The sequence below is a fragment of the Methylobacterium fujisawaense genome (assembly GCF_014138435.1).
GTDB classification, from domain to species: Bacteria; Pseudomonadota; Alphaproteobacteria; order Rhizobiales; family Beijerinckiaceae; genus Methylobacterium; species Methylobacterium fujisawaense.
Window position 1 is genome coordinate 1 of record NZ_JACJIM010000008.1, and the last position, 55,373, is coordinate 55,373.

Genomic DNA, 55,373 nt, shown 5'->3' on the forward strand with positions numbered 1-55,373 from the left:
CCGCACCGGTCCGCCGCCCGGGGCGATGGCGGCTGAAAGCCACCGACGCGGGCGCCGCCCCGCCCCCGGACCCGCCCGGTCAGCCACCGGGCGGGTCCCCGAAGGACGCCCCGGGATCGCTCCCGGGCCGCCGCGGACAGGTGCGGTCAGGAAGCACAAAATAGGAACATTGTCAAGGCGCGGGCGGCGCGTCCGGGCGGTGATGCCCTGCGCCCATCGATCCGCGCGGTGACCCCGGGGCGCCGCAGACGAACCCGGACCCGGAGGGGGACGCCGGAGCCGGGCGACCCGGGAACACCGTCCGTGCGAGGCCGTGCCGCCTCGGCGTGTCTGGATCCCAGGCCCCGTCGGGCGGCCCCGGGACGACGGGATGCGGCGGCCTCACGCAGCGGCCTCTCACGGCGCCCATCGCCCGCGGCACCGCCGCGTCCGGCCCTACGCCACCTCGGCGAGGTCGCCGAACAGGGACAGCATCACCGGGCGCCGGTCGAGGTTGTAGATCGCCGCCTCCCGGGCGGCGCGGCCGAACCGGTCGGCGACCTCCACCAGGGCGGCGAGGCGGGCGGGGGGCTCGTCCCGGCGCCGGTCGATCTCAGCCGAGACGAAGCGCAGCACCGCGTCCTGGGCGGCCTCGAACCGCGCCTCCGCGTCGCGGCCCGCCAGGGTCTCGGCCAGCTTGAGCACCCGGCCCCAATCGGGCGTGCGCGCCCGCGCCAGCAGGGTCTCGATCTCGGCCACGAGGCCGGCGGTGACCGGATCGAGCATCGCCAGCGCCCGGGCGACCGAGCCCTCGCACTGGGCCAGCGCCCGGGCCAGGGCGGTCTCGTCAGGTTGCGGGAAGGGCTCGGGCAGGCCGCGCACCACTTGGGCGACCGCCTCGGGGGACAGCGGGCGCAGCATCAGGACCCGGCAACGGGAGCGGATGGTCGGGAGCAGCCGGCCGGGCTGGTGGGACAGGATCAGGAACAGCGCCCGGGGCGGGGGCTCCTCCAGGACCTTGAGCAGGGCGTTGGCGGCGTTGGCGTTGAGATCCTCGGCGCTGTCGAGGATGCAGACCCGCCAGCCGGAATCCGTGGCCGTCGAGGCGAAGAGGTCGAGGGCCCGGCGCACCATGTCGACCGAGATCTTGGTCGGCAGCGTCTTGGTGCCGGCGGTCCGGTGGCGGCGCAGGACCACCAGATTCGGGTGCGACAGGCCCGCCACCTTGCCGATGACGGCATCGTCCGCCGGCACGTCGAGGCCCGCCGGCCCGCCGCCCGCGGGATGGGCGAGCAGGCGGCGCGCGACCCGGTAGGCCAGCGTCGCCTTGCCGATGCCGGGGGCGCCGCCGATCAGCCAGGCATGGTGCAGGCGGCCCGCCGCGATCGCGGCCGCGAAGGCGTCGGCCGCCGCCCCGTGGCCGACGAGCCCGAGGGTCTCGCGCGGGCGCGGGATGCCCGACAGGTCTCCGGGCTCGACGTCGTCGGCGGCGCGGTCCACGGGTTTCATGCGAGCCTTCGCTCCTCTGGCGGTTCCGGCACCGCTGCGCTTCCGGAAGCCCACGGGCGGTGCCCAGCGCCCCCGAGAGCGCCCCCGAGAGCGCCCCTGGGAACGCCCCTGGGCCGGTCGCACCGGCCTCGCCCGGGCCTCACCGACCCACCCCGCGCCGGTCGCGCGCGGCCTGGCGTGCCGAGCCTGCGTGCCGAGAATGGGCCTCTCCGCCATTCTCGCGCGCGGAACAGGGCGAGCGGAGGTTCCACCGCCGACGCGCCCTGCGCCCCGTGATCGTGCGCCGGCTCGACCTTGACGGGGCAGCGCCAGGGAGCGGCGGTTTCCATCCGGACGATAGCCCGAACGGGGCACGCCGCAAACCGGCCGCGGAGCGCCGCCGCTCACACCGCATCGCCGCTTCTGCCCGTCCCCTTCGGCCGGTCGGGCAGAAGCTCGGGCAGCCGGGACGCGACGACGGCCCGGATCGCCGCCTCGACCGTGTCCGGATCGCGGGACGCGTCGATCACCGCGCAGCGCTCCGGCTCGGCCCGGGCGATCGCCAGGAAGGCCTCCCGCAGCCGGATGTGGAAGTCGAGGGCCTCGGCCTCGAACCGGTCGGCCCCCTGCCCCGTCCCGGCGCCGCGCCCGGCCGCGCGGGCGAGGCCCGCCTCGGGGGCAAGGTCGAGGATCAGGGTGAGGTCGGGCCGGGTCGGGCCGACGACGACCCGCTCCAGGGCGTCCACGATCCCGGGATCGAGGCCGCCTGCGGCGCCCTGATAGGCCCGGGTCGAGTCGATGAAGCGGTCGCACAGCACGATCTCGCCCCGGCGCAGGGCCGGACGGATCAGGCGGTCGAGGTGGTCGATCCGGGCGGCGCTGAACAGCAGGGCTTCCGCGAAGGGGCCGTAGGGCTTGGCGACGCCGTCGAGCAGGGCCGTGCGGATCTCCTCCGCCCGCGGCGAGCCGCCGGGCTCGCGCGTCACGCAGACGGCCCGGCCCGATTGCGCGCGCAGGGTCGCGGCGAGGCGGGCGATCTGGGTCGACTTGCCGGCCCCCTCCCCCCCCTCGAAGGTGAGGAAGGCGCCGCCCGCCTCCGCGGGATCCCGGAGCCGCAGCACGGTCACGCGCGCGCCGTCACGAGGGGTTGGCCGCCCCGGCAGCACCCTTGTCCGTCCCCTTGTCGCCACCCTTGTCGCCGCCCTTGCCGGCCCGGTCGAGGGCCTTGCGGACGAGGCCGGTGCCGAATTCCAGCGCCGCATCCATCGCCCGCTGCGACAGCGTGCCGGGCTCCACCGAGGCGCCGGCGTAGAGGGGCTGGTCGAGGGCGACCGTATCGCCGCGCTGGATGCGCAGGACGCCGACCCGCCGGCCCTCCTCCACGGGGGCGACGAGGGGCCCGGTATAGATCACCTTGGCGCTGACCCGGTCGCTGGAGCCGCGCGGCAGCAGGACCCGCACGGGCTTCTTCGCCACCAGCGGCACCGAGCCCGACTGGCCGCCATACACGGAGGCCTCGGCCACGGTCTCGCCCGGCGTGAAGACCTGCCGGGGCTCGAAGGCGCGGAAGCCCCATTCCATCAGCTTGCGCGACTCGGAGGCGCGGTCCCGGGCGCTCTTCAGCCCCGAGACCACCAGAACGAGCCGCTGGCCGTTCTGCACCGCCGAGCCCGTGAGCGCGTAGCCCGATTCCTCCAGGTAGCCGGTCTTGAGCCCGTCCGCGCCGATGTCGAGGGCGAGCAGCGGGTTGCGGTTCTGCTGGCGGATCTTGTTCCAGGTGAACTCCTTCTCGGAGAAGATCTTGTAGTAATCCGGGTAGGTGTCGATGATGTGCAGCGCGAGCTTGGCCATGTCCCGGGCCGTGACCTTCTGGTCGGGCGCCGCGTAGCCGGTGGCGTTGCGGAAGGTCGAGTTCGTCAGCCCGATCTCCTTGGCGCGCTGGTTCATCAGCCCCGCGAAGGCCTCCTCGGACCCGGCCATGTTCTCCGCGATGGTGATCGCCGCGTCGTTGCCCGACTGCACGATCAGGCCGCGCAGCAGGTCCGCCATCTTGATGCGGCTGTTGACCTGCGCGAACATCGACGAGCCGCCCCCGCCGGCGCCGCCGCGCTTCCACGCGTCCTCGGTGACGGTGAACTCCGTGTCCATGGAGAGGCGGCCGGATTTCAGCGCCTCGAACACGATGTCGGTGGTCATCAGCTTGGCCATGCTGGCCGGCGAGAACCGCTCGTCGGCGGCCTTCTCGAACAGGACCGAGCCGGAATCGGCGTCGATCAGGATCGCGTGCGGGGCCGCGGTCTGGAAGCTCTGTGCGGCGGCGGCGGCGAGGCCGGCGCCCAGGGCGCAGGCGGCCGCGAGGAGGGTGAGAAGGGGTCTGCGCATCACCGTTCCGTCCCACGCCTGCCGCCGGCCCGGAAGCATCCCGGCCGTATCCCAATAACAAGCGTGACCATATTACGGTTTCGGCGCCGGATCGAACGCGAAATGCCGCATCGGCGGCCGGGATCCGGCCGAGGCCCCGATGGCCGCCGCCGCGGGCGGCGTCAGTAGATCCCGGCCAGGCGGGCGTGATGGGCGCCGGCAGGGGCGGCGATCCTGCTCGGTGACGCCTTGCCGGGCGCCGCGGACTTGGCAGGCGCTGCGGACTTGCCGGGCGCCGCCTTGGACGGCGCGGCCGCCGCGGGCTTGGCCGGCACGGCGGCGAGGCGTGCCATGGCGAGCTTGGCCGAGGCCGGCAGCGGCGCGGAGGGCGGCGCGGAGGGGCCCTTGGCGAGCTTCGTCGGGCCGGGCGCCGGAGCCCCCCGGCCGTGGACCTCGGCGAGCGCCGGACGGGCGGCCGAGCCGGGTTTCGAGGCGATTTTCCCGGCAGCGGCATGCCCAGGCGCCTGGGGCGCTCCCTGGGCGAGGGCCGGGTTGAGACCCGCGACCTTCAGGTTGCCGGCCCCGACGCCGCCACCCTTGGCGGCGGCGGTCTGGACGGGGGCGGGCCGGAACTCCCGCACCCGCGGGGCGGTGGGCTGCACGGCCGCCGGGACCGTCACGGCGGCGGAGGCCAGCATGATTGGCGCGCGCACCGGCGCCGTCCTCTCGGGCCGCGCGGCCGGGGTCTCGGCGGGCTCCGACGCGGAATCCTGGGCGGGACGGAAGGCCAGCGGCGCCGGGGCGGAGCGCGTGTAGCGCTCCGTGTCCTCGGTCGGGCCGAGATCGGCCATCATCACGGTCGAGCGGCCGGCCGGCCGGCCGTCGGTGCGCAGGCTGGCGAGCAGCTTGCGGTCGTCGCTGCCGGCCACCGAGGCCTTGCCGACATATTCGACGCGCACATGCGCGGTGCCCTTGCGGTGGAAGCCCAGGGCGTCGGCCGCCTCCTCCGACACGTCCATGACGCGCCCGGCATGGTAGGGGCCGCGGTCGTTGACGCGCACCACCATCGAGTAGCCGTTGTCGAGGTTCGTCACCCGGGCGTAGCTCGGCAGCGGCAGGGTGGGGTGGGCGGCGGCGATCGAGTGGCGGTCGAACACCTCGCCGTTGGCGGTCATGCGGCCGTGGAAGGCCGAGCCGTACCAGGAGGCGAGCCCCTCGCGCACGTAGCCGTTCGGATTCTCCTTCGGCACGTAGGTCTGGCCGGCGACCACGTAGGGCTTGCCGGTGTAGCGGCGGCCGCCGCCCTTCGGGATCACGTCGCCCTCGTTGTAGAGGCGCGGGCTCGCCTTGACCCCGTATTTCGGGTCGATACCGTTCCCGGCGGCGAGCTTCTGCTGGGGCGAGGTGGCGCAGTTGGCGGTGGCCAGGGCCACGCCCGAGACGGCCATGAGCCGCAGGGCGAGGCGCGCCGGCCGGGGAAGCGTCGTGCGCACCATCGTGGGGGTCACCAAACTCTACGCGTGGCCGGGGCCCGAACCGGACCGGACCCGGACGCGCCAAGAGGCCCGCGGCCGGGTCCACCCAGAATTGTAGGGATCGCGTAAAGGAAGCCTGAACGTTGCCGGAGGTCGGGGTTCAGGCGCTGCGCCCGACGGTGCCGGGCGGTTCGTGCGTGATCTCAGGATCGACGCATAAATGGCTGTTCGAGAAGGGGAAAGGCGCTCCCGGAGGGCATCTCCCTCCCCGCCGCGGGGGAGGGAGGCGGAGCCGCCTGCCCTCAGCGGGACTGCGCGTCGGTCAGCTGCGCGATCGACTGGGCGCCGCGCTGCTTGAACAGCAGGTCGAGGCCCTCCAGAATCAGGGCGTGCATCTTGGTCCTCTCGGCGTAGGCGAGGTCGCGCAGCTGGTCGTAGACCGGCGGCTCCAGATAGACCGACATCTGGCGGGCCCGCTGCTTGAGCGTGGCCGCGGGCTTCGGCACCGGAGGCGCGAGGGTCAACGACACGATCTCGGCGCCCTGCGGCCGGACCGCCGGCGCGGATCGGGCGAGGGGCTTCACCTGCGGGCTCGCCGAGGCCACGATCGCCGCGAGGCTGAGCTTAGGCGGCTTGGACATGCTGACCCGTCCTCAGGGGCTGCGTGCGGCGCTCGATCCAAGACCAGAGGCGGCGGACCTCCCCGGCGGCCTGGCCCTTCGGGTTGAATTCGGTGACGCCCTGCCCGAGGCCGATCGCGTCCTGGTGGTCGGTGCGGGCGACGATGTTCACGTCGGGCAGGATGCCGAGCACCGCCAGCCCGTCCGCGGCGTCGCGGACCCGGTAGGAGCGCGGCGGGGTCTGGTTCAGCACGAAGGCGAACTTCTTCTCCAGCCGGTAGACGGCGGCCAAGGTCGGCTTGAACGCCCGCAGGTCCGCGGGGGTCGGCCGGCACGGGATGATGCACAGGTCCGCCGCGCGGATCGCCGACAGCGTGCCGGTGGAATCGACCCCCGGCGTGTCGATGAACACGTAATCGTAGGCGGATTCGCGCAGGCGCTCCATCACGGCGTCGATCTGGGTGGCGTCGATCTGCGCCACCTCGGGGCCGTCGGCGGTGCGGTGGTCGAGCCAGTCGGAGATCGTGGCCTGCCGGTCCATCTCCAGGATGCAGACCGTGTGGCCGGCTTCCCGGGCGGCCACCGCCAGGGAGATGCACAGCGTGCTCTTGCCGCTGCCGCCCTTCTGCGTGACGAAGGTGATCGCTTTCATCCTGGGCGTCCTCCAGAAGGCCCCGTGCATCCGTTCGGGCGCCCGCGACCGCCGGTCGCTGCGCCGTCTGGATCAACCTCAGGTATGGAATTTGCGGCGTGCCGCGATCCTGTGACCCAAGGATGTCCCAAGGCAGGTTGCGGCCGACATGGTTAACGACCCGTTAAGACGGCGCGTCGTTCCGAAGATCCAGGCCCAATGCGGCCACAGGCTATCCATCTAAACTTCAGGTTAAGATTCTTAGCATATAGAGAGTTAACAGCCTTTCCAGCGGCGCTCGGATACCGTAGCGTGAGCGCGGGTGAGACGAGGAGTCCGATGGGGGTGAAAACCTCAAGTTTAAAAGCGGGTGTCGCCCCGGCGCGGACTGGCGCGGCCGAAGCCCCGATCCCGCAAGCCGTTCTGGAAGCCTCCGGCGTCGTGGGCACCTGGGCCCACGATTACTGGGCGGGGCAGCTGGCGCTCTCGGCCACCTTCGCGGATCTGCTCGGCCTCGACCCCGAGGCCGCCGCCGGCGGGGTGTCCCTCGAGGTGTTCCTCGATCACACCCATCCCGAGGACCGCATCCGGATCGAGAGCTACCTGCACGCGATGGCCGAGACCGGCGGTCCGGTCGAGGCGGAGTTCCGCACCCGCGACACGCGCACCGGGATCCGCACGCTGCTGATGCGCGGCCGGATCGAGCGGGACCCCGCCGGCGGGGCGACCCGGGGGCGCGGCATCGCCATCGACCGCACCGAGGAGCAGGCCGCCAATCTCGTGCAGAGCGAGCGGGTGGTGAACCGGATGGCCGAGCACATCATCGCCCTGCGCGACCTCGCCCGCGCCCTGCACCGGCCGACCCTCACCGACCGGATCGAGCACCTGATGATCGAGATCGGCTTCGAACTCGCCCGCTTCCTGCCCGAGCCCGAGGACGAGCCCCGCCACTGAGGATGCCCGCGCCCGCCCGATTGATCGCGCCCGTCCCGGCAAGCTACGGTCCCGGCAACATTTTGCCGGGAGGACGGGGATGGCCCGCGACACGATTTACGACCGCGACCTCGACCGCGTCCCGGCCAACCACCAGCCGCTGACCCCCCTGCTCTACCTGGACCGGGCCGCGCGGGTGTTTCCCGAGCACGTGGCGGTGGTCCACGGCCCCCTGCGGCGCTCCTACCGGGACCTCTACGCCCGGGCGCGCCGCCTCGCCTCGGCGCTGGCGGCGCGCGGGATCGGCCGGGGCGACACCGTGGCGGCGCTGCTGGCCAACACCCCCGAGATGATCGAGTGCCACTACGGCGTGCCGATGACCGGGGCGGTGCTCAACACCCTCAATACCCGCCTCGACGCCGGCGCGATCCGCTTCTGCCTGGAACACGGCGAGGCCGCGGTGCTGATCACCGACCGCGAATTTTCCCGCACGGCCGCCGCGGCGCTGGAGGGGCTGGAGACCAAGCCGTTCGTGATCGACGTGGACGATCCCGAATACGACGGCCCCGGCGCCCGCCTCGGCGAGACCGACTACGAATCGTTTCTGGCCGGCGGCAACCCGGAGCACGACTGGCGTCTCCCGGACGACGAGTGGGACGCGATCGCCCTGAACTACACGTCGGGCACCACGGGCGACCCGAAGGGCGTGGTCTACCACCACCGGGGGGCGGCGCTGCTGGCGCTCGGCAACGTCATCACGGGCGGGCTCGGCCAGCACCCGGTCTATCTCTGGACCCTGCCGATGTTCCACTGCAACGGCTGGTGCTTCCCCTGGACCCTGTCGGTGGTGGCCGGCACCCATGTCTGCCTGCGCCAGGTCCGGGCGGAGGCCATGTACCGGCTGATGGACGAGCACGGGGTCACGCATCTCTGCGGGGCGCCGATCGTGATGCAGATGCTGATCAACGCCTCCGATGCCGAGCGCCGCGACCTGCACAAGCGCGTCGCGTTCTTCACCGCCGCCGCGCCGCCGCCGGAGGCGGTGCTCGCCGGCATGTCGGAGGCCGGGTTCGACGTGACCCACCTGTACGGCCTGACCGAGAGCTACGGGCCGGCGGTTGTGAATGCCTGGCACGGCGACTGGGACGCCCTCGCGGCCGACCAGCGGGCGGCCAAGAAGGCGCGCCAGGGCGTCCGCTATCCGGTGCTCGAGGCCCTCGACGTCCGCGACCCTGAGACGATGGAGCCGGTGCCCGCCGACGGGGCCACGATCGGCGAGGTGATGATGCGCGGCAACGTGGTGATGCGCGGCTACCTCAAGAATCCCGCCGCCACGCAGGCCGCCTTCAAGGGCGGCTGGTTCCGCACCGGCGACCTCGGGGTGAAGCACCCGGACGGCTACGTGCAGCTCAAGGACCGCTCGAAGGACATCATCATCTCGGGGGGCGAGAACATCTCGTCGATCGAGGTGGAGGACGCCCTGTTCAAGCACCCGGCGGTGGCCGCCGCGGCGGTGGTGGCCAAGCCCGATGCGAAATGGGGCGAGACCCCCTGCGCCTTCGTGGAGCTGAAGCCCGGCGCATCCCCCAGTGCCGACGAGCTGATCCAGTGGTGCCGGGGGCGGCTGGCCTCCTACAAGCTCCCCCGCCACGTGGTGTTCGGCGAGTTGCCCAAGACCTCCACCGGCAAGGTGCAGAAGTTCATCCTGCGCGAGCGGGCCCGGCAGGAGGGGACCTGACCGGCATCCGTCGGAAGATCCCGGCGGACGGGGCTGACGCCGCCCGCTCGGACCGATCAGGCCTGCGGCGGAATCCGGCGGTCGACGCGGACCGGGACCGGCACCGCCCTGGGGGCGGACCCGGCGTCGCGGAGGTCCGCGAGGATCTGAGCGACGAAGGCCTGGAGCGACACCAAGCTGAACAGGCTGATGGCGGCGACCAGGGCGGCGGAAACCAGGGTCTTGGCGGTTGCGGGATCCACGGCTGGAGTCCTTGGCTTTGCCCCGCCGCGGGTGATCCGGGCGAGGGGCGCGCGTAGCGGCGCCGATGCGATCCCAAGGTGGGCGTGCCGCCCGCGCCGCGCCAGCACCGCCGCGGGCGCGCCTGGCATGCGCCGGGGGCCGGGCTCGGCCGCGATCCGGTTGCCGTGACGCTTCGCCCGACCCCGCCGCGGACATCGCGGGCGGGATGGTGCAGCTTTCCCGGCTGGCCGAACGTTGCGTTTCCCGCAATAAGCGCCCGCGCGGAGTGGCGCGCATCCGGGAGAGACGGCATGGCCGGCAACGGCATCGCGAACGGCGCCCGCGCGGCGCTGCTCGCCGTTCAGGGGCTGAGCCTGTCTGCCGGGCTGGCCGCCGGGTTGGCGGCGGGACTGGCGGCGGGGCCGGCCCGGGCCCAGGGCCCTGTCCCGGCCCAGCCGCCGGCGCAGGCCGCTGCCCCCCAGAGCGTGGCGCCCGCCTCCGCCCCGGCGGGACCGTCCGAGCCGGTGACGCGCGCCGGCTATTTCTACATCGGCGGCCGCTACCAGAAGCTCGGCGACAAGACCGTGATGGTCGGCCAGATGTTCGTGCAGTCGCGCAGCCCGGCCCGGATCACGCAAGCCTACCCGGTGGTGATGGTCCACGGCCTCGCCCAGACCGGCGTGAACTACCTCGCCACCGCGGATGGCCGCCCGGGCTGGGTGCAGCGCTTCGTCGAGAAGGGCTACCCGGTCTACGTGGTCGACCAGGTCGGGCGCGGGCGCTCGGGCACCAACCCGGAGGTCTACGGCCCCTACGACCGGCTCGGCACCCGGAGCCTGGAGCGCACCCACACGGCCCCGGAGGTCTACGACCTGTACCCGCAGGCCAAGCTCCACACCCGCTGGCCGGGCGGGGCGGGCGTGCCGGGCAACGCCGCCTTCGATCAGTTCTTCGCCAGCCAAGTCCCCTTCCTCGCCAACAGCCAGCAGACCGAGGAGCTGGTCGATCCCGCCCTGCTGGCCCTGCTGGAGAAGATCGGTCCGGCGATCCTGATCACCCACGGCCAGGCGGCCCTGTTCGGCTGGGCCGCCTCGGATGCGCGGCCGGACCTCGTCAAGGCGCATGTCGCCGTCGAGCCGAACGGCCCGCCCTTCTTCGACGTGCAGTTCCGCGGCGGCAAGGAGTTCTGGGAGAAGACCGGGGACGGGCGCGCCCGGGCCTACGGCCTGACCCGCATGCCGCTGACCTTCGATCCCCCGGTCAAGGCCCCCGAGGACCTGATCGTGGCGCAGCAGGCCAAAGGGTCCGACGCCAAGGGGGGCGATCCGAAGGGGGGCGACGGGCGGATCCGCTGCTGGCTGCAGGGCGAGCCCGTCCGGGCCCTGCCGAACCTCGCGAAGGTGCCGACCGTGGTGGTGACCGCGGAGGCCTCGTTCCACGCCACCTACGACGAGTGCACCATCGCCTTCCTGACCCAGGCCGGCGCCAAGCCCGACGTGGTCCGGCTGGCCGATCAGGGCCTCCACGGCAACGGCCACATGATGATGCTGGAGACGAACAGCGACGCCGTGGCGGACGTCCTGGCCGGCTGGATCGCGGGCCGCGTGAAGTAGCCCCGGGCCGCCGGGCCGCGGGCCCGGTCGCTGCACCACCGATACGTGTTGAAATGGCAACAGCCCTCGTCTTCCGCGCGAAGGCTGCTTGCGGCCGCGCCCGGCTGCCCGTAGTCCGGGGCTGGAAAGATCAAGTATTACAGTAGTTTATCACGATTCTAAACAGCGCGGCCGACACGTCGGGGGCGAATCCGGCGAACGCGGCCGGCTGCCCGCAGCGTCGCATCCGGCAAGAGATCATGAGAGCCGCCCACCCCCTCCCCGGCGCCACGGGCATCGTCCGGCGCGTCACCCTGCGCACCCTCCTCGCCGGCGCCTCCCTGGCCGTCCTGGCGCAGGCCGCGACGGGCCCGGCCCGCGCGCAGGACGCCGCGCCGCGCCGCGGTGCCGCCGCGGCGCCGGCCGGCAGCAGCGTGCAGCTCGAGGAACTCAGCGTGGAGAGCCAGGGCGGCGGCGGGCCGGCCTCCGCGGTCCGCGCCGGGGCGCCCGCGCGCGCCGTGGAGAGCCCGACCGGCCCGATCGACGGCTACGTGGCCCGGCGCTCGGCCACCGCCACCAAGACCAACACCCCGCTGATCGAGACCCCGCAATCGATCACCGTCGTGGGCCGCCAGCAGATCGACACGCAGAACGCCCAGACCCTGCAGCAGGCGACCCAGTACGTGGCCGGCACCTATGCGGGCACCTTCGGCGCGGATTCGCGCCTCGACTATTTCCAGCTGCGCGGCTTCGTGGCGAGCGATTACGGCCTCTACCGCGACGGCCTGCAGCTCCTGAACTACGGATTCGCGTATTACCGGGTCAACACCTACGGGCTGGAGCGCGTCGAGGTGCTGCGCGGCCCCGCCGCGGTGCTGTTCGGCGCCGGCAATCCCGGCGGCCTGATCAACCAGGTCACCAAGCGCCCGACCGAGACGCCGTTCGGCTCCATCGAGGTCGGCGGCGGCTCCTTCGACCAGCGCTACGCCGCCTTCGACGTCGGCGGCCCGGCGGATCGGGAGGGCCACTGGTTCACCCGCCTGACCGGCTACGCCCGCAACGGCGGCACCCAGGTCCAGGGGGCGCCGGACGACAGCTACTACATCGCCCCGGCCTTCACCTATAAGCCGGACGGCGCGACCCGGCTCACGATCCTGTCGAGCTTCCAGCGCGACAACTCCGCCGTGACCTCGAACTTCCTGCCCTATTACGGGACGGTGAAGCCGACCGCGCTGGGCCTGCGCATCCCGCGCGCGCTCAACGTCGGCGATGCCGGCTTCAACACCTTCCGGCGCGACCAGGCCTTCATCGGCTACGAGTTCGAGCACGCCTTCGACGAGACCTGGACGGTTCGCCAGAACGCCCGCTACGCCTTCGCGGAGAGCTACCAGAACTCCTATATCGGCCAGCTCGGCTACGCCGATCCGCAGCAGACGCAGCTCGCCCGCTACCTGTTCCGGGACCACGCCAAGGTCGCCCAGCTCGACGTCGACACCCAGGCCGAGGCGCAGTTCTCCGACGGCTTCTTCCGGCACGACTTCCTGATGGGCGTGGAGTACCGGAACTTCCAGATCCACGACAACCAGGCCTCGGGCTTCCCGGCCCCGAACCTGAACATCCTCGCGCCGGTCTACGGTCCGCAGACGGTCTCCGCCTCGCCGTACCTGATCAACGCCGACTCGTTCCAGCAGGTCGGGCTCTACTTCCAGGACCAGATCAAGCTCACGCCGGAGCTGAGCCTGATCCTCGGCGGCCGGCAGGACTTCGTCGACAACCGGGTCTACGACCGCCTGACCCCCGCCAACAGCAACGGCCGCAACGACAGCGCCTTCACCTACCGGGCGGCGGCGATCTACAACTTCGACTTCGGCCTCGCGCCGTACGTGATGTACTCGACCTCGTTCCAGCCGCTGATCGGCACGGACATCAACAGCCAGACCTTCAAGCCGGAGACGGGCGACCAGATCGAGGGCGGCGTCAAGTTCGAGCCGCCGGGCCAGGGCTACTTCCTGACCTTCGCGGGCTTCGACATCCACCGCAACAACGTGCTGACGCCGAACCCGGCGAACACGCTGTTCCAGAGCCAGCTCGGCGCGGTGCGCTCCACCGGCTTCGAGGCGCAGCTGGTGGCCAACCTGTTCGACGGCCTCAACGTCGTCGGCTCCTTCACGGTCTTCGGGATCAACACCGTGCGGGGCACCGTCGACCAACTCGGGCGCGTGCCGGTCAACACCCCCGAAAACCTCGCCAACCTGTTCTTCGACTACACGATTCCGACCGGCGACTGGCGCGGCTTCGGCTTCGGCGGCGGCGTGCGCTACATCGGCCGCTCCTTCGCCGACGTCGGCAACACCCTGCGCCTGCCGGACTACGTGCTGTTCGACGCGCAGGTGCACTACGATTACGAGAACTGGCGCTTCCAGGTGAACGCCACGAACCTCGCCGACCGGCGCTTCGTCTCCTCCTGCCAGGCGCAGAATTCCTGCTTCTACGGCGATGCCCGGCGGGTGCTGGCGAAGATCAGCTACAAGTGGTGAGGCGGGGCGCCCGGGTTTCACGGTCCCGGTCCGGCGCAGGCTCCGGGCGACCCGGGTTCGGTTCGCGCCGCGGATCGCCGGCCGGCGCCCCGTCCGGGCCGGCGTCACCGATCCCGCTCAGGTCGGCTCCGCCCCGGTGATCGGCTGCGGCCCGGAGAGCCGGGTCGGCAGGGCGTCGATCCGCAGGGACCGGCGCAGGGCCCGGGAGAGGGCGTCGACCGCCACCGTCACCAGGGCGGTGGCGGCGATCAGCACCACGGCCACGTCGAGGCGCAGCTCTGAGATCGCCGCGTCGACGTAGAAGCCCAGCGTCGTGACCCCCAGGATGCCGAAGATCGCGCTCTCCCGCAGGATCAGCTCCCAGCGGTAGAGCAGGTAGGCCAGGAACTGGCCGTAGAGGCGCGGCACGGTCTCGTAGGCGTAGAGATCGAGGCCCCGGGGCGCGTCGGCCCGGTAGGGGATCGCGTCGGCGTGGCGGCCCATCAGGTAGGCGACGATCCCGGCATTGTGCAGCGAAAGCGCCAGGATCGCCGGCAGCATCGAGGGGCCCAGGAGCTGCAGGCCGAGATAGGCGAGCACGTATTCCGGCGTGGAGCGCACCACCACCAGCAGCACCCGCCCGAGGGGCCGCCCGACCGGGCCGGCGAAGCGCCGCGCGGTCAGCGGGAACAGGACCAGCGCCCCGAGGGCGGTGGCCACCAGCGCGATCTGCGCCAGGATCAGGGTCTGCGCGGTGCCGGGCAGGACCTGCCCGGCGAGGATCGGGCGCAGCCAGGACCAGAGCCGGACCCAGGTCTCGGGCTCGGCGAGGGCGGCGTCCCGGAGCGGCGCCGGCACGATGTCGTGGCCGAGGAAGCGCGCGAGGCTCGGGCCGATCGCCGCGCTGCCGACGGTGGGCGGCAGCGCCAGCACGGATCCGACGAGGAGGAGAGGCAGCGTCCGGGCCCGCACCCAGAGCCGCCGCGTGCCGATCAGCGCGTAGAAGATCAGGAGCAGCGCCCCGGCTTCCGCATAGCGGCCCTGGCGGAAGGCGGATTCGAAGGCAAAGCCCATGGTCGGCAGGCCGATGAAGCCGAGCACGAGGCTTGAGCGCAGGCCGCATTCCAGGCGATAGAGGGTGTAGTCGCGCATCCGCCCGGCCACCTCGGGCAGGCGGGCGTACAGGAAGGCCGAGACCGCGCCGGTGCCCGCGGGCAGGACCCGGACGGCCGCGAGGTCGGCCTCCTCGATCAGCTCGGCATAGACCTTGGCGCAGATCCCCGCATAGGGCAGCGCGATGGCGAGCACGCCGGTGGTCGCCGAGAGCCCGAAGACCTGCATCAGCAGCAGGGCCCAGAACAGCTCGTGGACGGCGCGGACGCCCGCGCAGGCGAGCCGGACCGTGCGCGAGCGGGCGAAGGGGATCGCCAGCAGCAGCCCCGTCCCGGCGCCGAGCCCGACGCCGAGCATCGCGAAGGCGACGGTGTAGACGACGCTCCAGCCCTCCACCGCGGGGAAATCGGGCCGGATCAGGCCGCCGAGAAGGCGGGCGAGGTCGGCCAAGGGGTGGAGCGTCGTGACCTGCAGGTCCGCCACCAGCAGGCCGGTGAGCGCCGCGGCCAGGAACCAGCGGCTCACCGCCGCGTAGCCGGGCCGCGGCAGGAAGGCGGGGCTGCGCATCAGGCGGCCGCGTAGAACGGGCTGAGCCGCGCCGGATCGAGGCCCGCCGACGGGGCGTCGAGGACGATCCGGCCGGCCTCCAGCACCACGATCCGGTCGGTCTGGGCGAGGGCCAGGGCCACGTCGTGGAGCGCCAGGATCAGGGTCTCGTGGCTGCGGGCCAGCTCGGTGAGGATCCGCGCGCCCTGCTGGCGGTCGAGCGCCGAGACCGGCTCGTCCCCGACCAGGATCGGCCGGCCGTTGTAGAGGGCGCGGGCCACGGAGACGCGCTGCTGCTGGCCGCCGGAGAGTTCGCCGGCCCGGGCCCAGAGCCGGTCCGCGAGCCCGACCCGGTCGAGGACCGCTTCCACCGCGGCGACGTCCGCCCGGGCCGGCCGGACCAGGGTGCGCAGGTTGTGCAGGGTCGAGCGCCGGTCGAGGCGGCCCATATAGACATTGTGGAACACCGAGAGCGGCCGCACGAGGGCGGCGGCCTGGGGCACCAGCGCCACCTGCTCGGGCGCCTGGGCGTGGATCAGGCCGATCAGGGTCGACTTGCCCGCCCCGGAGCGGCCCATCAGCGCGACGCGCTCCCCCGCCCGCACGGTCAGGTCGAGGCCCGAAAGCACCGGACGCCCGCCATAGGATGCGGAGGCGTTCCGGAGGACGATGGCCGCCCGGGCTTGCGCGCCGCCCGCCACGGACGTCAGTCCAGCAGGCCGGTGGAGCGTCCGACCGCGACGAGGGGCTCGTACGCGGCGTTGGTCACGGGGATGAACTTCGAGCGCCCGAACGGCTCCAGGATCGCCGGGTCGGTGATGCCGACGAGCGCCCCCCGCAGCCTTTCGGTGAAGCCGGCGCCGTAGGTCTGCTCCACGTCGCCCCGCACGGTCCACTGGTAATCGGGGAAGGCCGGGCTCTCCCAGATCACCGAGACCGCCTGTCGGTCGACCTTGCCGGCCTTCGCGTCGAGGTCCCAGACCGAGTAGTCGACGGCGCCCACCGCGAAGGCGCCGGACTGGACCAGCTGGATGGTGCGGCTGTGATCCCCCGAGAAGCCGACCCGGGCAAAGACCTGCTCGGGGCTCTGCCCCGGGAAGGCCTGCCGGATGAAATACTCGGGCATCAGCCGCCCGGAGGTCGAGGCGCGGGCGCCGAACGTGAAGGTCTTGCCCGCGATGTCCTTCGGGAAGGCCTTGTCGGGCTTCAGCCCCGTGGCGGCGTTGGCGATGAGGTAGGTCTTGAACGCCGCGTCCTCGGCGCCCTGCGCGATCGCCTGGGCGCCCGGCACGGCCTTGCGCGCCTGGACGCCCGTGAAGCCGCCGAACCACGCGAGCTGCACCTGCCCGTTGGTGAAGGCGGTGACCGCCGCCGGGTAGCTCTTCACCGGGATGTAGCGCACCGGCACGCCGAGCTTGGCCTCCAGATAGGCGGCGACCTTGCCGAAGCGCTCGACCAGGCGGCTCTCGTCCTGATCGGGGATGCCGGTGAACACGAGGGGCGGGAGCGCCTTCGGGGCTGCCGTCTCCTGCGCCCGCACCGGCCCGGCGCCGGCCAGGGCCGCCAGGGCTCCCAGGGCGAGCCGCCCCAACCATCCCGATTCCCGCTTCGATCCCCGCTTCGATCCCAGCATCGTTTCCTCGTGGCACCGTGCCCACGCACGGTGGGCTGACAATCCGGCGGACGTAGCAGAAGACGCCCGGCCCGCCAGCCTCAATCCGCGCGATTCCGGCGCCCTGCGGCGTCGGAAGCGGCCGGGCGAGACCGAATGCGATCGGCGTGCCGCAGTCCCGGTCCTGCCCGGGCCGCCTCAGGCGCCCGGCGCCACCGTGATCGCCGCCAGGGTGAGGGGCTCCGGCAGGGCGGCGTCCGGCACCGGCACGGCCCGGATCCCGGCCGGGAGCACGCCGCCGAGCAGATCCAGAAAATCCCCCGAGGCGGCGAGCTCGATCTCGGCCGCCTTGGCCCGGGTCTCGATCCGCGCCAGGGCGTTCATCGCCGGACCCAGCACCGTGTACTCGGCCCGCACCCCGTCGTCGAAGACCCCGACCAGGAGGTCGCCCGCGTGCAGGGCGACCACGACCCGCAGGGGGAACAGCCCCTCCCGGGCGCGGGACGCGTTGAGGGCGGCGATCCGGTCGCGGATCGACAGGGCGCAGGCAAGCGCCGCCCGGGCCTGGGCGTCGGGGTGGCCGACGACGAACTGCACCAGCACCGCGTCGCCGATATACTTGTCGACGAGGCCGCCCTGCTCCGCCACCGCCGCCTGGGCGGCCGCCCGGACCGCCAGCAGGGCCGTGACCATGGCCTCCGGCGGATGCTCGCGGGAGAGCCGCGAGAAGCCGCGGATGTCGAGGATCATCAGGCAGGCGTGGCGCCGGTGGATGCCGAGGCCGGAATCCCCGTCCTCGGCGGCGAGATCGAGGGCGACCGTGTCGGGCACGAAGCGGGCGAGCTGGGCCCGCTCGTGCTCCATGCGCAGGGCCCGCGCCACCGCCGCGCGCAGGCGGATCATGCCGTCGACCACCAGGAGGCCCGCCGCCATGAAGGTGGCGAGCCCGGTGAGCTGCGCGGTCGGAAACGTCTCGGCGTTCGGGAACAGGTCCGGATGCAGCAGCCCGACCAGGAAGGCCGCGCTCCAGCAGAGGGTGACCACGCCGCAGAACAGCAGGGTCTGCGCCACCCGCATGCTCAGGCCGGTCTGGAGCAGGAGCAGGAAGGCGGGCAGGCGGCTCACCGCGTCGGCGCCGAGACCGGCCCCGCCGCCGGCCAGCATGTGCTCGATGATCACGTAGACGGCGAGACCGGCGTTGAGCCCGGTGCCGGCCCAGCTGTAGACGTTGGCCGCGGGGCCGCCGCCCCGCTCCCGGAGACCGAACCAGACCGTGCCGAGGCCGTAGAAGCCGAGGATGAGCCAGTGGCTCAGGGCATGCAGCGAGCCGTCATAGGCCTGGGCCGCCATCAGCAGCACCAGCACGATCACGATCCGCAGGCCGAGCAGGCGCAGGCCGCCGCCGGCCTGCATGGCCCGCAGCACCGCCTCGTCGTCCGATCCCGGATCCGCCCGGCCCGCCGCCGGCGCCCGCATGGTCTGCAGGCCGGGAAGCGGTGGATTGCCGAAGCTGCCGGAGGCCATCAACCGCCCCGGCCGAGGCGCCGGGCCGCCGCGAAGCGGTTGAGGAAGCGCGGCTCCTTCTCGGGGGCGATCCGGACCGCGAGATGCAGGGTGCCGTCGGCCTCCGACCGGCGGTCGAGGATCTCGGCGTTCTCGTACAGCCAGTTGAGCGCCGCCCCGTCCTCCGGCGGCAGCGCCACCGCGAAGCTCGCGCGGTTGCGCCCGATCCGCGCCTCGATCCGGGCCGTCAGGGCGGCGAGCCCCTCCCCGGTGACCGCCGAGACCAGGACCGGCGCGGCGCTGTCGCGGTCGTTGCGGGCCTTGGCCTGGCCGCTGAGGTTCAGGAGCCGCGTGCGCTCGTCGTCGTCGAGGAGATCGGCCTTGTTCCAGACCTCGATGATCCGGTCCGCCGTGGTCTCGATGCCGAGCTCCCGCAGCACCTCGCCGACATCCTCGGCCTGGGCCTCGGAATCGACGTGGCTGACGTCGCGCACGTGCAGCAGCACGTCGGCCTCGATGGCGTCCTCCAGCGTCGCCCGGAAGGCGGCGATCAGGGGCGTCGGCAGGTCGGAGATGAAGCCCACCGTGTCGGACAGGATCACGGTCTCGCCGTGGGGCAGCTTGGTCGCCCGGGCGGTGGGATCGAGGGTGGCGAACAGCATGTCCTTGGCGGTGACCTCGGCTCGGGTCAAGGCGTTGAACAGGCTGGATTTTCCGGCGTTGGTATAGCCCACGAGCGCCACGATCGGATACGGAACCCGCGCCCGGCTCTGTCGATGCAGGCCGCGGGTGCGGACCACCGCGTCGAGGTCGCGCTCGATCCGGGTCATGCGCTCCTGGATCATGCGCCGGTCGGCCTCGATCTGGGTCTCGCCGGGGCCGCCCAGGAAGCCGAAGCCGCCGCGCTGGCGCTCCAGGTGGGTCCAGGACCGGACAAGGCGCGACTTCTGGTAGGCGAGGTGGGCGTGCTCGACCTGAAGGGTTCCCTCGCGCGTCGAGGCGCGGCGCCCGAAGATCTCCAGGATCAGCCCGGTGCGGTCGATGACCTTGGCGCCCCAGGCCTTCTCCAGGTTGCGCTGCTGCACCGGCGACAGGGCGCAGTCCATCACCACGAGGCCGATCTCCCGGGCGCGGATCAGGCCGGCGATCTCCTCGACCCGGCCCTTGCCGAGATAGGTCGAGGGCCGGATCCGCGGCAGGCTGACGGCGAGGCTCTCGACCACGTCGAGTTCGATGGCCGCGGCGAGGCCGGTGGCCTCGTCGAGGCGGGCCTCCACGGAGCGGGACGGCGCGGCGGCCCCCTGCCCGCCCCCCTGCCCGGCCCCCGAGGCGCCGCGGGCCAGATAGGGGCCGATCACCAGGGTGTGGGTCGCCGCGGCGATCTCGCCCTCGGGGGCGGCCTGCGCCTGGAGGCGGGCTTCGCCGGACGTCAGCGTCTCGCTCATGCAGCCTTTGTGACCGCCGGGAGGCCGGCGGCTTCGTTGGAGAGGTCGGATCCGACAGAATGGGGATGCGGGCGACCTCAGCCAAGATGCCGGGTCAATATGCCGGGCCGGGGCGGTGGCGGATATCCGCGACGGCATCGGGAACCAGGCCGCGCGGCGGCATCGGTCCGGAGGCCGCCCTCGCCCCGCGCGACAGCCCCGGACCGGTCCCAGCTTCGGCAGCGGCCTCGGTCGGTCCGATCCGCCGGCCTCGCCCCGGGCGCCCGGGGCGACGAGCCCTCACGCCTTCTCGGCGGTCTCGTCCGGCTCGAACAGCTGCACCGGATGGCCCGGCATGATCGTGGAGATCGCGTGCTTGTAGACCAGCTGCGAATGCCCGTCCCGGCGCAGCAGCACGCAGAAATTGTCGAACCACGTCACGACGCCCTGCAGCTTGACGCCGTTGACGAGGAAGATGGTCAGGGGGATCTTGTTCTTGCGGACATGGTTGAGAAACGTGTCCTGAAGGTTCTGTGCGCGTTCGCCCGCCATCTTCTTAGCCTTCTTGTTGTCCCGGATCGCTCCGTCCGGGATGAGTCGTATGCCGCCGGCCGGATCGTCCGAACACCCGGTCCAGGGCCCATGTATACAAATACCATGACGCCGTGAAAGCGTGGGCGCAAGCAACCCCCGTTCCAGCCGATCCGTGACGGATCGGCCCCGCCCTCAACGCGCGCCCCGGCTCCGGAGCCTCACGGGCCGATGCCCAGGGACTTCAGCTTGCGGTGCAGGGCCGAGCGCTCCATGCCGATGAATTCGGCGGTGCGCGAGATGTTGCCCGAGAACCGCGCGATCTGCGCCACGAGGTATTCCCGCTCGAAGATCTCCCGGGCCTCCCGGAGCGCGAGGCTCATCAGCTTCTCGCCGCCCGCGCCCCCCGGGGTGGTCGGCACCAGGGCGCCGATCTCGGAGGGCAGCATCTCGGAGGTGACCTCCTGCTCCGGGTCGGCCTGGGTCAGGATCATCAGCCGCTCGACGTTGTTCTTGAGCTGGCGGACGTTGCCGGGCCAGTTGTGCGACTGCAGCACCGCCATGGCGTCCTCGGCGATCCGACGCTTGGGCAGGCCGGTCTGGGACGAGATGTTGTCCATGAAGAACTGGATCAGCTCGGGCACGTCCTCCCGGCGCTCCGACAGGGCTGGCACCCGGATCGGCACCACCGAGAGGCGGTGGAACAGGTCCTCGCGGAAGCGGCCCGCCGCGATCTCCTCCTGGAGGTCCCGGGAGGAGGACGAGATGATCCGCACGTCGACATGCACCCGGGTCGTGCCGCCGACCCGCTGGAAGTTCTGGTCGACGAGGACGCGCAGGATCCGGTTCTGGGTCTCGCGCGGCATGTCGGCGACCTCGTCGAGGTAGAGGGTGCCGCCATGGGCCTCCTCCAGGGCGCCGACCCGGCGGCCGCTCTCGCCCTCGACCCCGAACAGCTCCGCCTCCATGGTCTCGGGCAGGATCGCCGCCGCGTTGAGCAGCACGAAGGGGCCGTTCGCCCGGGCCGAAGCCTTGTGCAGGCTGCGCGCGGCGAGTTCCTTGCCGGAGCCCAAGGCCCCGGTGATCATCACCCGGGCGTTGGTCGGCGCCACCCGGTCGAGGGTCTGGCGCAGCTGGTTGATGGCCAGCGACGTGCCGACGATCCGGTTGGTGGCGCCGGAGCGCGCCGTCAGGTCGCGGACCTCGCGCCGGAGCCGGGAGGCTTCCAGCGCCCGCTCGGCCACGAGGATCAGCCGGTCGGCCTTGAACGGCTTCTCGATGAAGTCGTAGGCGCCCGCCTTGATGGCCGAGACCGCGGTCTCGATGTTGCCGTGGCCCGAGATCATCACCACCGGCAGGTCGGGGTTGGCGGCCTTGATCAGGTCGAGCACCTGCAGGCCGTCGAGCCGCGAGCCCTGCAGCCAGATGTCGAGGAAGACGAGGTGCGGCCGGCGCGCCTCGATGGCGGCCAGCGCCTCGTCCGAGCCGCCGGCCGTGCGGCAGCGGTGGCCCTCGTCGTCCAGGATCCCGGCCACGAGGTCGCGGATGTCGGCCTCGTCGTCGACGATCAGGATATCGGCGCTCATGCGTGCATCTCCGCGATCCGGGGGGCCGTCGGTGCGGCGCCCTTCTCCTCTGTCGTGACGGGACTCGTCTCGGGGGTCTTGGTGTCGGGACCCGCGCCGGACGGTTCGGGCCCGTGCTCGCGCGGGACCCGCATCCGCACCTGGCCGCCGCGGCCGGCGGGATTGTCGTTCAGCTCGATCCCGCCGCCGTGCTCCTCCAGCACCTTGCTGACGATGGCAAGCCCCAGCCCGGTGCCACCCTCGCGGGTGGTCATGTAGGGCTCGAGGAGCCGCTGGCGCCCCTCGGCGGGAAATCCCTTGCCGTTGTCGGTGACGGCGATCACCGCGAAGCCGTCCTCGACGGCGAGGCTCAAGGCGATCTTGCCCTTGCCGAGCTCGGCCTCCGGCACCTCGGCCACGGCCTCGACGGCGTTCTTGAGGATGTTGGTGATCACTTGGCTGAGCAGCCTGATGTCGAAGGCCGCCACGATCTTTTCGGATCCCCCGGCGCCGCTCTGGGCCGAGAAGGCGAAGTCGATATCCGGATGCGCGACCCGCATCATGAACAGGTTCTGCTTGGCGATCTCGGTGAGGTCGTTCGGCGCGATGGCGGGCTTGGGCATCCGCGCGAAGGCCGAGAACTCGTCGACCATGCGCTTGATCTCGTCCACCTGGCGCACGATCGTGGCGGTGCACTGGTCGAACACCTCCTTGTCGGCGGTGATGACCTTCCCGTACTTGCGCCGGATCCGCTCGGCCGAGAGCTGGATCGGGGTCAGCGGGTTCTTGATCTCGTGGGCGATGCGGCGCGCCACGTCGCCCCAGGCGGAGCTGCGCTGCGCCTGGACGAGGTCGGTGATGTCGTCCAGCGTCACCACCGAGCCCCGGGACGCGCCCTGCGCCTGCTCGCTCGTGACCCGCACCGTGATGGTGCGCTCGCCCCGGGAGCGCGTGAGCTGGATCTGCTGCTGCTGCAGGCTGCGCGAGCGCGCCTCGCTCTCGGCGAGCACGGGGGCGAGTTCGGGCACCGCGCGGGCCAGCGGCTGGCCGACCAGGGCGTCGCTGGCGAGATCGAGCATCCGCTCGGCGGCCGGGTTGGCGATGGTGACGAAGCCCGCCGCGTCGAGGCCGATCACCCCGGGCGAGACCCCCGACAGCACGGCCTCGGTGAACCGGCGGCGGGTGTCGATCAGGTCGCTCGCCGCGATCAGGCCCGCATGCTGGCGGCGCAGCTCCTGGGTCATCTTGTTGAAGCTCTCGCCGAGATGGGCGAGGTCGCCGCTGGTCTTCTTGGTCGGCACCTGGGCGTAGAAGTTGCCCGATGCCACCTGGTCGGCGGCGTTGATCAGCCGCCGGATCGGCGCCACGAACCGGTTGGCGAAGTTCATCCCGAACCAGACGGCCGAGAGCAGCGCGATCAGCGCGATCAGCAGGAACACCGACGCGAAGGTGATCTGGATCGAGCGGCGCAGCGAATCGTAGGTGAGATACTCGGCCGCCGCCGCCCGGGACACGCCGGGGAACTCGATGGCGAGCTGGCTCACCTCCCGCTGCACCATCAGCACGGCGTCGTCGTAGGCCGGCATGCGCAGCAGCGCGGCGAAGACCCGGCCCTCGGTGGGCAGGAGGCAGATCGGGTCGGCCGAGTTGGCCGCGTCCTCGAAGGCCGCCGCCGAGGGCAGGCGGTTCGTCTTCAGGACGTCGATCTTGGCCCGGGCCACCACCTCGGTGGGGCCGCGCATGATCTGCGCCACCGGCAGGCCGAGATTGGTCGCCCGGGTGGTCAGGAAGGTCTGGAACCAGTCCCGGTTCACGTCGAAATTCGGCCGGGCCCGGGTCAGGTCGTCGGCGAGGATGCGGATCTCCCGGGCGAGGCTCTGGCACTGGTTCTCCTGGTAGGCGTCGGCCACCTCCACGGATTTCAGCACCACGTCGCGGACCCGGTCGGTGAAGCCCAGCGACAGGCCCCGGTCGATCGTCACGGACGCCACCACGGCGAGCAGGATCGTCGGCAGGATCGCGATCAGGCTGAACAGGCCGACGATGCGGGTGTGCAGCCGCGCCACCGCGGCGTTGGCCTTGCGGGCGTGCAGGAAGACCCGCGCCTCCCAGGCGATGATGACCGCCAGCCCGAGCACCAGGGCGGCGTTGATGGCGAGCAGGGTCACGCCGTAGGCCGGCGTCGGCGTCACCCGGATCACCCCGGCCAGGATCAGGAAGGTCGCCAGCGCCGAGACCAGGGCGGTGACCACCATGGCCGCGCCGATCCAGCCCGGACCGCGCGGGCCGGGCTGCAGGGATTCCGCCAGGGGCGTCCCGGACGGCGGGGGCGCGTCCGAACCCGCGGGCATACCCGCGTCCCGCTGGTCCGCGGCCTGCTGGCCAGCGGCTTCAGCCGCCCCTTGAGCCACGTCTTGGCCAGCCCCGTCGCCGGCCCTCTCGGGTGCCGGCGTGGAGCCTTCCTCTGTCCGTGGGCGTCTCAGGAACGGCATGACTGGTGCAGGGCCACAACAGTGTGGCGGAATTAATACGAATCCGGGCTTCCGGGCGGCGGATCGGCGGCGCGATCCGTCGCATGCGACCGCCACGACCACAGCCACGACCACAGTCCGGACCGCGGGCCCCGGTCCCGGTGGCCGCCCGCGTCCTCCGGAGCGCGGCGCGCGGCCGGTCCAGCCACGCGCGGACTGCGGGGTGTAGGGTGGCGCGCTGGGACCGGCGGTGCCGGGGGGCCAGAAGTCGGGTGCGGCGGGTCTCGGCGTCGCCCCGGAGAGCCGGGGGCGCGGCATGCAGGCAGGGCAACGGATCAGGGTCGGTCTGATCGGCTACGGCTATTCCGGCCGGACCTTCCATGCCCCGCTTATCGGCGCCGTGGCGGAACTCGACCTCCGGCTGGTCGGCTCGAGCGCGCCTGCCCGGGTCCGGGCCGACCTGCCCGACGTGAGGGTGTCGGCGGATCCGGTCGCGGTGGCCACGGCGGAGGCCGTCGACCTCGTCGTGATCGCCACCCCGAACGACACCCACGCGCCCCTGGCGCGGGCCGCCCTGGCGGCGGGCAAGCACGTCGTGGTCGACAAGCCCTTCACCCTCGACCTCGCCGAGGCGCGCGGGCTGGCCGCCGCGGCGCGGCGCGGGGGCCGGCTGCTGCGCGTCTTCCACAACCGGCGCTGGGACAGCGACTATCTCAGCGTCCGCCAAGCCGTCGCGGAGGGGCGCGTCGGCCGCGTCCGGCACTTCGAATCCCACTTCGACCGGTTCCGTCCGGAGGTCCGCGACCGCTGGCGGGAGGGGCCCGGTCCGGGCAGCGGGATCTGGTACGATCTCGGTCCGCATCTGGTGGACCAGGCGCTCCAGCTCTTCGGTCTGCCCGATCGGGTGAGCGCGCATCTGGCGCGGCTCCGCCCCGGCGCGCAGGCCGACGATTGGGCCCATGCGGTGCTGGACTATCCGGGCCTGCGCGTGGTGCTGCATGCCAGCATGCTGGCCGCCGGCGGATCGCCCCGCTTCCTGGTGCACGGCGAGGCCGGCAGCCTGATCAAACACCGTGCCGACATCCAGGAGCAGCAGCTGCTGGCCGGCGTGAAGCCGGGGGCCGCCGGCTGGGGCGCGGATCCGGACGGGCTGGAGATCCACGACGCGACCGGGCGGGTGGCGCGCGCACCGGCGCTGGCCGGCGACCAGCGCGCATTCTACCGCGCCGTGGCCGGGGCGATCGCCCGCACCCCGGTCGACCAGACCGAGGCGCTGGAGGCCGTGCGGGTGATGGCCTGCCTCGAGGCGGCGCTCATGTCGGCGCGAACCGGGACCTCGGTCGGCCTGACGCGCGCGCCGGACGAGCGGGATCCCTGACCCGCAGCCCCCGACCCGCGACCCCGGCCCGCGACCTTTGCGCGCTGGCCCGCCGCCACGCCCGCCTGCCGGCATCCTGGACCTTGACCCGTCCGGCGGCGGCCCGTAACCCCGGTGGTGGAGGCGAACGGGGTCTGGTGGCCCTCCTGGTCTTCAAAACCAGCGGTACGCCAACAGCGTACGGTGGGTTCGATTCCCATCCGCTTCCGCCATTCTTCAGACTGCCTCAACCGACAAATCAGTGTTCGCCTGTATCCAGGCGACACGCGCCGAAAATTTGGCAATACTGATCTGTCGGAACTGTGGAGGGGCCGGTTCGTTTCCCGCGACCGATCCCGTGCTGGTGTCCCCGTGAAGAACCGTTCCGCCGCCACCGTCCCGTTCCCGCCGGCCCCGGCCGGCCGTGCGCGTTGAGGCCGGCCATGCTGAACAGACTCGTGACGCTCCTGCCCTCCGGCGCCCGTGAGGCGCTGCGGACCCTCGCGGCGCGCATGCCGGCACATCTGCCGGCACGCATGCCGGCAGATGTGCCGGTGCGCCCGCCGGCGCCGCAATCCGCGATCCTGCCGGATTTCGACACGCGGCCCGCCGCGATGACGCCGCTGCTTCCCCCCGCCGCCATCAACGACAATCCGCTCCAGGCCGTCCACGAGGCGGTCGAGCGGGATCTGCGCGCCAGCGGCCACCTGCGCTGAGGCCGGACCGAGAGACCCGTCGGGGTCAGCGCTTGGCCGGCGCGGGCGTCTCGGGAATCGTCCCGGGCGCGATCCAGTGGCAGGCCGTGGTGCCGCGCACGCCGGCACAATCGTAGCTCTGGCCGCCCAGTGTCACCTTGTCGACGATGCCGGTGAATTCCGTGCGCGCCAGCGCCGAGCAGCCGAGATGGTCCGCCTTGGGATCGGCCAGATGCGCCGCGGCCGCCGCCGCGCCGTCCCGCATCAGCATCCGGTAATTGGCGAGCGACGGGCAGCCGATCACCGGTGGCCCGCCCCGCCGGTCGGGGGCGCTCCTGTCGGATCCGGCGGCGCGGGGCGCCCGGGGCGCCTGCTGCGCCAGAACCTGCGCCGCGCTGAGGCTGACGGTCACCGCGACGGGGACGAGGAAAGCGAGAGGTCGGCGTGTCATGGTCCGCTCGTAGCATGACGCATCCGAGGTTGCGCATCCGGCGCGGCGCCGCGCCCGGAACCCGGCCGCCGCGCAGACCTGCGGCGGGTTCAGGGCTCGGCTGCGACCATGCAGGCTTGACCGGAGGCCCGCCATTTGCGAGCGCCGCGGAGAAACGTGAGGAGAGGCCATGGCGACGGCGATCGACAGCGACCAGAAGCTGCACCTGGTCTTCGGTGGTGAATTGCAGGATCTCGACGGGGTCCGGTTCCGGGACATCAAGGGCCTCGACATCGTCGGTATCTTCCCGGATTACGCCTCCGCCCAGGCCGCGTGGCGGGCCAAGGCCCAGGCCACCGTCGACAGCGCGCAGACGCGCTATTTCGTGGTGCACCTGCACCGCCTGCTGGAGCCGCCGGCTCCCTGAGCGCCGCCGCAGTACCTGTCGGCGGCGAGTGCTGGGCGGCCGTGAAGGCATTGTGACAGTTCCTGCCCGCTGCTAAGAGCCTCGCCCGTCATCGGATCGTTCCGGCTCCTCGGGAGACCGGTCTGGACAAGAGCGGCGGTAAGGTCCGGCCGCGAGTGAGCGGCCGCCCATGAAATCCTCGATCAAGATCATCGCCGGGAATGCCAGCCGGCCCCTGGCCGAGGCGATCGCGGCCTATCTCGAACTGCCGCTGGCCAAGTGCATGGTCCGGCGCTTCGCCGACATGGAGATCTTCGTCGAGCTTCAGGAGAACGTGCGCGGCGAGGACGTGTTCATCGTCCAGTCGACCTCGTTCCCGGCGAACGACCACCTGATGGAACTGCTGATCATGATCGACGCCGCGCGCCGATCCTCGGCCCGGCGCATCACGGCGGTGATCCCGTATTTCGGCTATGCGCGGCAGGACCGGCGCACCTCCGGCCGCACGCCGATCTCGGCCAAGCTGGTGGCGAACCTCATCACCGAGGCGGGCGCCGACCGCGTCCTGACCCTCGATCTCCATGCCGGCCAGATCCAGGGCTTCTTCGACATCCCCACCGACAACCTGTTCGCCGCCCCCGTGATGGTGCGCGACATCAAGGAGCGGCTGCCGGGCGACAACCGCATGGTGGTCTCGCCCGACGTCGGCGGCGTGGTGCGGGCGCGGGCCATCGCCAAGCGGATCGACTGCCCGCTGGCCATCGTCGACAAGCGCCGCGAGCGCCCGGGCGAGTCCGAGGTGATGAACATCATCGGCGAGGTCGAGGGCCGCTCCTGCATCCTCGTGGACGACATCGTCGATTCGGGCGGCACCCTGGTCAACGCCGCCGAGGCCCTGCTCAATGCCGGCGCCAAGGACGTCTCGGCCTACATCACCCACGGCGTGCTGTCGGGCGGCGCGGTCTCGCGCATCGCCGCCTCGCGGATGAAGGAGCTGGTGATCACCGACTCGATCCAGCCGACGCAGGCCGTCAAGCTCGCCCGCAACATCCGCGTGGCCACCATCGCGCCGCTGCTGGGCGAGGCGATCGGGCGCACGGCGACGGAATCCAGCGTCTCCAGCCTGTTCGACTGACGGATCCGCGGGGGGGGCTTCTGCCCCTTAGCGTTCCGGCACCCAGCCGCCCCGGTTTCCGGTCTCCGTCCCCGGCGCGGTGAGCACGAGGACCGTGCGGCCCGGCAGCGGCACGGCGGCCCCGGACTCGACGGCCGGCGTGCCGGGCGCGCGGGCGCCCGCGGGCTCGCCGGTGTCGAAGACCGGCGTCCAGGGGCCGCCCACCACCGGGGCGAGGCGGAACGGGACGGCGCCCTCCCCGGCGTTGAACAGCATCAGGAGGCGGTCGCCCGGATCGCCGTCGTTGCCGATCTGCATGCCGAACACCTGGAGCCCGTCGTCGGACCAGTGGCGGCCCTCCATCTCGGTGCCCTCGGGGGAGAGCCAGTGCACGTCGCGCAGGGGCTCGTCGGGATCAATCAGCGCGCCGGTGAAGAAGCGCCGCCGCCGCAGGGCCGGCTGGGCGCGGCGCAGGGCCAGCAGGTTGGCGACGAAATCCGTGAGGGCGGGATCCGGATCGACGCTCCAGTCCATCCAGCTCGTCGGGTTGTCCTGGGCATAGGCGTTGTTGTTGCCGCCCTGGCTGCGGGAGCGCTCGTCGCCCATCAGCAGCATCGGCACGCCCTGGGCCAGCATCATGGTGGCCAGCATGTTGCGCTTCTGGCGGGCGCGTAGAGCCAGGATCGCCGTGTCGTCGGTGTCGCCCTCGACGCCGTAGTTGCGGCTGACGTTGTGGTTATGGCCGTCGCGGTTGTCCTCGCCGTTGGCTTCGTTATGCTTCTGCTCGTACGCCACCGTGTCGGCCAGGGTGAAGCCGTCGTGGCTGGCGATGAAGTTGACGCTGGCCAGCGGCGAGCGACGGGACGGGGCGAACACCTCCCGCGAGCCGGTCAGCCCCTGCGTGACCTTGGCGAGCGTGCCGGAATCCCCCTTCCAGAAGCCCCGCGCGGCGTCGCGGAACTTGTCGTTCCACTCGCTCCAGCCGCGCGGATAGCCGCCGAGCTGGTAGCCCCCCTCCCCGATGTCCCAGGGCTCGGCCACCATCTTCACCCGGGCGAGGACCGGATCCTGCGCCACCGCCTGGAAGAAGGCCGCCTGCGGGGTGAAGGCGAAGGGCGCGCGCCCGAGGCTCGAGGCCAGGTCGAAGCGGAAGCCCGCGATGCCGTAGGCGGTGACCCAATGGCGCAGGGAATCCAGCACGAGCTGCATCACCCGCGGATGGCTCGCGTCGAAGGTGTTGCCGCAGCCGGTGCAGTCGATGGTGCGGCGCGGGTCGGCGGGATCGAGCTTGTAGTAGCTGGCGTTGTCGATGCCGCGGAACGACAGGGTCGGGCCGGTGTGGTCCCCCTCGGCGGTGTGGTTGTAGACCACGTCGAGCCAGGTCTCGATCCCGGCGGCGTTCAGCTCCCGGATCGCCGCCTTCAGGCCGCCCAAGCCGCCCTCACCCAGGTAGCGCGGCTCCGGGGCGAAGTAGCCCAGGGGCTGATACCCCCAGAAATTGACGAGCCCCTTCTCCACCAGGAAGCGGTCGTCCGCGAAGGCGTGGATCGGCAGCAGCTCCAGGGCGGTGACGCCGAGCCTGACGAGGTGCGCGATGATCGCCGGGTGGGCGAGCGCCCCGTAGGTGCCGCGCTCCGCCTCGGGGATGTCGGGATGGGTGCGGGTCAGCGCCTTGACGTGCGCCTCGTACACCACCGTCTCGGCCAGCGGCCGCCGCACCGGCGTGAGGGCCAGATCGGGCACCTCCGGGGCGGTGACCACGCATTTCGGCATGTAGACCGCGCTGTCGCGCCGGTCGATCCGGTCCTCGCGCCCGCCCCGGCGATGGCTGTAGAGCGCATCGTGCCAGCGGATCCGGCCGCGGATCTCCCGGGCGTAGGGGTCGAGGACGAGCTTCGAGGCGTTGAACCGGTGGCCGGACGCCGGATCCCAGGGGCCATGCACCCGGTAGCCGTAGAGCTGGCCCGGCAGCACGCCGCGCAGGTAGCCGTGCCAGACGTCGTCGGTCCGGCAGGGCAGACGCACCGTGCGGGTCTCGTGCCGCTCCCCCGCCTCGAACAGGCAGACATCGACCGCGGTGGCGTGCTCGGAAAAGAGGGCGAAGTTGACGCCGCGCCCGTCGAAATGGGCGCCGAGCGGCGCCGGCACCCCGTCATCGACGGCGATCATGTGGGGCGTCCGGTCACACGGGGGGCTGCAGGCGGAATCAGCGGGCTGCGCCGGCTATTCGGCGGCCGCGGCGGCGGTGGGGGCCTCGCGCTCCATCGTGCGGAAATTCTCGAGCTCCGCCAGGAAGTTGCGCGCCCACCAATCGACGTCCTCGCGGGTCATGCGCTCGACCATCGGCTTCCAGCGCGCCACACGCTCGGCCTTCGGCATGTAGAGCGCGGCCCGGATCGCCTCCGCCACCTCGAACCGGTCGTAGGGGTTGATCAGCAGCGCCTCGGGCAATTGCCGGGCGGCGCCGGCGAATTTCGACAGGACCAGAACCCCCGGATCGTCCTCGGACTGGGCGACCACGTATTCCTTGGCGACGAGGTTCATGCCGTCGCGCATCGGCGTGACGAGGCCGACCCGGGCCGCCCGGTAGAGGCCCGCCAGCACCGGGCGCGGATAGGCCTTGGTGATGTATTGGATCGGCGTCCAGGCCGGGTCGCCCAGCGAGCCGTTGATCTCGCCGACCTTCTCGTTCACGTCGCGCGAGAGCTGCTCGTATTCGGGCACCTCGCTGCGGGATTTCGGCGTGATCTGGATGTAGGTGACGTTGCCGCGCTGGTCGGGATTCGAGGCGAAGAAGCTCTCCACCGCCTCCATCCGCTCGGGCACGCCCTTGGAATAGTCGAGCCGGTCGACGCCGATCAGCAGCTTGCGGGTGCGCAGGCCCGCGATGGTCTCGCGCACGACCTTGTTGGCGTTGGCCTTCTCGGCCGCCTCCTTGAAGCCCGCGACGTCGATGCCGATCGGGAAGGCGCGGATCCGCGTGCGGCGGCCATCCACCATCAGCGAGCCGCCGCCCAGCGGGATCGCCCGCTGGGTATCGACGAGGTTGCGCTGCAGGTTCTGCACGTCCGCCTCGGTCTGCAGGCCGATCAGGTCGTAATCGACGATGGCACGCAGCAGCTCGCCGCTCGCCGGCAGCGAGTTGAACACGTCGGCGGCGGGCCAGGGGATATGGTGGAAGTAGCCGATCGGGTTGTCGAGCCCGAGGCCGCGCAACTCGGCGGCGAGCGGCAGCAGGTGGTAATCGTGCACCCAGATGATGTCGTCGGGCTCCACCAGCTTGGCGAGCGCCCGCGCGAAGGTCCGGTTCACACGGCTGTAGCCGGCATAATCCGAGCGCGAGAAGGCGCCGAGCCCCAGCCGGTAATGCATGATCGGCCACAGGGCGCGGTTCGCGAAGCCGGCGTAATATTCGAGGTGGTCCTGCGGCGAGAGGTCGACGACCGCGTACTGGACCCGGCCCCGGTCGATCAGCGTCGGCTCCTCGGAGGGCTCCTCGGAGATGGTGCCGCTCCAGCCGAACCAAAGCCCCTCATAGGCCGTGAAGGCCTCCTTGACCGCGACGGCGAGGCCGCCCGCCGCCACCGCCTTGCCGCCCTCTTCCGGGATGGCGACGCGGTTCGATACGATCACAAGGCGTGCCACGCGGGTCGGCTCCGGATCAGGGGCGCGGCCGGCCGCGCCTGCATCGAGACTTCACTAACATGTCAGAACGCGCGGGGGGCCTGCGCGATCCTTTGTTGCTTGTCAGGCAACCCAAGCGTGAAGCCGGGCGCGGGTCAAGTCGAGGCCCTACCGTTCCGGGACAGGGGGGCCGCTCCGTCCCGATCGGGCGCGTTGTGCAAGCGTGGCGGTTCTGGCAGATCGTGCCTGAACGTGGAGTGAGCGGTGCCGCCCGTCCCGTCGGAGCCCGTGCGCAGATCGGAACTGTGCACCGGGACCGGAACCCGTGACAGCCGAGTCGGTTACTCAGCCATCGCGGGGCTCGCGGTCGCCGCGAGCGGCTCCGTACCCGCGCCGCGAGGAGTATTTTCGAGATGGCCGGCAACGAGTTACCGCAGGGCGCCCCCGTGGACCCGGTTGCGGATCCGCACGGCGCGGCGCCGCACACCGCCGCGGAGGAGCGTGCCCAGTGGCGCGCCCTGCAGGGCGATGTCGAGGGGCTGGCCGACGTGGCGGCCGAACGCGGCCGCGGGCTGCTCGACGCGGCCCGGCTGCAGGCCCAGACCTATGTCGAGCAGCGCAAGAGCGATGCGGCCCAGTCGGTCCACGATCTGGCCCAGACGATCCGCAATTCCGGCCGCGACCTCGGCGACAAGCCGAACGTACGCGCCTTCTTCGACAGCGCCGCCGACGGGCTGGAGCAGCTCGGCTCCTCCATCGAGCGCCGCAGCCTCGGCGACTTCTACAGCGAGGCCGAGGCCTTCGCCCGGCGCGCGCCGGTGGCGGTGGCGGTGGGCACCTTCGTGGCCGGCCTGATCGCCGCCCGCTTCATCAAGTCGTCGAGCCTGCCGCCGGAGGCGCCGGACGGCGATGCCCGCGACAGCTTCCGGGCCTGACGCCATGACCCACGGCTCCGACCCGCGCCAGACCGGCGCCTCCAGCATCCAGAGCCTCATCGGCGACGCCCTGCGGGAGACCAACGAACTCGCCCGCAAGGAGATCGCGCTGTTCCGGGCCGAGATGGCCGGCAACATCCGCCAGCTCATCGTCGGCCTCGCCTGCATGGTCGGCTCGGCGGTGTTCGCCGTGGTCGCCCTACTGGTCCTGATCGGCGCCTTCGTGAAATGGCTCGCCACCATCGTCGGGTCCGAGTGGCTCTCGGCCCTGATCGTCGGCGGCGTGCTGCTGGCCCTCGCCCTCGGGATGGCCCTGTGGGCGCGCAGCGTCCTGTCCCTCTCGACCCTGGCCCCGAAGCGCACCACGCGCCAGGTCCGCCAGGATGCCCAGGCCCTGTCGGAGCGCGTGTCCGGATGAGTACGATGAACGACCTCGAGAAGGAGATCGAGGAGAGCCGCGCCCGGCTCGACGACACGATCGACCGCATCCAGGGGCGGCTCTCGGTGCCGAACCTCGTGGACGAGATGCTGGGCAATGCCCGGCGGGTGCCGGCCCTGAACAGCACCTACGACTCGGCCCTGGAGGCGGTGCGCCGCAACCCGGTGCCGGTACTGCTGATCGCGGCCGGCGTCGGCCTGCTGTTCAACCGGATGGCGCGCGACGCCCAGCGCCGGCGCACCGAGGTCTCGGCGGAGCGCGTGCCCACCCTGAACACCGGCGCGGCCCGCGGCTACGACCCCGACCTTCCGACCGCGCGCCCGGCCCGCGATCCGCTGGACACGACCGAGATCTGACGACCGGGCGGGGCCCGGACCGAGAAACCTCCCGCGCCCGGCCGGACGGCCGGGCAGACCGGCGCCGAAGGCGGGCTGCCGGGACCGACATTCGAGGACACCGCCATGACCGACAAGCCGGGTACCCCCGCCACCCCCTCCAGCATTCCCGAGCCGCGCCCCGGCGAGGCGCCGCCCCACGGCGCTCGGGACGGGAGCCTGCGGCCCGATCCGGCCGGTCTCGGCGACCCGCGCGGGATCCCCGGCGCGGCGGCGGGAGACTTCACGCTCCGGCCCGACCCCCGCGGGCTGCACGACCCGCTGCCGCACGGCGCCGCGCCCCTCTCGGCCGGCGGCCATTCGAGCGGCGGCGCCACCGGCGCCTCGCGGGTGGACGCCGCTTCCGCCACCGTGAAGGAAGGCGTCCAGGCGGCCGGTGACCGCGCCGCGGACCTCGCCGGACAGGCACGGCAGACGGTGTCGGACTTCGCGGACGATGTCGGCAACCGTCTCGGCGGCGCCGCCGATCAGGCCCGCGACCGCGCGGCGTCCGCCTACGACGAGGTCCGGGAGCGGGCCGGCACGCTGCGCCGGCGCAACATGCGGGCTCTGGACGACCTGACCACCCAGGGTATCGACGGGCTCAACCGCGGCCGCACCGCCGTCGAGCGCTTCGTGGACGACAATCCCCTCCTCGTCGGCGTGGTCGGCGTGGCCGCCGGCCTTCTGCTCGGCGCGCTGCTGCCGCGCACCCGCCAGGAGGATCGGAGCATCGGTCCCTGGGCCGACGAGGTCCGCGACCAGGGCCTGCGCTACGCCCGCGAGGTGACCAGCATCGGCCGCGACTTCGTCCAGACCGCCCTCGATCCGGACAACCTGAACGCGGCCGCCCGCAAGGTGGTGGATCCGGACAGCCACACGCCGCCGGAGGGCGAGCGGAAGGAGCACAATCTCTGATCCGCGTTCCGGATCGGCACCGTCGCGTTACGCCCGCACCGTCATCCCGCCGCGCGCGACGACGGTGCGGCCGAATTCCCGATCCGCCGGTCCCGGCCGGCGGATCGGATCGTCAGTCCCGGTAGAGCTCCGCATGCGCGTCCCGCAGAAGGTTCTTCTGCACCTTGCCCATGGTGTTGCGCGGCAGCTCGCTCACGAACAGGACGCGCTTGGGGCACTTGAACCGGGCGAGCCGGCCCTCCAGGGCGGCCTGTACGCCGGCCTCGTCCGGGCATCCCGGCCCCCCCACCACCACGGCGGTGACGGCCTCGCCGAAATCGGGATGGCTCAAGCCGATCACCGCGGATTCGACCACGCCCGGCAGCGCGTCGATCTCGGTCTCGACCTCCTTGGGGTAGACGTTGAAGCCGCCTGAGATGATCAGGTCCTTGCCGCGCCCGACGATGTGGACGTAGCCCCGGTCATCGACCTTGCCGAGGTCGCCGGTGATGAAGAACCCGTCGGCCCGGAACTCGGCCGCGGTTTTCTCGGGCATGCGCCAGTAGCCCAGGAACACGTTCGGGCCCTTCACCTCGATCATGCCCACCGCGTCCGGACCGAGGGCCGCGCCGGTTTCCGGATCGACCACCCGCAGGGACACGCCCGGCAGGGGGAAGCCCACCGTGCCGGCGACCCGGTCGCCCGCATAGGGGTTCGAGGTGCTCATGTTGGTCTCGGTCATGCCGTAGCGCTCGAGGATGGCGTGGCCGGTACGGGCCTGCCACGCGCGATGCGTCTCGGCGAGCAGCGGCGCCGAGCCCGACACGAACAGGCGCATGCCTCCGGCCGCCTCCGGCGTGAGGCCCGGCTCCTTGAGGAGGCGGGTGTAGAAGGTCGGCACGCCCATCAGCACGCTGGCCCGGGGCATCAGGCTCAGGATCAGCTTCGGGTCGAGGCGGGGCAGGAACAGCATGGAGCCGCCGCTCGCCAGCACCGTGTTGGTCGCCACGAACAGGCCATGCGTGTGGAACACCGGCAGGGCGTGGATCAGCACGTCGTCGGCGGTGAAGCGCCAGAAATCGACGAGGGTTCGGGCGTTCGAGGCGAGGTTGTCGTGGGTCAGCATGGCGCCCTTGGAGCGCCCGGTCGTGCCGGAGGTGTAGAGGATCGCCGCGAGATCCTCCGGGCCCCGGGGCACGTCGGCGAAGGCGCTCCCCGCATCCCCGGCCCGGTCCGCGGCCTCGGCGGCGCTGCCGCCGCCCGCCCCGTCGAGGGTCCAGATCCGGCGCACGCCCGCGGCGGCCTCCGCCAGCGCGTCGCGCCGGCCCGGGTCGCAGACGAACACGGCGGGCTCGGCGTCGTTCAGGAAGTAGCCGATCTCCGCCGGGGTGTAGGCGGTGTTGAGCGGCAGGAACACGGCGCCGGCCCGGACCGCGCCGAGATACAGGAAGATCACCTCGGGGCTCTTCTCGACCTGCACGGCCACCCGGTCGCCGGTCTCGACGCCCGCCGCCCGCAGGGCCGCCGCGTAGGCGCCGGAGCGGGCGATCAGGTCCGCGTAGGAGTATCGGCGGCCCTCAGGGGTCTCGATCACGGTCTTGGCGGGATCGGGGACGCCGTCCCGCACCAGGGAGAAGAGGTGGTTCGTCATCGTGAGGCTAGAGCTGTCGCGGGACCTGTCTGTCTGACGCACCCATAACCGCCCGGAGGGCCTTCCGGCGAGCCCTTTCCGGTGGCGCCCCGCGGCCCGGCGGTGACAGGCGGGCCCCGACCGGCCCGGATCCTACGCCTCGGCCAGTACCACGGCCCGCGGCGGCGGCAGCTTGGCGCGCAGCTCACGGGTCACCGCCGGCGCGGCCACCACGGTGCCGAGGTTGGCGTAGGTCTCGTGGTTCCGCTCGATGGCGGCGAGGTCGTAGAGGTAGTTGACCATCAGGCCGTGCGACTGGGCCAGACCCTTCTTCGAGGTGTCGCCCAGGAAGTTGATGCGGTCGAGGCGCGCGCCGTTGCCGAGGTGGAACCGGGCCACCGGGTCGAGGGGGCGGCCGCGCTCGTTCTTGGCGCGCAGGAAATAGGCCGCCGCCGCCGGGATCAGCGCCCGGCGCACCGTCTCGGCCCGGGCCTTGTCGGCCGGCCAGTTCGGGTCGTCCAGCGCCCGCAGGACCTCGACATCCTCGGGCAGCAGGCCCTGCGGGCTGTCGGCCCGGCGCTCCCGCGCCAGCCACGCGGCGAAGCCCGGCACCGGCGACAGCGTCACGAAGGTCTTGAGCGTGGGCACCTCGCGGGTGAGGTCCTCGACCACCTGCTTGATCAGGAAATTGCCGAAGGTGACGCCGGCGAGCCCCTTCTGGCAGTTCGAGATCGAGTAGAACACCGCCGTGTTGGCCGCCTGCGGCTGCAGCGGCTTGCGCTCCCGCGACAGGATCGGGGCGATGGCCGGGGCGATCTGGTCGGTGAGCGCCACCTCCACGAAGATCAGCGGCTCGTCGGCCAGCGCCGGGTGGAAGAACGCGAAGCAGCGCCGGTCCGGCGGCTCGATGCGGGCGCGCAGGTCGTCCCAGTCCGCGATGGCGTGCACCGCCTCGTAGCGGATGATCTTCTCCAGGATATGGGCCGGCGTCGTCCAGTCGATGTGGCGCAGCACCAGGAAGCCGCGGTTGAACCACGAGGCGAACAGGTGCTCGAAATCGCTGTCCAGGCTGTCGACGGCGTCCATCAGGGCGGGGTCGGCCTCGTCGCCGGCGCGCAGCGCCCGGCGCAGGTCGAACAGGTCCTCGCGCATCCGCACGAGGCTGAGCGTGCCGCCGCGGGCGAGGTTGAGGCGGCGGATCAGCTCCTGGCTGCGCGGCTCGGCGGCCTCGTGCAGGCTGCCGAGGCGGGCGCGGGAGGGGGCGGCCCGGTAGGCGGCGATCGCCTCGTCGACGGCTTCGTGGTCCGCATCGAAGTCGAGGGCGATGGCCCGCAGGAAGGCGTAGCGCTCCGCCTGCCCGAAGCTGGCGTAGCGGTCGAGGATCAGGCGGGCGAGCGCCACCCCGGAGGCCTCGCCGCGCCGGGAGATCAGGTCCTCGCACAGCTTGACGAGGTCGCCCGCGCTGGCCCGGGACGTCATGTCCCCGCGCCCGATGCCGATGAGGTCGCGGCCGCGCTCGCTGATGGTCTGAAGCAGGTCGCCGAAGAAGGAGATCGCCGCCATGACCCTTGCACTGACCCCCGTCGACCCGGATTCGAGACGCTTCCGGCCCCGCGACGCCGGCTCGTCGGACGGGCGCGTGCGGATCCGGCAGCCTCCGCCCACTCCGGGGCGGCTCGCTCAGCGTCCCGATCCGCCCGCCATTCTACGGCGCCGCGGCCGCCGCGACCAGAGCTTGACCGGCCCGAACGACGCGCTCCCAGCGTGCGGGAGCGGCACGAAGGTCGTGTGACGATCCCGGGGCGGGTGCGTCAGAGCTGTTCGGCGACGGTGGCGAGGTCGGCCCGCTCCCGCCAGTCGCCGACGCCGTGCTGGCGGGCGAAGCGGAGTTCGGCGGCGCGGCGGGCGCGCTCGGGATCGCGGGCCCGCGTGATCGCCACGGAGCCGACCGTGAACGGTACCCCGAGGATCTCCTTGGCAAAGTCGATGCGGTAGTTCGGCATCCCGTACTCCCTGCTGCGGCGGTTCCGGCCCCGTTCATCCGGAACGAAACCGCCCTCTCGTTCGTAATCCGGTTCGGAACCTCTATCGGCTCGACGCCCGGTGCATGGCCTGCGGCGCCCGCTCGCGTGCGGACGGCGCCGGCTGCATCTTCCGCATATGGGGCGCCCTCGGTTCCGGTGAAGGGGCCGGGGGCGTGCCGGCAGGGATGCATCGCCGCAGCTTGCTCCACCGCACGCTCCGCCCGTATCGCTCGCGGCCCGGACCTCTCCCGCACACGGACTCGACCATGGCCCTTCCGCGGCGGCGTGCCTGCCTGCCCCCGACCCAGCCGTGACCACGACGCTCGACGCGAAGGCCCGGCTCGGCCTGACGCTGATCGCCGGCGGAGCGGTCGCCAACATCTACTACAACCAGCCGCTGCTCGGGCTGATCGTGGCGGAGTTCGGCGACCGCGCCGCCCTGTGGGTGCCGACCACGGCGCTCGTCGGCTACGGGCTCGGCATCGTCGGGCTCGTGCCCCTCGGCGATGCCCTGCCGCGCCGCACCCTGATCGTGGGGCAATGCCTCGGACTCGCCCTGGCGCTGCTGGCGGTGGGCCTGGCCCCGAACCTCGCGAGCCTCGCCCTCGCCCACCTCGCGGTCGGGGTGCTGGCCAGCGCGGCCCAGCAGGCGGTCCCGTTCGCGGCGGAACTCGCCCCGGATGCGAGCCGCGGGCGGATCGTCGGCCAGGTCATGACCGGCCTGCTCACCGGCATCCTGCTCGCCCGGACGGCGAGCGGCGTCCTGGGGGCGCATCTCGGATGGCGGCCGGTCTTCCTGGTCGCGTCCCTGCTGGCGCTCGCCATGGCGGCCATCGCCCGGGCCACCCTGCCCCACACGGTGCAGACGCACCCGCTGCGCTACCGCGCCCTGATGCTGTCGATCCTGCACCTCGCCCGCACGCAGCCGGTGCTGCGCACGGCGAGCCTGTCGCAGGCGCTGCTGTTTGCCGCCTTCAACGCCTTCTGGGCGACCCTGGCGCTGCTGGTGGAGGGGCCGCCCTTCGGACTCTCCGCCGCGGGCGCGGGGCTGTTCGGGGTGATCGGCGTCTGCGGCGCCTTCGTGGCACCCCTGTCGGGCCGCTTCACCGACCGGCGGGGCGCCAAGCCCGTGGTGCTCGGCGGCAGCCTGCTGGTCGCCCTGTCTTTCGGGGTGCTCTGGGCGGGGGGCGCGTGGTCGCTGATCGCGGTGGCCCTCGGCGTCCTGCTCATCGACATCGGCATGAACGGCGCCCTCATCGCCAACCAGACGCGGGCCTACGCCCTGGTCCCCGGGGCGCGGGGCCGCATCAACACGGTCCTGTTCACGACCCTGTTCGTGTTCGGGGCGCTCGGCGCCTATGCCGGCTCGCAGGCGTTCCTGCTGGTCGGCTGGGCGGGGGTCTGCGCGGTGGGCCTCGCCTTCTCGGCGCTGGCCGTGATCGTGGCGGCGCGCGATCCGCATCCGCCCGGCGTGCGGTCTACCTGAGGACCCGCGACAGACGGCACCACGCCGCCTTCCCGGCCGGCAGGCCGAAGCGGAGGCGCTCCGGGCGATCCGCGAAGCGCCGCACCGCGATCCCGGCCGCCGCGAGCCGCCGGTAGAGGTCGGGCCCGTCGGAAAAGTCGGCGGTCCGGAACAGGCTGGTGCCCCCGACGATCCGGCCGCCGCCCCGGGCGATCATCCGGTCGAGGCGGGCCGCGTCCGCGGACCGCGCCGCCGCGGCCTGCGCGCGCCAGCCCGCATCCGACAGGGCGGCGCGCCCGATCGCCAGGGCCGGGCCCGACACCGCCCAGGGTCCGAGGGCCTCGGCGATCCGGGTCGCCGTGCCGGGATCGGCCACCGCGAAGCCGAGGCGCAGGCCGGCGAGCCCGTAGGTCTTGCCGAAGGAGCGCAACACCACGAGGCCCGGCGCCGCGTGTGGGCACAGGCTCTCCACCGGCTCCAGATCCGCGAAGGCCTCGTCGGCGATGAGCAGGCCGCCCCGCTTGCCGAGGGCCGCGGCCAGGGCCCGGCGCTCGGCCAGGGGCAGGGTCCGCCCGTCCGGGTTGTTGGGATCGACGATCACCGCCACCCGGGTCTCGCCGAGGGCATCGAGATTCCGGATCTCCGTCACCGCGTGCCCGGCGCGCGCCCAGGCGGCGGCGTGCTCGGCATAGGTGGGCCCGAGCACCGCGACGCGGGTCGGCGCCATCAGCCGGGGCAGGGTCTCGATCAGGATCTGGGTGCCGGGGGCGGGCACGACATGCGCGGCGTCCGGCGCGCCGTAGGCCGCGACGGCCGCCGCCCGGAGCGCCCCGAGCTCGGCGGCCTCGGGCAGCCGCGTCCAGGCGCTGGCCTCCACCGGCGGCACGGGGTACGGGACCGGATTGATCCCCGTCGAGAGGTCGAGCCAGGGCTCCGGCGCGTCGGGAAAGGCTTTGCGGAGTCCGCCGAGATCGCCGCCATGCGCGATCGGGGCGACCTCACGCGTGGGAACGCTCCACACCGAATGGTCCATCTGCCCGGTACGTTTGCCGACACGCTTGCCGTCCTCGCCGTCGCCCTCGGGATCGAGGCGGCGGCCGGCTATCCCGACGCGCTCTACAGGGCGGCCGGTCACCCTGTCACCTGGATCGGCCGGCTGATCGCCGCCCTGGAGCGCGGCCTCAACCGCGGCTCCGCGCGGCGGCGGCGGATCGCCGGCTGCGCCGCGCTGGCCTGCCTGCTTGCCGCGGTGGGCCTGCCGGCCCTCGCCCTCACGGTGCTGGCGGGATTGGCCGGCCCCCTCCCCGCCCTGCTCCTCCTCGGCCTGCTCTGCGCGAGCCTGCCGGCGCAGCGCAGCCTGCACCAGCACGTCGCCGCCGTGGAGAAGGCCTTGCGCACCGGCGGCCTGGAGGCCGGGCGCCGGGCGGTGGCGATGATCGTCGGGCGCGACCCCGAGCGCCTCGACGAACCCGCGGTCTGCCGCGCCGCGATCGAGAGCCTGTCGGAAAACTTCTCCGACGGGATCGTGGCGCCGGCCTTCTGGATCGGCGGCCTCGGCCTGCCGGGGGGCGCCCTCTACAAGGCGATCAACACCGCCGACAGCATGATCGGCCACCGGACGCCCCGCTACGAAGCCTTCGGCTGGGCTGCGGCGCGGCTCGACGACGGGGTGAACCTGCCGGCCTCCCGGCTCGCGGGCCTGCTGATCGCCGGGTCGGCGCTCCTGCGCGGCGCCGACGCGCGGGGCGCGCTCCGGGCGATGGCCCGGGACGCGCCCCGCCACCGCTCGCCCAATGCCGGCTGGCCCGAATCCGCCATGGCCGGGGCGCTCGGCCTGCGGCTCGCGGGACCGCGGGTCTATGACGGCACCCTCGTCCCGGACGCCCATATGGGCGACGGGCGGGCCGAGGCCACGGCCGACGACATCGCCCGGGCGCTGGCGCTCTACCGGACGGCCTGCTGGCTCCAGGGCGGGCTCGTGCTGGGGCTGCTCGCCCTGTCCCTGGCGCTGGCGGGCTGACCCGCCCGCCACGCCCGACCGGGCCTTGGCACGGCCCGCGGTCCCGACGCATCGTGATGGGACCGGACAGGGAGACCCCGATGCGCGCGGTGTTCGTGGATGCCAACGAGACCCTGGCGGCGGTGGCCCGGCGGCTGCTGCGGCCGGACGACCCGCCCTTCGCGATCCACGCCGATCCCGGCATCGCTCCGCAGGACCTGCCCGGCCTCCTGTCCGGGGCGGAGATCGCCGTGATCGACCACACCGCCCTCCCCCGCGCGGTGGCCCGGGCCTGCGGGGGCCTGAGGCACGTGGTGTTCCTCGGCACCGGCGCCCGCAGCTACATGGACCCGGAGGCCCTCGCGGCCGAATGCGGGATCACGGTCCACACCATCAAGGGGTACGGCGACACGGCGGTAGCCGAATGCGCCTTTGCGCTGATGTGGGCGGCGGCCCGCGGCCTGCCCGAGATGGACCGGGCGATGCGTGCCGGCACTTGGCTGCGCCGCGAGGCGGTCCAGCTCACCGGCAAGACGGTCGGCCTCGTCGGGTTCGGGGGGATCGCGGCCGAGATGGCACGTCTCTGCCGGGGCATCGGCATGCGGGTGCTCGCCTGGAACCGGACGCCCAAGGCGCATCCGGACGTGACCTTCGTGCCGCTGGAGCGGCTGCTCGCCGAGAGCGACGTGGTCTCGCTCCACCTGCTCCTGACCGACGAGACCCGCGGCTTCCTCTCGGCCGCGCGCATCGCCGCGATGAAGCCCGGCGTCCTCCTGATCAACACCGCCCGCGGGGCCCTGATCGACGAGGCCGCCCTGGTCGAGGCCCTGCGCAGCGGCCGCGTCGCGCAGGCCGGGCTCGACGTGTTCACGGTCGAGCCCCTGCCGGCGGACCACCCGCTGGTGTCCCTGCCCACCGTCACCCTCTCGGCGCATTCGGCGTTCCGGACGCCGGAGGCCAGCGACAACCTGATCGGCGCCGCCCTCGATCATTGCCGGCGGATCGCCGCCGGCTGACGGAGCCTCAGTGCTCGGTGCCCGGCATGTTCGGCCGCGGCGTGCCGCCGTGCTGGTGGATCAGGTTGGAGCGTTCCGGGCTGCCCTTGGCGTCGGCGACCTGCTTCCGGGCTGCGGCGGCCAGGAACCAGATGCCGCCGAGCGTCCCGAAGGCGAGGATCATAAGGGGAAATCCCTGGCTCATCGTGTAGTCCTCCTCGACGCTGTCCCGCGGGATGCGGTCCTGCATCATCCTGCCGGACGATCCGGCTTGAGGAAGGATAACGCACGGATCCGGCCCATGTTCAGGCCGGACGTGCCCCATTCGGCGCCGCCCGCCGCGCCGCGTCCCGGCGCAGGGCGGAGAGCACCACGAACATCAGGCCGGCGCCCACGGCGAGGCAGGCGGCCAGGAACAGCATCGGCACGAGGTCGCTCCGGGTCTGGTCGCGGATGAACGGCACCGCGTTCTGGGCGACGAAGCCGCCGAGATTGCCCACCGAGTTGATCGCCGCGATCCCGGCCGCCGCCGAGGCGCCGCGCAGGAAGGTCCCGGGCATCGACCAGAAGACCGGCTGGGCCGCGAAGGTCCCGGCGGCGGCCACGCACAGGCAGGCGAACTTCACGGCGTTGCCCGGCAGGACGACGGAGAGCGCGAGGCCCGCCGCCCCCACCAGCGCCGGCCCGACGACGTGCCAGGTCAGGGCATTGCCCTGCGCGCCCGTGCGGGCGGCGTGGCGCGGCACCCACCAGAGGGCGACGGCCGTGGCCATCCAGGGGATGATGTTGAGGAAGCCGTTGGTGAGGTTCGAGACGCCGAAGCCCTTGACCACGGTGGGGAGCCAGTAGCCCAGTCCGTAGGCGGCGAGCGGCAGGGAGACGTAGACCCCGGCGAGCATCAGCACCCGCCGGTCAAGGAGCGCCGCGAAGGGGTTGCCGTGGTCGACATGGCCGCCCTCCTCGCGCTCGGCCCGCAGGGTGCGGGCGAGCCAGTCGCGCTGTGCCTGCGACAGCCAGGGCGCCGTCTCGGGACCGTCCGGCAGGACCACCAGCACCACCGCGGCCATGAGGATCGCCGGCGCGCCGGTGGCCAGGAACACCCATTGCCAGCCCTGGAGGCCGAGGAGCCCGTCGAGGCCGAGCAGCGCGCCGCCCACCGCCGCGCCCACCGCGTTGGCCACCGCGCTGGCGATCATGAACCAGCCGATCATCCGCGCCCGGTGTCCTTGCGGGAACCACAGGGTCAGGGCGAACAGCACGCCGGGGAAGAAGCCGGCCTCCGCGGCGCCGAGCAGGAAGCGCAGCACGTAGAACATCGCCGTGCCCTGGGTGAAGCCCAGCAGGACGGTGACGATCCCCCAGGTGATCATGATCCGTGCGAACCAGATCCGGGCGCCGACTCGCTCCAGGAAGACGTTGGCCGGCACCTCGAACAGGAAGTAGCCGAGGAAGAACAGCGAGGCCCCGAGCCCGTAGGCGGTCTCGGAGAGGCCGAGGCTGCCGACCATCTCCAGCTTGGCGTAGGAGACGTTCTGCCGGTCGATATAGGCGATCAGGTAGAGCAGGCCGAGGAGCGGCATCAGCCGCAGGGTCACGGTGCGGACGGTGCTCGCGCCGAGATCCTCCCCGACGGGGGATTGCGTGGGGGGCATGGGGCGTTCCTCTGGCGCGTGCGGCCCTTCGTGGCGGGACCGGCATTACACAGAGTAATTCCTGGCGCGGCCCGCGCCTACCGGGCAAGCGCCAGGAGGCGGTCGCAGTCGACATGGGCCGCGATGTGTCGCGCGAGGCCGTCCAGCGCCGCCTCGACCCCGGCCTCGTAGCCCGGGCCGTCCGAGGCCGTCCCGAGGCGCGCGAGCCAGGTCGCCCGCTGGGCATCGTGGGCGAACAGGCCGTGCACGTAGGTGCCGGCCACGCGCCCGTCCGCCGAGACCGCCCCGTCCAGGCGCCCGTCGGCGAGGCGCAGGAGCGGCCGGGCGGCGTCGGGGCCCTCCGTCGCGCCGATATGCATCTCGTAGCCGGCAAACGGAACGCCGTCCGGCAGGCTCGTGCCGGTGACCGCCGCGAGGCGCTTCTCGGGGGTCATGACGGTGTCGACGTCGAGGAGCCCGAGGCCCGCCACCGTGCGGGGCGCGCCCTCGATCCCGTGCGGGTCGGCGAGGCTGTTGCCCAGCATCTGGTAGCCGCCGCACAGGCCGAGCACCCGCCCGCCCCGGCGGACATGGGCGCGCAGGTCGACGTCCCAGCCCTCCTGGCGAAAGGCCTCCAGGTCGTCGATCGTGGTCTTGGAGCCCGGCAGCAGCACGAGGGCGGCCTCGGCGGGGATCGGCGTGCCGGGCCGGACCAGCACCACCGACACGTTCGGCTCTGCCCGCAAGGGGTCGAGGTCGTCGAAATTGGCGATGCGCGGCAGCACCGGCACCGCCACCGTGACGGCTCCGGGCCCGCGCGACTCCGAGCCGGCGAGCCCCAGCACGTCCTCGGCCGGCAGGCGCGCGGCATCGGGGAAGTGCGGCACGAGGCCCAGAGCCGCCCAGCCGGTGCGCTCGGCGATCAGCCGCATGCCGTCGGCGAACAGGCTCGGATCGCCGCGGAAGCGGTTGACGAGGAAGCCGGCGATCAGGGCGGCGTCCTCCGGGTCGATCACCGCCTTGGTGCCGACGAGGCTCGCGATCACCCCGCCCCGGTCGATGTCGCCGACCAGCACCACCGGCGTGTCGGTGGCCCGGGCGAAGCCCATATTGGCGATGTCGCCGGCCCGTAGGTTCACCTCTGAGGCCGAGCCCGCGCCCTCGACGAGGACCAGATCCGCCTCCCCGGCGAGCCGGGAGAAGCTGTCGAGGACGGCCGACATCAGCCGGGGCTTCCAGGCCTGGTAGTCGCGCGCCTTCACGGTGGCGACCATCCGGCCCTGCACCACCACCTGGGAGCCGACCTCGCTCTGCGGCTTGAGCAGGACCGGGTTCATGTGGACGGAGGGCGCCACCCGGGCGGCCCGGGCCTGGAGGGCCTGCGCGCGGCCGATCTCGCCGCCATCGGCGGTGACGGCGGCGTTGTTCGACATGTTCTGCGGCTTGAACGGCCGGACCCTTAAGCCCCGCTCCGTGAAGGCGCGCGCCAGCCCCGCCACGAGCAGCGACTTGCCGACATCGGAGCCGGTGCCCTGGATCATCAGGGCCTTTGTCCGCGGCGGGCTCAGAACTCGATCCCTTCCTGCGCCTTCACGCCGGCAGCGAAGTGGTGCTTGACGCTGCCCATCTCGGTGACGAGGTCGGCGGCCTCGATCAGGGCCGGCTTGGCGTTGCGGCCGGTGACGACCACGTGCAGGTCCGGCCGCCGCGTGCGGAGGGCTTCGACGACGGCGTCGAGGTCGAGATAGTCGTAGCGCAGCGCGATGTTCAGTTCGTCGAGGACGAGCAGGCGGATCGTCGGATCGGCCATCAGGCCGGCGGCGACGTCCCAGGCGTGGCGGCAGGCGGCGATGTCTCGGGCCTTGTCCTGGGTCTCCCAGGTGAAGCCCTCGCCCAGGGTGTGCCACACGACCCGGTCGCCGAAGGCCGCCACGGCGTGGCGCTCGCCGGTATCCCAGCCGCCCTTGATGAACTGCACCATGCCGACCCGCCAGCCGCGGCCGAGCGCCCGCAGCATCAGCCCCAGCGCCGCCGTGCTCTTGCCCTTGCCCGGACCGGTATGGACGAGGAGCAGGCCCTTCTCGAGGGTCTTGGCGGCCACCTCGGCATCCTGGACGGCCTTGCGCTTCTCCATCTTGGCGCGGTGGCGGGCGTCGTCGTCGCTCATGCGGAGGCTCCTGCGGTGGGGGCTTGCGGCTTCACGACCAGCGGCAGGCCGGCCACGGTGAGCACGACCCGGTCGGCCCGGGCGGCGAGCTGCTGGTGCAGGCGGCCGGCCGCATCGCGGAAGCGGCGGGCGAGGGCGTTGTCGGGCACGATCCCGAGCCCGACCTCGTTGCCGACCAGCACCACCGGGCCGGGCGCGCCGGCGCAGGCTTCGAGGAGGCGCGCCGTCGCAGCGTCCAGATCGGCCTCGGCGAGGATCAGGTTGGTGAGCCAGAGCGTGAGGCAATCGACCAGGACCGGCCCTTCGGACGCGGCGACCGCCTCCGGCAGGGCGAGCGGCACGTCGCGGGTGCGCCACGCCCCGGCGCGCCGGGCGCGGTGCTGGGCGATGCGCGCGACCATCTCGTCGTCGAAGGCCTGCGCGGTGGCGAGATACAGCCACGGGCCGGGGCAGGCTTCGATCAACCCCTCCGCGTAGGCGCTCTTGCCGGACCGCGCCCCGCCGAGGACGAGGGTCATGCGAGGGGGGGATTGGGGCATCCGTCCTCCATCGCCCCAACCCGGCCCGCGGTCAAACCTGGGTCCTGTGGCACCAGTGCCGCGCATGAACGGTTGCCGGGCGTCTCCGGTCCGACTATAGAACCCCGGCCTAGCCAGAGCGCCCTTCGTCTAGCGGTCCAGGACGTCGCCCTTTCACGGCGAAAACACGGGTTCGATTCCCGTAGGGCGCGCCAGCACATTCAAGCCCGTAGCTGAAGGTGCTGGTGCGGCTCACATGGCTGTTTCACACCGTTCGCTCAGACCGTGCCAGGCCATGGATGCCAGCCCATGGACCCGCGAGTGATGCCCGTTCGGCACGTGAGGGGCGTACGCGGCCCGCTCGGAGGCTGACCGTCCCGTGGTGGTGCGCCTCCAGCGTGGCGTGCCGCCCGCGGAAGGGGCCTCAGTCCACGGCGAGCGGGCGCCGACGGGCCGGACCACATGCCCCACGCGTCTCAGCCGGGGGGCCGGATCGCCGGGTTGAAGAGCCGCAGGGAGCGGCCGGCCCCGCGGGAAGAGGCCGACGACCCCGCTCACGGGGGCATCGCCAGCATCCGGACCGCCAGGGCGACCATCATCACGCTCTCGGTCAGCGCGACGAAGCCGGGCGGCACCGTGCTCGCCCCGCCGGCGCAGGCGCACTCGATGTCGCGCCCTTCGAGGTCGACCGCCTTGAACACCGCGTTGGCCGGCACGGAGGTCGGCATGTTCGGGCGTGGGCCGCCTTGCCGAGACGGCGCCGCAGGTCGTCGATGAAGGTCCGGGGCGTCGGTTTGACCGGGGGCTCGTCCTTGAGGCGTTCGGCCTCATCGCGGGCCGTGAGCCTGCGGTCCTCGATCGCGAAGCCCCCGCATTCGCGCAGGTCCTCGGCCTTCAGGCCGGAGGGACAGAGGCGCTCGGAGGGGGCCATGCGGTGGAGCGTGGCCTTGCGGGCGGCATGCATCGGTTGCCCCTGGACAGGTGCGGGTGGAATCGGGACGCGGGCCGGGGCGCCCCTGTGGGCGGCCCGGCCCCGGCGGCGACTACCGGCCGTGCCGCTTCAGCCACGCCTCCATGTCGGCGATCTCCGTGGTCTGGTCGGCGATGATCTTCCGGGCCATCGCCTGCGTGGCGGGGTCCCGGGCGTATTTCAGCGCGACCTCGGCCATGGCGACCGCGCCCTTGTGGTGCGGGATCATGTGCGTGCGGAAGTCGACGTCGGGGTCGCCGGTGTAGGGGACGTCCATGTCCCTCATCATCGTCTGGTCGGCGGCCTTGAACGCCCGGGTCGAGGCGTCGTCCTTCGGGTCCGGCTTCATCGATCCCCTCCCCTGGCCAGACATGGAACCGTGGTCGTGCAGGCCCTGTGTGCGGGCGGTGCCGGCGAGGCCTGCGGTCAGCAGGGCGGCGGCGAGGAGGGTCCGGGCGACGGTCATGGAAGAGATCCCTTCGGTGGTCGGTTCAGTTGAACTTGCCGCTGACGGTGGCCCCGTCCGGGGCGGCGAGCTGCACGGCGCCCTTCGGGCGGTCGCCGAGCGCCGCCGGGGCCTTCCCGGTCAGGCGGTTGCCGTCGGCCGGCTCCAGCGGCACGCGGGCGGCCTTGCCGCCGGCCACGAGGATGGCCGTGCCCCTGAAGCCCGCGACGGGGACCGGCGCCTGCGTGCCGTCCGACACGTAGACGTCGACGGTCTCGCCCCGGGTGACGAGTTCGACGTGGAAGTCGCCGGCGTCGGCGACGCGCCCGCCGTGCCGGCCCGCAGTCTCGTGGGCGTCGGCGGCGGTTGCGGCCAGCAGGCCGGCGGCAAGGGTCAGGCTCGTTCGGATCATGCGCGTGTCTCCTCGGGGGTCAGTACGCCTCGGCCGGGCGCGGGGGCGTGCCCGACGGCGATGGGTGGGCCGGGGCTTCGGCGTGGAGGGCGCGCAGCCGTTCCAGCGACGTGCGGCCGAAGCGCAGGAACAGGACGGGGGTCAGGACGGTGTCGAGCAGCGTCGCGCTGACGAGGCCGCCGAAGATCGTCACCGCCACCGGGTGCAGGATCTCCTTGCCGGGGCTCGCCGCATCGTAGAGCAGCGGCACCAGCGCGACGCCCGCCGAGAGCGCCGTCATCAGCACGGGGGTCAGCCGCTCCAGGCTGCCGCGCACCGCGAGGTCGGGCCCGAACGGCACGCCCTCGTGCAGCGACAGGTTCAGGTAGTGGCTGATCTTCAGGATGCCGTTGCGCGCGACGATCCCGGTCAGCGTGATGAAGCCGATCATCGACGCCACCGAGAGCGGCTGGCCCACGAGCCAGAGGGCGGCCACCGAGCCGATGAGCGCCAGCGGGACGTTGCCCATGATGATCAGGGCGAGGGCGGCCGAGCGGTAGCGGCTGAACAGGATGGCTAAGACCAGGGCCAGGGACAGCGCGGAAAGCGCCGCGATGGTCCGGCTCGCCTCCTCCTGCGCCTGGAAGGTGCCCTCCAGGCTGGTGAAGAAGCCGGGCGGCAGCGGCTCCTTGGCCACGGCCTCGCGGATGGCCGCCACGACGGTCGCCATGTCGCTTGCGCCGTCGGTGTTGGCCTGGACGACGATGCGGCGGCGGGCGTTCTCGCGCAGGATCTGGTTCGGCCCGTCCGTCTCGCGGATGTCGGCCACCTGCCGCGCCGGCACCCAGCCCGACGGTGTCTCCAGGAGGAGATCGCCCAGCCCCGCGGTCGTCCGCCGGTCCTCGGACAGGCGCAGCACCACGTCGAAGCGGCGCACGCCATCCACGATCGTCGAGACCACCCGCCCGTTCGACAGGCGGCTGATCTGCTCGACGATTGCGGCCGGCTGAACCCCGTAGAGGGCCGCCCGGGTATAGTCGACCCGCACCTCCAGCTGCGGGATGCGCACCTGCCGCTCGACCTGCAGGTCGGCGAGGCCCGGAATCGCCGCCAGCCGGTCGCGCAGGGCGTTGGCCACCCGGCGCAGGCCGTCGAGGTCGTCGCCGAACACCTTCAGGGCGATCTCGGCGCGGACGCCCGAGAGCATGTGGTCGAGCCGGTGCGCGATCGGCTGGCCGACATTCACCGCCACCGGCAGGGCGGCGAGGCGTCCGCGGATGTCGGCGACGAGCGCCTCCTTCGGACGCGCGGCGTCCGCGTCGAGGGCGACCTCGATCTCGGAGGCGTGGACCCCCTCGGCGTGCTCGTCGAGTTCGGCGCGGCCGGTCCTGCGGCCCACCGCCTTCACGCCCCGGATGTCGAGGAGCAGCCGCTCGGCGATGAGCCCGACCCGGTCGCTCTCGGCGAGGGAGATGCCCGGGCGGAACGTCATGTTGACCGTGAAGGAGCCCTCGTTGAACGGCGGCAGGAAGGCCCGGGGCAGGTTCCAGGCGGCCACGCTCGCGGCCGCCACCGCCACGGCGACGGCGCCGACGAGCCGGCCCTGGTGCCGGAAGGCGGCCCCCAGCAGGGCGGCGTTGGCCCGCTTGAGCAGGGCCAGGAAGCGGCTGTCGTGTTGCTCCAGGTTCCTGAGCCCCGGCAGCAGCAGGGAGGCCAGCACCGGGGTCAGGGTGATGGAGGTGAGCAGGCTCGCCAGGATGGAGATGATGTAGGCCTGCCCCAGGGGGGCGAAGAGCCGGCCCTCGATGCCCGACAGCGCGAAGAGCGGGACGAAGACCAGGATGATGATCAGCGTCGCGTAGACGATGCCGGACCGGACCTCGTTCGAGGCCTCCACCACCACCTGGAACACGCTCTTCGGGTTGCCGGCCTTCCGGTTCTCGCCGAGCCGGCGAAAAATGTTCTCGACGTCGACCACCGCGTCGTCGACGAGTTCGCCGATGGCGATGGCGAGGCCGCCGAGCGTCATCGTGTTGATGGAGAGCCCGAACAGGTGGAACACCGCGGCGGTCGTCAGCACCGAGACCGGGATGGCGAGTAGCGAGATGGCCGTGGTCCGGACGTTCAGCAGGAAGGCGAACAGCACCACCGCCACCACCAGTACCGCCTCGACGAGGACGCCCTCGACGTTGCGGATCGAGGTCTCGATGAAGTCGGCCTGCCGGAACAGGATCCGGTCGGCCCGGATGCCGGCCGGCAGCGTCGGCGCCATCTCCTTCAGGGCGGTCTCGATCCTGCGGGTGAGCCGCACCGTATCGACGTCGGGCTGCTTCTCCACCGAGACGATGACCGCGGGCTTGGCCATGTACCCGGCGTCGCCGCGCTTCACCTTCGCGGCGAAGGAGACCTCGGCAACCTGGCGCAGGGATACGGGCGCGTCGTTGACCGTCGCGACCACGAGGTTGCGCAGGTCGTCGAGGCTCAGGGTGCGGCCGATGTTCCGGATCAGGTACTCGCGGGCGTTCTGGTCGGTGAAGCCTCCGCCGGCATTCGTGCCGAACTGCGCGAGCGCGGTCTCCAGCTGCGCGTTGGTCACCCCGAGCGCGCGCATGGCGGCCGGGTTCGGGCCGATCCGGAACTGGCGCACCTCACCGCCGATGGGGATGACCTGCGCGACGCCCGGAATGGTCAGCAGCCGCGGCCGCAGGGTGAAGTCCGCGACCTCGCGCACCTGCATCGGGCTCGCCGTCGCGCTCGTGACCGCCACCAGCAGGATCTGGCCCATGATGGAGGAGATGGGGGCCATCACCGGGGTCACGCCCCGGGGCAGCTGGTTCTGCACGAGCGCCAGACGCTCCGCGACCTGCTGGCGATTCCGGTAGATGTCGGTGCCCCAGTCGAACTCGACATAGGTGATGGACAGCCCCACGCCCGAGACCGAGCGCACCCGGGTGACGCCCGGGAGTCCGTTCATCCGGGTCTCGATGGGGTAGGTGACGAGCTGCTCGACCTCCTGGGGGGCGTACCCCTCCGCCTCCGTCATGAGGGTGACGGTCGGCTTGTTGAGATCGGGGAAGACGTCGACCGGCAGCTTGGTGGCGGCGAAGGCGCCGTACAGCACCAGCGCCGCGGCGAGCGCGAGGACGAGCAGGCGGTTGCGGACCGACTGGCCGACGAGGACGGTGAACATCGCGGGCCTCCTCAGCGCACTTGGTCGAGGAGTTCGGCACCCTGGGTCACGACCCGCCGGCCGGGCCCCATCCCCTCGGCGACCAGCACGCGGCCGCCGTCGAGCGGCTCGACGCGCACCGGCCGCGCCTCGAAGCGCTCGGCGCTGGTGTGCTCGTAGACGACGTCCTGCCCGTTGCCGGTCCGCACGACCGCCGCGCGCGGCAGGGCCAAGCCCGCCTGCTCGCGGTCCGTCGCGGCGAGCACGGTGACGAACTGCCCGACGCGCAGGCCCGACGCGTCGCCCTGGACCGCGAACTGGACCGGGATGGCCTGGTTGCGGTCGGCGAGCCCCGAGCCCTGGTAGGCGAGTGTCAGGAGCCGGCCGTCGGCGAGCCGCGCCGTGGCGTCCTGCGCCGCCGTGAGGGCATCGAAACTCAGCGCCTCGACCCAGAGGCGGTTCGGGTCGACGATCTGGAAGACCATCTGCCCGGGGCTCGCCATCTGCCCGGCGACCGCCGCGGCCTGCGCGACCACGCCATCCACCGGGGAAACCAGCGGCTCGGGCTCCCGGCGGATCCGGTCGAGGGCCGCGCGCCGGTCCTGCAGGCCCTTGAACTCGGCCAGGGCGTCGTCGAGCTGGGTCTGGGCCACCGCCCCCGTCAGGGCGAGACGCCTGTAGCGGTCGACCCGGCGCTCGACGATGGAGATCTGCTGGTCGAGGTCGCCCTGCGTCTGGCGCATGTCGGAGAGGTCGACGGCCTGGATCGGCGGGGTGACGGTGGCCAGCACCTCGCCCCGGCGCACCCGGGTGCCGAGGCGGGGAAACAGCCCCGAGGCCGGAGGCGAGAGGCGGCCGCCGACCGAGGATTGCACGACGCCGCTCGCATTCGGATCCGGGATGATGCGGCCGGGGAGTTCCACCGCGCGGTGGAACCGGCCCTGCTCGGTCATCGTCGTGCGCAGGACCAGCAACCGCTGGGTGGGCTTGGGCACGAAGACGGAGCCGTCGGGCAGGCGCTGGGCGAGATCGGAGGATCCGGACGGGCGCGGCTCGGTCAGGGCGGCACCCTGCACGGCCGGGCCGTGGTCCTCGTCGCCATGCGCGAAGGCGGCCGTGCCGAAGACGAGGGTGATGCCGATGGCGAGCAACGCCACCGCCGGGACGCTGCGGCGCCCGCGCGCGAGCCCGGTCACCAGCATGCCGAGCAGGAAGGCGACGACGACCGCGCCGACCAGGGTCGGATCCTTCTGCCCGAGGCGCGCGCGAACCCCCTGGGCGACCTCGGACACGCGCGACAGGGCGGCCCGCCCCGGTGACGGCTCGGCGGGCGCCGCGGCCGCGCGGCCGGAGGGGTCCGGCACGGCGACCGCGACGGTCAGGACGTCGACGTCCCCGCCCGCCGTGACGGTGGCGACGAATTCGTGCCGGCCGGGCGCCGACATCCACGGGGCCGTGAGCGCGTAGCCGCCCTCCGGCGTGGCGGTCGCGGTCTTCGGGCCGTCCGGCGTCTCGACATCGATGGTCGCGCCGGTCACCGGCTCGTTCGTCCGGAAGCGGTCGAGGAACAGCGTCAGGGTGCCGTCGCGCGGGACGGCGACCAGTTCGAAGGTCTCCGAGAGGGCCTCGCCGCGGGGGGCGATGGTCTTCGAGACGGGCGGCGGGGCCGCGCCGTGGTCATGGCCCTCGTGGGCGAGCGCGGATCCCGCCAGGACGGCGGCAAGCGGCGCCATCGCGCCCAGGGCGGCGGCAAGACGGGTCGACATGGAAACGGTATTCCTCGCGGTGGGGATGCCGGGCGCGGCCGTTCGCGGGCGCAACTCGGGCGTCGCGCGCCTCGGGCGCGCCTCATCTCAGGCGAGGGTTCGTGGGGGTTTGGGCAGGGTCTCGGGGTCGGTGCCGGCGCGGCCGGAGACGTCCCCCGGGATCTGCGTGCCGGTCCGGAACAGGGACGGGACGAGGGCGTCGGACCCGGACAGGACGCCGGTCGCGCAGCAGGACATCGTCCCGCAGCAGCGGGTCTTGCAACCGAGCCGGCAACACGCGTCCCCGGTCGGCGCGATGTACGCCGCCTCGACGGCCGTGGTGACGACCTTGGACCACGTGGGCGCCGCGGCGCGAACCGTCGGCTTCGCCGCCACCGCCGCCGCCGTCGCCTTCGGCTGCGCCGCGGCCATGTGGCGGCCGTGGCCCCCATGGCCGCCATGACCCCCATGGCCCTCGTGGGCCTGGGCGGCGGACGGCGCGACGTAGGCGATGATCGCGAGGATCATCGCCGCCATCAGGCGCGCGATCTGCCGGTCGAAGCACATGGAATCAGGATTACACCGGTTCGGGTGGCGGGACCATGTCGGGCATGGGACGTCCATGCACAGCGCAGGTTGGGTTGGCGGCCCGAAGCATCAGGCCGCCGCGAGCATCGGCTCGGCCGGATAGCCGGCGGCGACGAGAACCTGGGCGATCCGCTCGGCCGGAGCCGAGGCGTTCGACACGGTGACGCGCTTCGCACCGAGGTCGACCTCGACATGGGCGCCGGGATCGATGGCTTGAACGGCGCGGGTCACGGATTCGGCGCAGCCACCGCAGCCCATCCTATCGACCTTGAAGCGGACCATGACGTTCTCCTTCGGATGCCGTCCCGACGAGATGGGGCTTCCCACCGTTGGAAGGTCAAGCCCCCGGGATCGTCGGGCCTCGGCGTGCCGGCGGGCCTCGGCGTGACGGCGTAGACCGGTGGCCGGTCCCGGGCCGTTGTCGGCCGTTTTGCCGATGACCTTGCCGGGGGGCGATCCCCGGCGGGACCGGGGCGAGACAGGCCTGCGCGGGTGGCTTGTACCGGTCCCTCGATCCCGATACCGACATGCGACACCGCAGGATGGCGCCGCGATCCCGACGGATGCGACCGCAGGGCGCGGCGGGCTTCGCGGGGGCGCCGTCGGAGGCCGTCCGATGCGGGACGCCGCTCGCGAACGCATGGCCGGCCGTCCCCCCGCCGGCACGACGGAGCGAGGCCGCCCATGACCGAAGCCCCCGCGGCCGCCGAGGCGCGGCGTACCGATCCCGCCTCGGCGGGCGCGTCCGGCTCCGCCGGGGAGGTGTTCCGCGCCTTCTTCAAGCTCGGCCTGACCTCGTTCGGCGGCCCGGTCGCGCATCTCGGCTATTTCCGCGACGAGTTGGTCATCCGGCGCCGGTGGCTGGACGAGCGTGGCTATGCCGACCTCGTGGCGCTGTGCCAGTTCCTGCCCGGGCCGGCGTCAAGCCAGGTCGGGTTCTCGCTCGGGGTCCTGCGCGGCGGGCTTCTCGGCGGGCTCGCGGCCTGGACGGCCTTCACCCTGCCCTCCGCCCTGCTGCTTCTGGCCTTCGCCTCCGGCGCCGGCG

50 protein-coding genes and 2 tRNA genes (1 of these 52 running past the window's edge) are annotated in these 55,373 nt (G+C 72.6%); 18 read left to right on the forward strand and 34 right to left on the reverse strand.

Annotated features, from left to right (window positions below):
- Positions 1-435 precede the first annotated feature (435 nt).
- The 6 genes from GGQ91_RS22765 to GGQ91_RS22790 form a co-directional block, all read right to left on the reverse strand.
- A complete protein-coding gene (locus GGQ91_RS22765) occupies positions 436-1,488 on the reverse strand; it encodes a DNA polymerase III subunit delta' (protein WP_179698575.1) in 1,053 nt (350 codons plus the stop codon).
- A gap of 383 nt (positions 1,489-1,871) precedes the next feature.
- Positions 1,872-2,594 carry a dTMP kinase gene (gene tmk / locus GGQ91_RS22770; protein ID WP_182592904.1) on the reverse strand — a complete coding sequence of 241 codons (723 nt, stop codon included), beginning with the start codon at positions 2,592-2,594 and terminating at the stop codon, positions 1,872-1,874.
- A gap of 10 nt (positions 2,595-2,604) precedes the next feature.
- Positions 2,605-3,849 carry a D-alanyl-D-alanine carboxypeptidase family protein gene (locus GGQ91_RS22775; protein WP_043354561.1) on the reverse strand — a complete coding sequence of 415 codons (1,245 nt, stop codon included), beginning with the start codon at positions 3,847-3,849 and terminating at the stop codon, positions 2,605-2,607.
- 161 nt (positions 3,850-4,010) lie between these two features.
- A complete protein-coding gene (locus GGQ91_RS22780; RefSeq protein WP_182593014.1) occupies positions 4,011-5,324 on the reverse strand; it encodes a septal ring lytic transglycosylase RlpA family protein in 1,314 nt (437 codons plus the stop codon).
- A 281-nt stretch (positions 5,325-5,605) separates the two neighbouring features.
- Positions 5,606-5,944: a ribbon-helix-helix domain-containing protein gene (locus GGQ91_RS22785; RefSeq protein WP_043354543.1), complete on the reverse strand. Its 339-nt coding sequence runs from the start codon at positions 5,942-5,944 to the stop codon at positions 5,606-5,608.
- Positions 5,928-6,575: a ParA family protein gene (locus GGQ91_RS22790; protein WP_043354541.1), complete on the reverse strand. Its 648-nt coding sequence runs from the start codon at positions 6,573-6,575 to the stop codon at positions 5,928-5,930. The genes GGQ91_RS22785 and GGQ91_RS22790 overlap by 17 nt, the downstream gene beginning before the upstream one ends.
- 318 nt (positions 6,576-6,893) lie before the next feature.
- Here GGQ91_RS22790 and GGQ91_RS22795 point away from each other — a divergent pair, with 318 nt between their 5' ends.
- Positions 6,894-7,508 (forward strand): PAS domain-containing protein, encoded by a 615-nt coding sequence (locus tag GGQ91_RS22795; protein WP_051044948.1) that lies wholly within the window; start codon positions 6,894-6,896, stop codon positions 7,506-7,508.
- A gap of 79 nt (positions 7,509-7,587) precedes the next feature.
- Positions 7,588-9,225: an acyl-CoA synthetase gene (locus GGQ91_RS22800; protein ID WP_053609825.1), complete on the forward strand. Its 1,638-nt coding sequence runs from the start codon at positions 7,588-7,590 to the stop codon at positions 9,223-9,225.
- A 56-nt stretch (positions 9,226-9,281) separates the two neighbouring features.
- Here the strand turns inward: GGQ91_RS22800 and GGQ91_RS22805 are convergent, their stop codons facing one another.
- Complete coding sequence (locus GGQ91_RS22805) at positions 9,282-9,467, reverse strand: hypothetical protein (protein WP_043354537.1); 186 nt, start codon at positions 9,465-9,467, stop codon at positions 9,282-9,284.
- 291 nt (positions 9,468-9,758) lie between these two features.
- On the opposite strand from GGQ91_RS22805, the gene GGQ91_RS22810 reads away from it, so the two are divergent.
- The gene (locus GGQ91_RS22810; RefSeq protein ID WP_075380018.1) at positions 9,759-11,060 is read left to right on the forward strand and encodes an alpha/beta hydrolase; all 1,302 of its coding nucleotides are present in this window, start codon (positions 9,759-9,761) and stop codon (positions 11,058-11,060) included.
- A gap of 239 nt (positions 11,061-11,299) precedes the next feature.
- Positions 11,300-13,576, forward strand: a complete 2,277-nt coding sequence (locus GGQ91_RS22815; RefSeq protein ID WP_182592905.1) for a TonB-dependent siderophore receptor — start codon at positions 11,300-11,302, stop codon at positions 13,574-13,576.
- Between the two features lie 117 nt (positions 13,577-13,693).
- Here GGQ91_RS22815 and GGQ91_RS22820 read toward each other — a convergent pair whose 3' ends face one another.
- The 8 genes from GGQ91_RS22820 to GGQ91_RS22855 form a co-directional block, all read right to left on the reverse strand.
- Positions 13,694-15,235 (reverse strand): PhnE/PtxC family ABC transporter permease, encoded by a 1,542-nt coding sequence (locus tag GGQ91_RS22820; protein WP_075380017.1) that lies wholly within the window; start codon positions 15,233-15,235, stop codon positions 13,694-13,696.
- Entirely contained in the window at positions 15,235-15,915 is a 681-nt protein-coding gene (locus tag GGQ91_RS22825) for an ATP-binding cassette domain-containing protein (protein ID WP_043389445.1), read from the reverse strand. The genes GGQ91_RS22820 and GGQ91_RS22825 overlap by 1 nt, the downstream gene beginning before the upstream one ends.
- A gap of 5 nt (positions 15,916-15,920) precedes the next feature.
- Positions 15,921-16,847 carry a putative selenate ABC transporter substrate-binding protein gene (locus GGQ91_RS22830; RefSeq protein ID WP_051976367.1) on the reverse strand — a complete coding sequence of 309 codons (927 nt, stop codon included), beginning with the start codon at positions 16,845-16,847 and terminating at the stop codon, positions 15,921-15,923.
- A 177-nt stretch (positions 16,848-17,024) separates the two neighbouring features.
- A complete protein-coding gene (locus GGQ91_RS22835; RefSeq protein WP_043389442.1) occupies positions 17,025-18,350 on the reverse strand; it encodes an adenylate/guanylate cyclase domain-containing protein in 1,326 nt (441 codons plus the stop codon).
- Positions 18,350-19,774, reverse strand: a complete 1,425-nt coding sequence (gene hflX / locus GGQ91_RS22840; RefSeq protein ID WP_043389440.1) for a GTPase HflX — start codon at positions 19,772-19,774, stop codon at positions 18,350-18,352. Before hflX ends, GGQ91_RS22835 begins: the two co-directional genes overlap by 1 nt.
- 279 nt (positions 19,775-20,053) lie before the next feature.
- The gene (gene hfq, locus GGQ91_RS22845) at positions 20,054-20,305 is read right to left on the reverse strand and encodes an RNA chaperone Hfq (RefSeq protein WP_007563033.1); all 252 of its coding nucleotides are present in this window, start codon (positions 20,303-20,305) and stop codon (positions 20,054-20,056) included.
- 200 nt (positions 20,306-20,505) lie between these two features.
- Positions 20,506-21,870, reverse strand: a complete 1,365-nt coding sequence (gene ntrX / locus GGQ91_RS22850; protein WP_012318476.1) for a nitrogen assimilation response regulator NtrX — start codon at positions 21,868-21,870, stop codon at positions 20,506-20,508.
- Entirely contained in the window at positions 21,867-24,200 is a 2,334-nt protein-coding gene (locus GGQ91_RS22855; RefSeq protein WP_403091539.1) for a sensor histidine kinase NtrY-like, read from the reverse strand. The genes ntrX and GGQ91_RS22855 overlap by 4 nt, the downstream gene beginning before the upstream one ends.
- A 436-nt stretch (positions 24,201-24,636) precedes the next feature.
- Here GGQ91_RS22855 and GGQ91_RS22860 point away from each other — a divergent pair, with 436 nt between their 5' ends.
- From GGQ91_RS22860 to GGQ91_RS22870, 3 genes are all read left to right on the forward strand, one after another.
- A complete protein-coding gene (locus tag GGQ91_RS22860) occupies positions 24,637-25,698 on the forward strand; it encodes an oxidoreductase (RefSeq protein ID WP_182592907.1) in 1,062 nt (353 codons plus the stop codon).
- 119 nt (positions 25,699-25,817) lie between these two features.
- A tRNA-Sec gene (locus tag GGQ91_RS22865) sits at positions 25,818-25,910 on the forward strand.
- Positions 25,911-26,120: 210 nt separating this feature from the next.
- Positions 26,121-26,393 carry a hypothetical protein gene (locus GGQ91_RS22870; RefSeq protein WP_043356670.1) on the forward strand — a complete coding sequence of 91 codons (273 nt, stop codon included), beginning with the start codon at positions 26,121-26,123 and terminating at the stop codon, positions 26,391-26,393.
- Between the two features lie 25 nt (positions 26,394-26,418).
- On the opposite strand, the gene GGQ91_RS22875 is transcribed toward GGQ91_RS22870, so the two are convergent.
- Positions 26,419-26,823 carry a hypothetical protein gene (locus GGQ91_RS22875; protein ID WP_043389428.1) on the reverse strand — a complete coding sequence of 135 codons (405 nt, stop codon included), beginning with the start codon at positions 26,821-26,823 and terminating at the stop codon, positions 26,419-26,421.
- A gap of 169 nt (positions 26,824-26,992) precedes the next feature.
- Here GGQ91_RS22875 and GGQ91_RS22880 point away from each other — a divergent pair, with 169 nt between their 5' ends.
- Both GGQ91_RS22880 and GGQ91_RS22885 read left to right on the forward strand, forming a co-directional pair.
- Positions 26,993-27,229, forward strand: coding sequence for a DUF4170 domain-containing protein (locus GGQ91_RS22880; RefSeq protein ID WP_043356667.1), 237 nt, complete (start codon positions 26,993-26,995; stop codon positions 27,227-27,229).
- 169 nt (positions 27,230-27,398) lie between these two features.
- A complete protein-coding gene (locus tag GGQ91_RS22885; RefSeq protein WP_043356665.1) occupies positions 27,399-28,343 on the forward strand; it encodes a ribose-phosphate pyrophosphokinase in 945 nt (314 codons plus the stop codon).
- A 27-nt stretch (positions 28,344-28,370) separates the two neighbouring features.
- On the opposite strand, the gene glgX is transcribed toward GGQ91_RS22885, so the two are convergent.
- Both glgX and GGQ91_RS22895 read right to left on the reverse strand, forming a co-directional pair.
- Entirely contained in the window at positions 28,371-30,491 is a 2,121-nt protein-coding gene (gene glgX / locus GGQ91_RS22890; RefSeq protein WP_182592908.1) for a glycogen debranching protein GlgX, read from the reverse strand.
- A 54-nt stretch (positions 30,492-30,545) separates the two neighbouring features.
- Complete coding sequence (locus GGQ91_RS22895) at positions 30,546-31,967, reverse strand: alpha,alpha-trehalose-phosphate synthase (UDP-forming) (RefSeq protein ID WP_043389425.1); 1,422 nt, start codon at positions 31,965-31,967, stop codon at positions 30,546-30,548.
- Positions 31,968-32,359: 392 nt separating this feature from the next.
- On the opposite strand from GGQ91_RS22895, the gene GGQ91_RS22900 reads away from it, so the two are divergent.
- From GGQ91_RS22900 to GGQ91_RS22915, 4 genes are all read left to right on the forward strand, one after another.
- A complete protein-coding gene (locus GGQ91_RS22900; protein ID WP_043352818.1) occupies positions 32,360-32,881 on the forward strand; it encodes a hypothetical protein in 522 nt (173 codons plus the stop codon).
- 4 nt (positions 32,882-32,885) lie between these two features.
- Positions 32,886-33,299, forward strand: a complete 414-nt coding sequence (locus GGQ91_RS22905; protein ID WP_043389422.1) for a phage holin family protein — start codon at positions 32,886-32,888, stop codon at positions 33,297-33,299.
- Positions 33,300-33,304: 5 nt separating this feature from the next.
- Positions 33,305-33,676: a DUF3618 domain-containing protein gene (locus GGQ91_RS22910; RefSeq protein WP_170861816.1), complete on the forward strand. Its 372-nt coding sequence runs from the start codon at positions 33,305-33,307 to the stop codon at positions 33,674-33,676.
- Between the two features lie 105 nt (positions 33,677-33,781).
- On the forward strand, positions 33,782-34,612 hold the full coding sequence (locus tag GGQ91_RS22915; RefSeq protein WP_043352824.1) for a hypothetical protein: 831 nt from the start codon (positions 33,782-33,784) through the stop codon (positions 34,610-34,612).
- 112 nt (positions 34,613-34,724) lie between these two features.
- On the opposite strand, the gene GGQ91_RS22920 is transcribed toward GGQ91_RS22915, so the two are convergent.
- The 3 genes from GGQ91_RS22920 to GGQ91_RS22930 form a co-directional block, all read right to left on the reverse strand.
- A complete protein-coding gene (locus GGQ91_RS22920; protein ID WP_043389413.1) occupies positions 34,725-36,242 on the reverse strand; it encodes a malonate--CoA ligase in 1,518 nt (505 codons plus the stop codon).
- A gap of 132 nt (positions 36,243-36,374) precedes the next feature.
- A complete protein-coding gene (locus GGQ91_RS22925) occupies positions 36,375-37,784 on the reverse strand; it encodes a malonyl-CoA decarboxylase (RefSeq protein WP_182592909.1) in 1,410 nt (469 codons plus the stop codon).
- Positions 37,785-38,032: 248 nt separating this feature from the next.
- Positions 38,033-38,224, reverse strand: a complete 192-nt coding sequence (locus GGQ91_RS22930; protein WP_043352836.1) for a hypothetical protein — start codon at positions 38,222-38,224, stop codon at positions 38,033-38,035.
- A gap of 331 nt (positions 38,225-38,555) precedes the next feature.
- On the opposite strand from GGQ91_RS22930, the gene GGQ91_RS22935 reads away from it, so the two are divergent.
- Positions 38,556-39,731 carry an MFS transporter gene (locus GGQ91_RS22935; protein ID WP_182592910.1) on the forward strand — a complete coding sequence of 392 codons (1,176 nt, stop codon included), beginning with the start codon at positions 38,556-38,558 and terminating at the stop codon, positions 39,729-39,731.
- Here the strand turns inward: GGQ91_RS22935 and cobD are convergent.
- Positions 39,724-40,743: a threonine-phosphate decarboxylase CobD gene (gene cobD / locus GGQ91_RS22940; RefSeq protein WP_182592911.1), complete on the reverse strand. Its 1,020-nt coding sequence runs from the start codon at positions 40,741-40,743 to the stop codon at positions 39,724-39,726. The two genes, GGQ91_RS22935 and cobD, sit on opposite strands and share 8 nt — an antisense overlap.
- Here cobD and cbiB point away from each other — a divergent pair.
- Positions 40,735-41,730, forward strand: a complete 996-nt coding sequence (cbiB, locus tag GGQ91_RS22945) for an adenosylcobinamide-phosphate synthase CbiB (RefSeq protein ID WP_182592912.1) — start codon at positions 40,735-40,737, stop codon at positions 41,728-41,730. The genes cobD and cbiB overlap by 9 nt on opposite strands.
- 80 nt (positions 41,731-41,810) lie before the next feature.
- A complete protein-coding gene (locus GGQ91_RS22950; protein WP_043389408.1) occupies positions 41,811-42,725 on the forward strand; it encodes an NAD(P)-dependent oxidoreductase in 915 nt (304 codons plus the stop codon).
- Between the two features lie 7 nt (positions 42,726-42,732).
- Here the strand turns inward: GGQ91_RS22950 and GGQ91_RS22955 are convergent, their stop codons facing one another.
- From GGQ91_RS22955 to cobU, 5 genes are all read right to left on the reverse strand, one after another.
- Positions 42,733-42,957, reverse strand: coding sequence for a hypothetical protein (locus tag GGQ91_RS22955; protein WP_043389407.1), 225 nt, complete (start codon positions 42,955-42,957; stop codon positions 42,733-42,735).
- Positions 42,958-43,009: 52 nt separating this feature from the next.
- Positions 43,010-44,356 (reverse strand): MFS transporter, encoded by a 1,347-nt coding sequence (locus GGQ91_RS22960; protein ID WP_043355965.1) that lies wholly within the window; start codon positions 44,354-44,356, stop codon positions 43,010-43,012.
- Positions 44,357-44,433: 77 nt separating this feature from the next.
- Complete coding sequence (locus GGQ91_RS22965; protein WP_179698559.1) at positions 44,434-45,876, reverse strand: cobyric acid synthase; 1,443 nt, start codon at positions 45,874-45,876, stop codon at positions 44,434-44,436.
- Positions 45,877-45,899: 23 nt separating this feature from the next.
- Positions 45,900-46,502: a cob(I)yrinic acid a,c-diamide adenosyltransferase gene (gene cobO, locus GGQ91_RS22970; protein ID WP_053609835.1), complete on the reverse strand. Its 603-nt coding sequence runs from the start codon at positions 46,500-46,502 to the stop codon at positions 45,900-45,902.
- Positions 46,499-47,041 carry a bifunctional adenosylcobinamide kinase/adenosylcobinamide-phosphate guanylyltransferase gene (gene cobU / locus GGQ91_RS22975; RefSeq protein ID WP_182592913.1) on the reverse strand — a complete coding sequence of 181 codons (543 nt, stop codon included), beginning with the start codon at positions 47,039-47,041 and terminating at the stop codon, positions 46,499-46,501. Before cobU ends, cobO begins: the two co-directional genes overlap by 4 nt.
- A 118-nt stretch (positions 47,042-47,159) precedes the next feature.
- Between cobU and GGQ91_RS22980 the strand changes: the two genes are divergently transcribed.
- Positions 47,160-47,235: transfer RNA gene (locus GGQ91_RS22980), tRNA-Glu, on the forward strand.
- Positions 47,236-47,574: 339 nt separating this feature from the next.
- Here the strand turns inward: GGQ91_RS22980 and GGQ91_RS28550 are convergent.
- The 7 genes from GGQ91_RS28550 to GGQ91_RS23015 all read right to left on the reverse strand — a co-directional run bounded on the left by GGQ91_RS28550 (position 47,575) and on the right by GGQ91_RS23015 (position 54,610).
- Positions 47,575-47,748, reverse strand: a complete 174-nt coding sequence (locus GGQ91_RS28550) for a hypothetical protein (RefSeq protein ID WP_306307448.1) — start codon at positions 47,746-47,748, stop codon at positions 47,575-47,577.
- 315 nt (positions 47,749-48,063) lie between these two features.
- Positions 48,064-48,456, reverse strand: coding sequence for a CopM family metallochaperone (gene copM, locus GGQ91_RS22990; RefSeq protein WP_043355193.1), 393 nt, complete (start codon positions 48,454-48,456; stop codon positions 48,064-48,066).
- 25 nt (positions 48,457-48,481) lie between these two features.
- A complete protein-coding gene (locus GGQ91_RS22995; RefSeq protein WP_182592914.1) occupies positions 48,482-48,847 on the reverse strand; it encodes a hypothetical protein in 366 nt (121 codons plus the stop codon).
- A 19-nt stretch (positions 48,848-48,866) separates the two neighbouring features.
- The gene (locus GGQ91_RS23000) at positions 48,867-52,016 is read right to left on the reverse strand and encodes an efflux RND transporter permease subunit (protein ID WP_182592915.1); all 3,150 of its coding nucleotides are present in this window, start codon (positions 52,014-52,016) and stop codon (positions 48,867-48,869) included.
- A gap of 11 nt (positions 52,017-52,027) precedes the next feature.
- Complete coding sequence (locus GGQ91_RS23005) at positions 52,028-53,761, reverse strand: efflux RND transporter periplasmic adaptor subunit (RefSeq protein ID WP_182592916.1); 1,734 nt, start codon at positions 53,759-53,761, stop codon at positions 52,028-52,030.
- A gap of 87 nt (positions 53,762-53,848) precedes the next feature.
- Entirely contained in the window at positions 53,849-54,277 is a 429-nt protein-coding gene (locus GGQ91_RS23010; protein ID WP_403091545.1) for a hypothetical protein, read from the reverse strand.
- Between the two features lie 120 nt (positions 54,278-54,397).
- Positions 54,398-54,610: a heavy-metal-associated domain-containing protein gene (locus GGQ91_RS23015; RefSeq protein WP_043756622.1), complete on the reverse strand. Its 213-nt coding sequence runs from the start codon at positions 54,608-54,610 to the stop codon at positions 54,398-54,400.
- A gap of 402 nt (positions 54,611-55,012) precedes the next feature.
- Here GGQ91_RS23015 and chrA point away from each other — a divergent pair, with 402 nt between their 5' ends.
- On the forward strand, positions 55,013-55,373 hold the 5' end (the start) of the coding sequence (gene chrA / locus GGQ91_RS23020; RefSeq protein WP_075380009.1) for a chromate efflux transporter. Its footprint extends 881 nt past the window's final position; only the first 361 of its 1,242 coding nucleotides appear in the window; it begins with the start codon at positions 55,013-55,015; its stop codon lies off the right edge, out of view.

What these genes read in the sequence shown, in the direction of transcription:
- GGQ91_RS23010 (WP_403091545.1), bottom strand. Translation starts at nt 54,277, where the DNA reads ATGGCGGCGATGATCCTCGCGATCATCGCCTACGTCGCGCCGTCCGCC.
- GGQ91_RS22810 (WP_075380018.1), top strand. Translation starts at nt 9,759, where the DNA reads ATGGCCGGCAACGGCATCGCGAACGGCGCCCGCGCGGCGCTGCTCGCC.
- GGQ91_RS22780 (WP_182593014.1), bottom strand. Translation starts at nt 5,324, where the DNA reads ATGGTGCGCACGACGCTTCCCCGGCCGGCGCGCCTCGCCCTGCGGCTC.
- GGQ91_RS22820 (WP_075380017.1), bottom strand. Translation starts at nt 15,235, where the DNA reads ATGCGCAGCCCCGCCTTCCTGCCGCGGCCCGGCTACGCGGCGGTGAGC.
- GGQ91_RS22790 (WP_043354541.1), bottom strand. Translation starts at nt 6,575, where the DNA reads ATGAAAGCGATCACCTTCGTCACGCAGAAGGGCGGCAGCGGCAAGAGC.
- GGQ91_RS22795 (WP_051044948.1), top strand. Translation starts at nt 6,894, where the DNA reads ATGGGGGTGAAAACCTCAAGTTTAAAAGCGGGTGTCGCCCCGGCGCGG.
- GGQ91_RS22995 (WP_182592914.1), bottom strand. Translation starts at nt 48,847, where the DNA reads ATGATCCGAACGAGCCTGACCCTTGCCGCCGGCCTGCTGGCCGCAACC.
- GGQ91_RS22910 (WP_170861816.1), top strand. Translation starts at nt 33,305, where the DNA reads ATGAACGACCTCGAGAAGGAGATCGAGGAGAGCCGCGCCCGGCTCGAC.
- GGQ91_RS22860 (WP_182592907.1), top strand. Translation starts at nt 24,637, where the DNA reads ATGCAGGCAGGGCAACGGATCAGGGTCGGTCTGATCGGCTACGGCTAT.
- GGQ91_RS22765 (WP_179698575.1), bottom strand. Translation starts at nt 1,488, where the DNA reads ATGAAACCCGTGGACCGCGCCGCCGACGACGTCGAGCCCGGAGACCTG.
- cbiB (WP_182592912.1), top strand. Translation starts at nt 40,735, where the DNA reads ATGGTCCATCTGCCCGGTACGTTTGCCGACACGCTTGCCGTCCTCGCC.
- GGQ91_RS22930 (WP_043352836.1), bottom strand. Translation starts at nt 38,224, where the DNA reads ATGCCGAACTACCGCATCGACTTTGCCAAGGAGATCCTCGGGGTACCG.
- GGQ91_RS22855 (WP_403091539.1), bottom strand. Translation starts at nt 24,200, where the DNA reads ATGCCCGCGGGTTCGGACGCGCCCCCGCCGTCCGGGACGCCCCTGGCG.
- GGQ91_RS22870 (WP_043356670.1), top strand. Translation starts at nt 26,121, where the DNA reads ATGCTGAACAGACTCGTGACGCTCCTGCCCTCCGGCGCCCGTGAGGCG.
- GGQ91_RS22885 (WP_043356665.1), top strand. Translation starts at nt 27,399, where the DNA reads ATGAAATCCTCGATCAAGATCATCGCCGGGAATGCCAGCCGGCCCCTG.
- hfq (WP_007563033.1), bottom strand. Translation starts at nt 20,305, where the DNA reads ATGGCGGGCGAACGCGCACAGAACCTTCAGGACACGTTTCTCAACCAT.
- cobO (WP_053609835.1), bottom strand. Translation starts at nt 46,502, where the DNA reads ATGAGCGACGACGACGCCCGCCACCGCGCCAAGATGGAGAAGCGCAAG.
- GGQ91_RS22960 (WP_043355965.1), bottom strand. Translation starts at nt 44,356, where the DNA reads ATGCCCCCCACGCAATCCCCCGTCGGGGAGGATCTCGGCGCGAGCACC.
- copM (WP_043355193.1), bottom strand. Translation starts at nt 48,456, where the DNA reads ATGACCGTCGCCCGGACCCTCCTCGCCGCCGCCCTGCTGACCGCAGGC.
- hflX (WP_043389440.1), bottom strand. Translation starts at nt 19,774, where the DNA reads ATGAGCGAGACGCTGACGTCCGGCGAAGCCCGCCTCCAGGCGCAGGCC.
- GGQ91_RS23005 (WP_182592916.1), bottom strand. Translation starts at nt 53,761, where the DNA reads ATGTCGACCCGTCTTGCCGCCGCCCTGGGCGCGATGGCGCCGCTTGCC.
- GGQ91_RS22785 (WP_043354543.1), bottom strand. Translation starts at nt 5,944, where the DNA reads ATGTCCAAGCCGCCTAAGCTCAGCCTCGCGGCGATCGTGGCCTCGGCG.
- GGQ91_RS23015 (WP_043756622.1), bottom strand. Translation starts at nt 54,610, where the DNA reads ATGGTCCGCTTCAAGGTCGATAGGATGGGCTGCGGTGGCTGCGCCGAA.
- GGQ91_RS22900 (WP_043352818.1), top strand. Translation starts at nt 32,360, where the DNA reads ATGGCCGGCAACGAGTTACCGCAGGGCGCCCCCGTGGACCCGGTTGCG.
- glgX (WP_182592908.1), bottom strand. Translation starts at nt 30,491, where the DNA reads ATGATCGCCGTCGATGACGGGGTGCCGGCGCCGCTCGGCGCCCATTTC.
- GGQ91_RS22925 (WP_182592909.1), bottom strand. Translation starts at nt 37,784, where the DNA reads ATGGCGGCGATCTCCTTCTTCGGCGACCTGCTTCAGACCATCAGCGAG.
- GGQ91_RS22830 (WP_051976367.1), bottom strand. Translation starts at nt 16,847, where the DNA reads ATGCTGGGATCGAAGCGGGGATCGAAGCGGGAATCGGGATGGTTGGGG.
- GGQ91_RS22880 (WP_043356667.1), top strand. Translation starts at nt 26,993, where the DNA reads ATGGCGACGGCGATCGACAGCGACCAGAAGCTGCACCTGGTCTTCGGT.
- GGQ91_RS22965 (WP_179698559.1), bottom strand. Translation starts at nt 45,876, where the DNA reads ATGATCCAGGGCACCGGCTCCGATGTCGGCAAGTCGCTGCTCGTGGCG.
- GGQ91_RS22800 (WP_053609825.1), top strand. Translation starts at nt 7,588, where the DNA reads ATGGCCCGCGACACGATTTACGACCGCGACCTCGACCGCGTCCCGGCC.
- GGQ91_RS22815 (WP_182592905.1), top strand. Translation starts at nt 11,300, where the DNA reads ATGAGAGCCGCCCACCCCCTCCCCGGCGCCACGGGCATCGTCCGGCGC.
- cobD (WP_182592911.1), bottom strand. Translation starts at nt 40,743, where the DNA reads ATGGACCATTCGGTGTGGAGCGTTCCCACGCGTGAGGTCGCCCCGATC.
- cobU (WP_182592913.1), bottom strand. Translation starts at nt 47,041, where the DNA reads ATGCCCCAATCCCCCCCTCGCATGACCCTCGTCCTCGGCGGGGCGCGG.
- GGQ91_RS22920 (WP_043389413.1), bottom strand. Translation starts at nt 36,242, where the DNA reads ATGACGAACCACCTCTTCTCCCTGGTGCGGGACGGCGTCCCCGATCCC.
- GGQ91_RS22905 (WP_043389422.1), top strand. Translation starts at nt 32,886, where the DNA reads ATGACCCACGGCTCCGACCCGCGCCAGACCGGCGCCTCCAGCATCCAG.
- GGQ91_RS22955 (WP_043389407.1), bottom strand. Translation starts at nt 42,957, where the DNA reads ATGATGCAGGACCGCATCCCGCGGGACAGCGTCGAGGAGGACTACACG.
- GGQ91_RS22775 (WP_043354561.1), bottom strand. Translation starts at nt 3,849, where the DNA reads ATGCGCAGACCCCTTCTCACCCTCCTCGCGGCCGCCTGCGCCCTGGGC.
- GGQ91_RS22835 (WP_043389442.1), bottom strand. Translation starts at nt 18,350, where the DNA reads ATGGCCTCCGGCAGCTTCGGCAATCCACCGCTTCCCGGCCTGCAGACC.
- GGQ91_RS23000 (WP_182592915.1), bottom strand. Translation starts at nt 52,016, where the DNA reads ATGTTCACCGTCCTCGTCGGCCAGTCGGTCCGCAACCGCCTGCTCGTC.
- ntrX (WP_012318476.1), bottom strand. Translation starts at nt 21,870, where the DNA reads ATGAGCGCCGATATCCTGATCGTCGACGACGAGGCCGACATCCGCGAC.
- GGQ91_RS28550 (WP_306307448.1), bottom strand. Translation starts at nt 47,748, where the DNA reads ATGCCGACCTCCGTGCCGGCCAACGCGGTGTTCAAGGCGGTCGACCTC.
- GGQ91_RS22915 (WP_043352824.1), top strand. Translation starts at nt 33,782, where the DNA reads ATGACCGACAAGCCGGGTACCCCCGCCACCCCCTCCAGCATTCCCGAG.
- GGQ91_RS22950 (WP_043389408.1), top strand. Translation starts at nt 41,811, where the DNA reads ATGCGCGCGGTGTTCGTGGATGCCAACGAGACCCTGGCGGCGGTGGCC.
- GGQ91_RS22875 (WP_043389428.1), bottom strand. Translation starts at nt 26,823, where the DNA reads ATGACACGCCGACCTCTCGCTTTCCTCGTCCCCGTCGCGGTGACCGTC.